This is a genomic window from Streptomyces sp. yr375 (genome assembly GCF_900110755.1).
Classification (GTDB): domain Bacteria; phylum Actinomycetota; class Actinomycetes; order Streptomycetales; family Streptomycetaceae; genus Streptomyces.
In genome coordinates this window covers 1-55514 of the sequence record NZ_FOFF01000042.1, presented here as the reverse complement: position 1 = coordinate 55514, position 55514 = coordinate 1, and the positions used below count along the sequence as shown (strand labels likewise).

Here is a 55514-nt window from a genome sequence, read left to right as displayed (position 1 = left end):
CGCCCGGCTACGGGCGGCCCGTGCCTGAGCCTTGAGACGTGCAGTCTCCTCGCTGAGAACGCCGAAACAGACCTCCAGGGTGAGGTTCATGTCCGCGACGCTGACTGAGCCGAAGGTGTCCCGTCCCGCGTGGTGCTGCTGCAGATACACGAGGACCAGCACCGTGTCGATCGTGACATTCCCACGCGGGGTCTCCATGGCGGGGATGCCCATGCGCGCCAGCGAGAAGCAGCCTGCTGCCCGTTCGCCGGCTTCAGGGCGTACGGGCAGCTCTTCGACTTCGCCGGTGGACTTGTTAAGGAAGGCGACCTGCTGGGCGGCGAGCTCTAAGGTGGCCGTCCAGAGGCCCTCTTCCGTCTCGAATTCGACCCGGATGGCGTCGCACTGCTCCGCGATCACAGGCGTGAGGATCACGCTGGTGGCCCCCAGGGCAGCGAAGGCCGCCTCCGAGATGGTGCTCCCCCCGGACCCGATGCCGGCTTGCAGGTGCCGCATCGACGCGTCGAGGTCGATGCCACCCCACTTCCCGTCGATCAGGAATTCTTCCTTCAAGAAGGCGAACTTGCCCGCCATGCCGTCCCTACCGTTCACGCGCTCCCTGGCAGGGTGCGTCGAACCGCACCAACGATCACTGCACTGTGCGGGTTCTGTGTGTTCAACCCAACGAGCGATCCACGGTGACGCCGGTGCCGAGCGCGGGGTCTGATCTCGGAGATTCCTGATCATTACGGCAGGCGACGGCAAGGACCCATGTACCGCCCATCACGCAGAAGAGGGCAGGGCACACTGAAGTCATGGTCGAGATGAGCCCGGGGCAGGCGCGCGAGTTCTGGAAAGCGCTGATGGACAACGCCTCTTCACTGATCGCCGATGCCCACACGCTGCTGTCTGCAGAGTCCTACGGGCGGGCTCGCTCCCTCACCGTTTTGGCACAAGAGGAGCTCGGAAAGGCGCTCTGGATCTATGACACCTTCCAAGCTGACTGGAGCCGCGGAGGTGAGGCGCCCCGGGTCGTGGGCTCTCTGACCCAGCACGGGCGGAGCCACACCAAGAAGTACCTCGAGGCCATCGTCTTCGGCGACGAACTCGCAGAGTTCTGGGGTGACTACAGCGCTCTGCCGGCCTCGGGGACCGGCTACGAGGCTTGGGAACAGGCCCACAAGAAGCAGCAGGCGGAAGCCGAGGCCGCGGCCAGGGAGGCCAATTTGGCGAAGCAGCGAGGGTTCTACGTCGACCGCGATGCAAACGGTGCTGTCCTGTCTTCCACAGCCATTGCGGCCGGAACGACGGCGGAGGATCTGCAGACCGCTGCACGTGTGATCGAGATGCTGCTGATCAAGGATGGGTGCAGATCTTCTGAGGGTGCCTCGTTGGGGTGATTCGCAGAGGTTCGGGATGTGACTGGTCGTGTCGGCTTCTGCCGTCGCCGGGGTCGAGCCGCCGTGAGGCGTGCGGGTGCTGAGCGAGGGTGGGTGTGGTGTGCCGTCGTTGATGGAGGCGTTGGAGGCCAGGCGGGCTGAGGTACTGGGCCAGGCCGAGCGGCTGCGTGAGCAGATCGCGGGTCTGTCCGAAGAGTTGTCGCGGGCCGAGGAGCGGCTGGCGCGGTTGCAGATCGCGCGGGAGACGGTGGAGGAGGTGCTGGCCGCGCCGTCTTCGCCGGTGCCGGACGCGGACGCCGGGGGTGGGGGTGTCGGCGGGGTCGCTGTGGCGTTGGTGAAGGCTGAGGCAGAGCTGGATGTGACGGTGATGTCTCCGGAGTACCGGGAGATCATCGCCCTGTTCGCGACCTCGGGGGCGGTGATGCGCTGCAAAGAGGTCTGCCAGCACTTGAGTCTGGGGACCGAGCCGCGGCATGTCGAGGGGATGCGTTCGAAGCTGAAGCGGCTGGTGGAGCGCGGGATCCTGGCCGAGCCCTCGTCCGGGCTGTTCAAGGTCGACGGCAGGAAGCAGGGGTGGTGAGCGTGGTGAGGCCGGCCAAGGGTGCGCTCGCGGAGTGTGAGGACGCGTTCGCCGCCTCGGCGGGTCTGTTTGCTGCGGCGTGTGCGGAGTTGGCTGCCCCTCAGGCGGCGGTGATGACGCACGCGCAGTTGGAGGATCTGCTGGGGGCGCGGATGCGCGAGGTCACCCGGCAGTTGTTTCAGGACCACCTGACGCTGCGGGCCAGGGACGAGGCCCGTCGTGAAGAGGTCGTGGACGCCGCCGGTGTCGGGCGCTCGAGGATCGAGCGGGGCCGGCGCCGGTTGCTGGCCACGGTGTTCGGCAAGGTCACCGTGGTTCGGATCGCCTATCGCGGCATTGGTGTGGGGGACCTGCACCCGGCCGATGCGGTGCTGAACCTTCCGGACGGAATGCACTCGCACGGGCTGGCCAGGCTCGCCGCGATCGAGTCCGCCCGCGGCAGCTTCGCCGACGCCTGCGAGCGGATCAACGCCCACACCGGCTCCGGTATCGGGCACCGGCAGGTCCAGGAACTCGCCGTCGGCGCCGCGGCGGACATCGACGCGTTCTACGACGCTCTCGTGCCGGCTCCCTGCACCGACATCACACCGCTGATCTTGTCGGTGGACGGCAAAGGCGTGGTCATAAGACCCGAAGCACTGCGTGAGGACACCGCCAAGGCCGCGGCGGCCAAGGGTGGCAACGCGATGAAGACCCGGCTGGCGTCCGGTGAGAAGCACGGCAGGAAACGGATGGCCACTCTGGGAGCCGTCTACGATGCCGAACCCGCGCCTCGCACAGTCGACGACATCATCGCCGACCCCGACCGGCACGACGCCGGCCACGGCGCGGCGCCCGAGCGCCGCCAGGGGCCGAAGGCCCGGTCGAAGTGGTTGTGCGGCTCGGTGAGCGACACCGCCGCGCAGGTCGTGGCCGCCGTGTTCGACCAGGCCGAGTACCGCGACCCCGCCCACCGCCGTCCCTGGGTCGTCCTGGTCGACGGGGCCCGCCATCAAATCGACCTCATCAAGGCCGAAGCACGACAGCGCGGCGTGGACGTCCACATCATCGTCGACCTCATCCACGTGCTCGAATATCTGTGGCGAGCGGCATGGTGCCTGCACGAGGGCGGCGATGCCTCCGCCGAGAACTGGGTCGCCCGTCACGCCCGCGTCCTGCTGGGCGGCGGCGTGCAGCAGACCGCCGCCGCACTCGAGGCGGCCGCCCGCACCGCCGGACTGCGCGGCGCCCAGCGCAAGGGCATCGACGAGGCCGTGAACTACCTGACCGGCAAGGCCGAACACCTGCGCTACGACACCGCCCTGGAACGCGGCTGGCCGATTGCCACCGGAATCATCGAGGGAGCATGCCGGCACCTGGTCAAGGACCGCCTGGACATCACCGGCGCCCGCTGGGGCCTGTCCGGAGCCGAAGCCGTACTCAAGCTGCGTGCCGTCCGCGCCAACGGCGACTTCGACACCTACTGGACCTGGCACCAGCAGCAGGAGTTCATCCGCAACCACCAGACGCACTACCGAGACCAGTTCATACCCACCGCCTGATCGACAGCACCCTCATTGGATCTGCACCCATCAAGGATCACAGTCGAATGAAGACGTCTGCCACGCCGTATGACAGCACGCACCCCCAGCAGTTTCGGCTGTTGCCTGTCTCGCACCCCGAAGACTGGGCAGCCGCTGCGGACGCGCTCAGCCCGAGCGCTGAGGACGACGGCCAGGGGACCCAGGAACGATGACGTTGTGAACTCGCCTCGCTCGTAAAATGCAGGACGCCTCGTCCCCGGCAGCTGCAATGCCGGGGACGAGGCGTCTGCGCTGATCGGGCCTACAGCTCGATCTGGATGTGCTCCACGTCGGTGAACTCCACGCCCAGACCGTGGGCGCGGGTGTTGTTGTTGCGGAAGTACATCTCCGCGAGGCCTTCGGCGGCGAGGCGCTGGAGCTGCTGCTCGTTGGCGCCGGCGTCGCGGGCCTCGAAGAGGCGGTCCGCCCAGCGCGGCGGCAGGGCCTGAGTGAGGTCGCGGATCCGGGCGTCGTCGGTCGTGCCGGGGGCGGCGGTGAAGCCGAAGCGGGCCCGGGTGGAGACGACCAGGCCGCCGGTGCTCGCGGCCTTCTTTTTGGCCTTCGCGCGGATCTGCGGCTGCCACCGCTTCTTGACCTCACGCTCTATGCGGTCCCGGAGGTCGCGGCGGGGCCGCTTGAGCTTGCCCGCGACGTAACGCTCCACGGTGCGCTGGGACACCCCGAGCGCCTGAGCGGCGGCCTTGGTGCCCTTGAACTGCTTGACCAGGTACTTCATCTGAGCCTGAGCGCTCTGCGGAATGCGGCGGGTGAACGCCGACTCCAGCGCCTGGTCCAGGCTGTCCCCGATGAGGTCCGGCATGGTCGGCTACTCCCCTTCTCCGGCGCTCTGGTCGGTCTTGATGAGGTTGGCGATGTTGAACACCGCGCCATGTTCCTCGAACTGCTCTTCCGCCCACAGGACGGTCTGGGTGCCCTGGTGCTTGACCATCCCGGGCGAGACCCCGAGCCGGAACGTGCCTGGCACCGGCTTGCCTTCCGGGGTGTGCGGCAGGACGTCCAGCGGGGACGGGCCGGGCGAGGGGTAGACGATCGCGTCGGTGCCGATCGCGACCGGGTACAGGTCGGCGGCGGCCGCCGTCTTCATCAGCTTGCGGTGCAGGCCGATCCGCTGGCTCGCCAGCACGGCGGCCCGGATGTCGGGACGCCACGTCTCCCGCTTGAGCGCCGGGTACTCCTCGTAGTACGGCACCTGGCCCCGGCTGCGCTGGCGCAGCTTGCCGATGCCACCCTTCGCCGTCGCCTTGATCGCGGTCGCCAGCAGCGCCATCGTCGGGTCGACCTGCTTGGAGCGGGCCATCGCGTCCAGGAACTCCTGGCCGGTGAGGTCGGTGGTGACGCCGAGGTCGGCCATCGTGGCCACGTACGCGTCGCGCAGCCGCTTGTACCAGGCGTCCAGGTAGCGGCCGGTCTGGGTGCGCACGTACGCCTCGAGCGGCGCGACGTCGAAACCGAGCTCCACCGCGTAGGCGACGGTCGGCGTGGCGTACCAGGCCGGCCCCTCGGGGCGGTCGCCCTTCGGCGTGAACGGCGAGGGCAGCCGTTCGCCGTCGACCGTGCGGCCGTTGATCTGAACGCGGGACAGATCGACGTGGCTCAGGTCGACCAGCCACGAGCCGGGCAGCGAGGCGTCGAACTTCGGGTTGTTCTTCAGGTGGGTCGGCCCGTTCAGCCCGACGGTGAGGCTGTTCGCGGCCGCGGCGAACGACATGTTGATGTCGACCGTGACCAGGAACTGGTTCATGCACTCCTCATCGGTCAGCGGCCGGCACCAGTCGTAGGGCTCCTCCATCAGCATCTCTGCCGGGGTGCGCAGGTGATGCCGGGCGAACTTGTCCTTGAGGATCGGGTGTTCGTCGGGGACCTCGCACTCCACCACGGGATACAGAGCGGTGAGCGCGTCGTCGTTGAAGGCCCGCTTGAACTCGCCGGTGGCCTCGTCCTTCTCCGCGCGGGTCGGCGGGCGCAGCGCGACCATCAGCTCGAGGCCGGTCGTCGCGGTGGTGCCGCGAGGCGTCATCACCCGCGCCGCGTACAAGCCGAGGTACCGGGCGAGGTCGGCCGGGTGCATCGTCGGCAGCTGCGGGTCGTCCTTCTTGTCCCACTCCCGGGCGTCCAGCGCGTTCCACGGCAGGATGCACAGCTGGACGCAGCGCCGCTTGGATCCCTCGGGCTCGCGGTAGACGCGCGCCCACGGCCCGAATCCGCGCTGGGTGAGCTGGAGGCCGGCCCGCTTGATCTGCTTGACCACCTTGTGGCTGTCCGCGATCCGTCCGTGCCGCCGCTCCTCCTCCGACAGGGCGGCGGGCAGGCCGTAGCGCTCCAGTGCGGTCGCGGTGAGGACGAGGATCGGGTCGGCGTCGCGGCCGTTGCGGTGCAGCCGGGCCTGACCGAGCCGGGCCTCGGTCAGCGTCCAGTCGACCAGCGCCGGAATCGTTTTGGCGGGCACGTCCAGGACCAGGCCGCCGACGCAGTACGCCGACACCTGCCCGTCCTGGTCGGCGTCGATGACCGCGAGCGGGCCGTTCTCGAAGCGCGGGTCGACGGCGGCCGCCGTGGTCTTCTTCGCCGCCGCCTTCTTCGCGCCCGGGCGCCGCGACGTCGACGGCGGCCTGGTCGCCGTGGTCGACGCCGGGCGGGTGGGCGGCTTCGCGGCGGCCGGCGCCGACGGAGCCGGAGTCTCCGGGGCGGGCACGGCGGTGAACGTCTCCGGCACAGCGGGCTCGCCGGGCGCCTCGGGCTCGGGGGCGGGGAAGCGTTCGGCCAGCTTCTCCAGGAGCCGGGCGTAGGCGGCGCGCTGCGGCGGCCGCGGCTCGGTCCGGCCGGCCTCCCAGTTCCCGACCGCCTCGCGGCGGGTGTCGAGCGCCTTCGCGATCTGGGCCTGGCTCAGCCCGGCAGCCTCGCGTAGACGCCTGCGCTCGGCAGGCGGCGGCAGGTCGTCTTGGGCCACCTGTTCCAGCAACGCGTCCACGTTGCTGAGCAGCTCGTTCTCAGTGGGCACAGAGCTCACCTCCACTAGACACCCTACATCAATCGCGCATTGGTTCGCGCATTCAATCGCGCATGAATCGCTCATGATTTGGAGTGCAGCACGCGGGCGGGCAAGCGGCGCAACAGCTACGGCATGGCGACGGTGCGGAAAGGGGGCCGGCTGCCAGGCTGAGCGCGTCCGGCCCGCAGGGTGATTGGGAGATCCGCCGTGTCCGTCGCGTTCCGCATCAGGTGCTGCAAGTGCGGCAAGAACATCCCTCTTGCTCAGGACATCTACGAGCTGGACCAGGAGTGGCAGCGCCGCTTCCCCTCGATGACGGGAACCCTCGCCTGCCCCCGGTGTGCTCTGCGCACCCACTGGCTCTGCACCAACCGCGACGGCTCCTACGTCGACGGCCACATCGCCGCCGCCCCGGACTGCTTCGACGCCTGGAGTCACGTCTCGCCGCCCGGCACCCACCGAGCCATGGTGCTGAGCAGCCCACGCTCGGGGCTGCTCCAGGGAGCCGAGGCGTACCTCCGCAGCGTCGCGACCCGCAAGGGGACCCATGCCGCCATGCTGCGCGCGGTGATCCAGGAGTGGGATGAGCAGCACAGCCGTGCCAAGGCCTCGCGGCCCGTCACCGTCTGAGACAGCGGCCCTTCCTCGAGCTGGCTGATCATCCCGCTGACACGGCCTCAACACCCGTGCCAGGGTGCGGTGATCGGGTACGGCAGACGGAGGGGGCTTCCGTGGAAGCGCGGATGTGGGACGCACTGGTCGGCGTGGCGAAGAAGGCGTACACCGCCGGGCTGAGTGAGGGCGCGGTCCCGCGCCCGCTCATCATGCCGCTGGTGCGAGGTGAACTGGTCGGGATGATCTGGGTCCGCCCGATCAAGGTCGGCCAGGACGCACTCACCGGGATCGCGGAACTCTCGAACATCGCCGCGGCCGCCCGCGCGGACGAGGTGGTTCTGGTCTGGGAGACCCACGACATTGCCACCGCCTGCGAGCTGCCCATCGTCGGCCCGGCGCCGTGCCTGAACATGGTGCTCGCCACGCGCGACGGGCACGTCCTGCACCAGTTCCCCTACACCGAGCAGCTCCTGTCCCGCAGTCCCGACGGCTGGGCATCGGTCGCCCCGGACTGGAGTCCGACCCCCGCGCCGCAGCCCGGCGGCGAGCTGGTGCCGCCGATCCAGGCCGCGATCAACTACTCCTTCACCCCGATCGAGCTGGACCACCCCGACCCGTTCGGCGTCACCGTCGTGCTCATGGAAGAGGACGGCTACCGGGTGCGCCTGACCGAAGCGTTCGACCGCTGACCCGGCACGGAGAGGAGAGGAGGAGTTCGTGCCCCGCAGTCTCGACGACGATGCGCCCCGTCGCATGAGCGACGCCGAGGAAGAGCTCAGTGCCGAACAACGGCGAGCCGCAGCCGAGGATCAGTCCACGCTGCGCGAGCTCCGGATCGACGTGAAGCGGATGGAACGGAACCTGGCGCGGCGAAGGCGGAGGCTCCGTGTGATGCGTCTTGCGCTGGCCGTCGCCAGCGTTGCCTTTCTGGCGAGCCTGGTGTGGACCGTGCTGTCTTGGGGCTCCCCCTCCAGATTTCTCCGGGTCGACATCATCTGCGGCATTGTGCTGTTCATCTCCGGGGCAGTTGTCGTGATTGCCGCACCGCGCCGGGGCTCCCTCAGCCTGGCCAAGCTGGAAGACATCGTCGACAGCAACCGCGACGTCCTGCGGTTCTTCAACTCCCGCAACCACCCGACGCTGGAGGAACGGCGCAATCTCTACCGCGAGGATGTCGCCGGGGTCATCGAGCAGCACCGGGACGATAGCCGCAAGTACCGACTCGTCCACAACGCCCTGCAGAACCTCATCATGATCGGGTCCGCAGCCACGACCACCGTGGCCGCCCTGGACACCCGTAACCAGTTCACATGGCAGAACATCACGATCGTCGCCATCGGCTTCACCGTCACCGTGGCGGCCGCCTTCACCGGCTATTACAAGTACCGCGAGCGTAGCTACTTCCTACTCCAGACCGCCGACGCCATCGAGGAAGAGGCCAACGCCTTCACACTTGGCGTCGGCCCCTACAGCGATTTCGGCGAGGATCAGGAGCAGAAGGCGCTGAAGCTGTTCACCCAGCGCGTCGAAGAGCACCGCAACGAGCAGCGACGCCGCCAGCAGCAGCTGGACCAGCCCGCCGACCAGGCCGCCCCGTCCGGCCAGCCGCCAGCGGCCTGACCCTGGCCCCAGCCTCGCCGCCAGCCTCTCTGCGCGGACCGTACGGGGAGGGGCGCCACGACCGCGCTGCGGGGCCCGCCCCCGCAGCGGGGGCAGGGTGAGCGGCGCAGGCCTGAGCCAGACTCGGACGGCACAGCACCGCGGTGGCCGGCCGGCTCCTATGAGGCGGCCCTCACCCGTCCCATCGCCTGGTCGCGGGGCAGGAAAGGCCACATGCTCATGCGGGGCATGACGACCCCGTGCTCGTTGCGCATGGTGAGCTCGCCGTCGTCTGCCTGTTTCAGCACTTCGCCCGCGTTCTTCAGGGCCAGGGCGACCCGGGTCTGCAGGCGGGGCTGGAACGGCAAGGCGAGGGGAACAAGGGCGGCGATCGCGGCGGCCTCCGGGATCAGGTTGCTGGTGAGTTGGCCGATCACGCGGTTGAAGGCGGCATTGGACTTCTGTGGCAGCCGGACCCCGGCCTTGCGCATCGAGCCCAGCAGCAGCGTCAGCATGTCCTCGAATGCGTTGCGCAGCTCGATGACGTTCTCGTAGAGCGCGGCACCGGCCACCATGGGCCACCGGCCGCGCTCGAGCCGGTGCAGGAAGTCTTTGAGCAGCTTCATGTCGATGTCGCCGGCGTACCGGTGCTTCGGCTCCACCCGGGCGAGCAGCTTGCCTCCAGCGACGCCCTCCTTCCAGGATGAGCGGCTCAGCTCCCTGAACCACTCTTCCTGGCTGCGCAGTGAGTACACGCCGCAGCCGATCAGGATCTGGTAGAGGATCTTGGCGCGCAGCGGGCGGGCGCCTCGCAGCACGGCGCCGTAGGTGACGTGCGAGTAGCCGGGGGCCTGACGGGCGAGCTGGCGGTGGCTGAGCTCGTTGAAGTCCAGCAGCGTCTGGAGTAGCTGGCGCAGCTCGGCTTCGTCTGCGGGGCTGATGGGTTTCAGTACGCCGGTGCGCTCCCACCGGCGCAGTGCCTCGCGGCTCAGGTCGCCGGCGGGCCCGGCTTCCGCCAGTCGCAGGCTCTGCCAGCGGTCGCTCCACTCGTCAGGGTCTCCTCCGCAGGCCAGTACGTAGCTGACGACGGCCGCCCAGGTGGGCAGCTTCTTTCCCGAGTGTGCGTTGGACAGCGTCGCAGCCGAGACGCGTGCGTGCTGGGCCATCAGCGCCAGTGGCGGATCGCCGACCTTCTTGCGCAGCGCCTGGAGATCGCGCGCGAAGGCCACGAGCGGGTCGTCGGTCTGCGGCAGGGGGTTCATGGGGCGGGCCACGGCATCTGCTCCTTCCCGAGCCCGAAGTAGGGCCGGGGCCCGTCGTGTTGACGGGCCCCGGCAGGGCTTCAGGTCACAGCAGACGCTGACGCAGTTCGGCGGCCAGCAGACTGCCGGCGCCCAGTACGGCGAGAGCCTCCTCCAGCTTCATCCCGCGAGCGAGCAGGACGACCAGCGCGGCCAGAAGGATGACCAGCAGCAGTAAGGAGACGAGCGGCGAGGCCTTCGCGGCGCTCGCCGGGGTGTGCGTGCACGGCCCGTTCTGCTCAGCAGGAACGGGCTCAGGAAGAAGGAACGACAAGGAAGTTGACTCCCACCACGAGACGACAGGTTCGACAGTGCTCCGGACAACGTGCTCAAGTGCCTTGCAGGGCACAGGAGTTCACCGCCAGCGGTTGCAGCCACAGAACGGCGAATCCCACGTTACCCAGGCTTACGCCTGACAACGCCGCTTCAGTTCCCACTGGAGGCAACCTTAAATAACAGCCCGCTCTGTTATTTAAAGGGTGGAACGCAATTGTTCAGAGGATGGTTCGGGTCCGCATTGAATAACCCTCCGAGATCACGTTCGATCTCGGTGAACTCGCAGGTCAGGCGTCAGAGACGACTTAATTGGCAACTAAGTGCCTACAGTCGCTTGCGGAGGTCAATTATCCCCCTCATCCTTGGACCTGTTCACACGTGCGCGTGACGCGCGCGCCACGGCGCGCCCGTACGCGTACGAAAGAGGCGCAGGTCCAAATGCTCCGGACTGGCACCGCAGAACGCTGGAGGAACCCTGTTGCAGCAGGGCCCCTCCCCAAGGTGGCAACGACTTGCAGGTCAGCCACTGGGCTTCCTTCCGTCCGACGATGACGACTCTCGTGGGCCGAAGGGCGTACCACAAGAGGCAGGGCCCGGCGATTCCGCCGGGCCCTGCTGCATGCGCCGAAGCCCGCCGTTACGCACTGCGCCCCAACTCTGATGCGCTCGTCATCCGGCCGGACTGTTCATCCCCCGCCGTCGACCGCCGGGCCCGGTCCTCCCGCGCCCGCTCCAGGGCCAGGCGGCGGGTTTTCTCGGCATCCCGGCGACGCTGCGCGCGGGCCGCATCGATCGAGCACGGCTCGTCCGCGCTGGCCTCCGGCTCGGGGAACGCTCGCGCGCTGAGCTCGCGCATCGCCCGGCTCTGTCGCTCGGCTGCCTCAGTGATCGCCGGGTCGACGGTGCTGGCGGGGCGGGCCTCATGGTGCGCGGCGAGCGCCCGACGGTAGCCCTCGCATGCGGTCTCCCTGGTCTTCACCAGTCCCAGCGGCGCGGCCGCGGACTGCGGGGCGACGTCCTCGAGGTCGGGCACGGACACCGAGCCGGGCGCGAGGATCCGCAGGGCGCGCACCACAGTGCGGCCGGCCGACTCGTTGGCGACCGCGATGACCCGGGTCTGCTCCAGCCGTGCCTTCGTCGCCCAGGCCGTCGACTCCGGGCACACAGTGAGCTGGCCGGAGTTCGGGTCGTACGACACGGCGGCGACGTGCCCGGCGAGCTCGGGGGCGATCGCCGCCCACCGGTCCCGCAGCGTGGCGCCGGCGGCCGGGAGCTCCCAGGCCCGCTCGGTGACCAGCGCGCCGATCGCCGCTCCGAGACCCATCGGCTCGCGCCCGTCGCGCCGCACCGTCGTGACGGCCGACGGCTTCTGCTTCGCCTTCTGGCCGCCGCCGTTCTTGCGTGCCGCCTCCATCGCGGCCCGCAGGGCGACCCGGGCCAGGTCGACGCCGGACGTCTCGCTGCCGCTCATGCCTGCCCCCAGGTGGTGTAGCCGAGGTCCAGGTGCCCGAGGTCGGCCAGGCGCTGCACCTGGGCGACGAACGCCCGGGTGAACAGGCGCTGTGCCGACGTCTCGCCGTACCGGTCGATGTGGTCGAACACCAGCTGGTGGTCGGCGGCGGCGCGGTTGCGCCAGTCCAGGACCTGCTCCCGGGTGAGCTCCTCAAGGACCAGCTCCTGGTCGACGTCGACGTCGGCGAACTCCGGCTCCGGAGCGGGGACGACGGCGGCAGCCGGGCGAGGCGCGGGCAGCACGACCGGAGCCACCGGCGCGGCCGGGACGTCGTCGGCCGGCTGCGCGGCCACGGCTTCGGCGCGGCGGGCCTTGGCAGCGGCCTGCCGGGCGCGGACCTGCTCCCACTCGTGCTCGCGGGCCCACGCCTGGGCGGTCACCCGCTCGTGCAGCTGCCGGTCAGCGGCCGCGCGGCGCTCTGCCTCGGAGGCGCCGGGCATCGCCGCGTCGACATCGGCCGCGACCGTGCTGCGCTGGGCGCGGCGGTCGGCCTGCTTCTCCTCGCAGCGTGGGCAGTCCCGGCCGGAGTCGAGCAGGATCCGGTCGTCGCACCGGGCGTCGCCGCACTGCTGGCGCTGGGGCAGTCCCCGGGCCAGCAGCCAGCCCACCGGGTCGGTGATCGGGCCACCGGTGCGCAGCTGCTCGTCCAGGCGGCGGACGAGCCGGTCGGCGAGCACCTGCGGGGCGTCCGTACGGCCCGCAAAGCCCTCCACCAGGGTCAGCTCGCTGCGGGTGGCAGCCTCCACCAGGCGGCGCGCGGCCGGACGCTCCAGCCGTGCCCACACCAGGTCGACCGGGGCCAGGACGACCCGCAGATCCTTCGGCGGCAGAGGCACCCTCCCCCGCTGCTGCCTGCCCTGACCCGCAACCTCCACGACCCGCACCGCAGCATCGGCAACCGGATCGCGGCCGCTCTTCACGCCTTCGACGACCGGGGACATCTTCGGCTGTTCCCCGCGAAGCGGGCCGCCGTCCTCGCGCACGCACGCGCGGTCCGGCAGATCACCGGACCCACCACGGCCTTCGCCGGAAAAGCCACGAGAGAGCGCGAGAGACCCACCAGGAGTAACCACAGAAGCGTGGAGAGCGTGGTGCTGTGCAGTTGCGGCGAGGTCTGCCGATTCCGCCTTCTCGCCCTGCCCGGGGCCCTCCACCCCAGTAGTCACAAGGGTCTCGCCGGTCACGCCGGGCTCAAGATCTCCGGATGCAGTACCGGCGAGGTCTGAAAACACGGCGTTCGCGACCCGGCGGGCCTCCCGCACGGCCACGCCGTGAGCCTCAGCAACCGGCACCAGTCGCACCCGCGACTTCGCGTGCAGACCCGAGCCGGTCTCCTGCCGCACCACGTCCGCGACGCCGTGTTCCTGGAGCCGCTTGAGGACCTTCGCTCCGGCCGCCGCCGTGCAGCCCAGCAGCCGGGCGACCGTCGCCGCCGGACGCCCCCGGGACGTGTCCACCGATCCGGGGCACAGCTGCAGCCAGCCCGCCGAACCCGTCGTCAGCACCATCAGCAGCAGCCCGAGCCGATCCGTCGCCGCACCACGGCCCGTGCGCCCGGCGAGCAGCCCGGCCGGGACCGGCGCCTTGTCCTTCGGCGCCCACCCCGGACCGAACAGCACCTCGCACAGGCTGAGCAGCACCGCGAGCTCCGAGCGGGACAGCGCCAGGGCGTGCCGCCGGTCGCCGGCCTTCTGCGCCCGGTACATCGGGATCACCCAGCACTCCAGGCCCGTCGCGTGCCCGAAGGCGTTCGTCGCGACGTTCGAGCCGAGGAACCCGGCAGCGCGCAGCTCGGGCAGCACCGTGTGCGCGACCGTCGACTGCGACACCCCAAGCCACCGGCCCAGCTCAGCCGCCCAGATGGACGCCTGGTAGTCGTCACGGACCTTCGCCTTCGCCGTCAGCACGACGGAAGCCAGCCGGGCACCGTCCGACGCACCGGCCAGCGCCGGGGACGTCACCAGCGCACGCACCGCGGCGAGCAGCCGGGCCCGCATCGTCTTCGACAGCTGGAGCGGGTTGCCCAGCTCCAGCGGAACGACCGGACCGGCCTGCGTCGGCACCGACCGCAGCCGACGGCGCGAGGCCCCGACTGAGCTCTCCGAGCGGGCGTGTGTGAACGCGGCCGGTGCCGCCACGGCGCTCATCGGCCCACCGCCCCGACCGGAGCGGTGGACACCGCAAGTGCCGAACATCCCAACGTCGCCTGTGTTGCCATCGGGCCGGTGTACACGCCAAAGCGGACACCTCCCTCAGCAGGCAGAACTTGCGTTTCCTTATCCACCTGCCGACCCTGCACCGAACGGCCTGTGGACAGATTCTGCTCAGCCCCGATCACCCCCCGCGCTCCCGCACGGCGGGCAACAATCTTGGAACCCGTCCCGCCACACGGGACGACGCCCTTGAGGACGTTGTCGTCGACGGAGTTGTCGATGACCTCCGAGAGCGGGTGCATGAGCGGGGCGGCAGACACCGCGACCGCGCTCATCGGGCACGTCTCGAAAGCACTGCTCTTGTAGCTTCCTACCGGAAATTCAACTTCCGGTACGAACCGCGTAAAGAGGGAGGACTCGGGCGACGATTCCGTCACACGGGAAGCCCGCCATGCCTGAACCGGTGTGAAACGGACAGGGTCAGGCTGACAGGGGACACCACTCTCGGGCACTATGAGAACGACCTACCTTCCATATAGCTGGACCGACCAGAGCCCCTCGGGCCCGGCCGAACCAGATGTGCGGATGTGTCAGGTGAAGCCCCCTTCGTGAGAAGCGGGCGGACACCGATCGGGTGGGGGGAGATTTCTCCTCTCGTCTCGGTGGTGCTGAATCGCGAAGCCCCTGTGGTGGGGGCTCGCGACCGGCGCCGGCCTGACGGCCGGGTGTTGCTGGTAGCGCAACTGGGTGCTGCGCGGCTGTGGTGGCCGTGGTCAGCGGCCGTGGTGCGTGCTGTGGCCCTGATGAGGGGCCGATTGGGAAATGTGCGGCTCGATGAGCCGCCAGCTCAGGACCGGCTGCAATCCGGGACCTGAGCGGCCGACACGGGTGGTTAATCCGGTCGGTAGACGGGCCGCGCGAGGCCAGCGGGTGGTAAGTCCGCTCTACGGCGCGCGCGGCCGATGGCCGTTAGGTCATCCCGACCCCCTTGATTCCGAGGCTGGCGTCGGCGTGCCTGTATTCGGCTCCGCAGCCTCCGGGAAGCGCTCTGCGAGCCGCTTGAGAAGGTGCATGTAGACCGCGCGGTGAGGCCGGCGCGGATGGGTCTGCCCCAACTCCCACCGAGCCACGGCGAGGCGCTTCACTCCCACAGCATCCGCAACCTCCTGCTGAGTGAGGCCCGCGGCAAGGCGCAGCTGCTGCCGCACACGCGGCGGCGGCAGGACGTCATCGAGTAGGGCATCCACCCGCTGCAACGGGTCCGCGTCGGGCATGGCACAGCCTCTCAAGATCGATGAACCCCTGAAAGATACAGGGCGAGAGTGATCTGTGCCAGCACCGAACGATGCATCGCGCACGAACCGTGTCAACATCACCAGCTCCACTCATGGGCGAGAACGGAGAACAGCACGCTGTCCCGCCACGCTCCGTTGGTGAAGACGTGGTCCCGCAGCGTGCCTTCACGCGTAAACCCGAGCTGCTGCACGACGGCGATCGAGGCGACGTTGTCCGGCCCGATGGCGGCGGTGACCCTGTGGAGACCGCGCTCCTTGAACGCGTACGTGACCAGAGTGCGGGCCGCGTCCGTCGCATAGCCGCGGCCCCACTCCTTCGCTGCGATGGCGTAGCCCAACTTCCCGGCCTGGACGCCGCTGAGCCCGATCCGAGCGAATCCGATCACGCTGTCGTCGTCGCGCTTCGTCACCCCGAGATAGAACTCGGTCCGGGGCTCCTGTTGAGCGCGCTCAATCGCGCCCTCGAGCATGGCGACGGCCTGGTCCCGGTTGCGGCTGTCGAAGGACAGCGAGGCTGTGACCTTGTCGTCGCCGATGATGGCCAGGACATCGTCGACGTCATCGCGAGTGAACTCGCGCAAGGTGACCGAGGCGCCAGGGATGCGGATCGGATACGTCAACGGGACTCCTAACGGGGCAGGGGCTTCAGGGGCGTGCGGGTGAAGACCTCGATCTGCTCCTGCAGATCGGCGCCGGCGTCGGCGAGAGGCGAGTCCCGAAGCGCGCGGTGCACCCGCTGGGTGCAGGTGATGATTCCGTTGATGCGCTGCTCGGGAGCGAGCCCGAGGACAGGCGCCACGGCTTCTTGTGCGCCTTCAAGTTCGCCGGCCTGGATACGTGCGATGGCCAGGGCGCTGTGCGATCCGGCCTGGTCGCCGAATGCCCATTCCGGGGACGCGGTGTCGCCGTAGGCCTCCACGGCACGGGTGGCGTAGTCGCCTGCCGCGTCGGCCTGTGAGGGCAGCCACGACAGGGCTTCGGCCGCGTAGTAGATCTGGCGGGTGCGGCCAAAGCTGCACAGCCCGCCTAGCTCATCGACCTCGTCTTCCTGCACGCCGTCCCAGGCGTTCTCGGCTCGCTCGATGGCGGCCCGCGCCGCGTTCGCGTTGCCGAGGGCCGCCCAGGCACGGGCTTCGTTCATCGGCAGCCACACGCTGGACGTGTTGGTCGTCGCGAACTCCGCGCCGGACTGGGCGTAGCGGACGGACTCCCGCGTGCGGCCAGCCCAGTACGAGACCAGCGACTGGATGCCGCGGATCCAAGCCCGCAGACCGTTGTGGTCGGCGTTGTCGGCACACACGAACGCCGTACGCGCCTGAGTCAACGCCGCGTGCGGGTCGGCCATGTCGTGCGACGCCTTCGCGAGCAGACCACCCGTGACACCGGCGAGGAAGTAGAGCTGGCGCGCCTGAGAAGGACGCCGCTGCTGTTCCAGCAGCGTGAAGACGGTGTCCTGCGTCGTGATCAGATCCGGCAGCAGCTCCGACAATGGAAACTGCGGGTAATCGGTCGCCAGCCGCTGGACATCCGCGTGCACCTGTTCCATCACGTCGGACGTCAACTCGGTCTGGCCTGCCGCAAGTGCAAAGCTCTTAGCGCGTCGTGCCGCCATTTCAATCAACTCCCGGTCCGCAGTTGGCTGCCCTGTGGCCAGGACCAGCCCCGTGGATTCGTCCACCGCCGGTAAAGCTCCGCCATCCCACGGCGCCAGAAGCTCATCGAGCGGCTTGCCGAACATCTGCTGCAGAACACGACGCATGACTGGGGTAGTGCCAGCTCGTTCCCCACTGGCCAGCCGACGCAGATGCCGAGAGCTGAGAGTGACGTTCTCACCCAACTCGTCAGCGAGACGCCCGAATTCACGGACGATCTCTTCGTACGTACGCGGCTGCTGGCGCAGCAGGAACTCCAACGTCGTCCGCGGATCTCCCTTGCGCGCGTTGCCGGCCACCGGTCCTCCCGAGTCACGAATACGTGCTCTGCAGTGCCCAGTGTCGTGCTGCAACGACGGCTAGTCAGCAGAGCGAGAGCCCTGGTCCGGCAGCGGTCCTCTCCATGTCCCGGACTGGTCCGGTACGGGGCCGCTGCCGGACCTCGTTTGGTCATGCTCCCTCATCAGACGGTTGTGATCAGCAAATTCATGCGATCCAGCGGCGAGTTGAGGAGGACACCGTGACCGACAACCGGCACTTGGTGACCGACGCGCACGGTCGCTCCACTGACTTCACGACCAACGCTCCCGTCACCGGTTGCCAGTGCGGCGGCCGCGGGCCACTGCCGAAGTCGCGGCACTGGGCCAAGGCTGCTGTAGCCATCGCGGCAATCCTGACTGCTGGCCTGGTCGTATCGGTCTTGCTCCTGACGATCCGCGACATTGTCGTGGCGGTCGCCGGAAGTAGCGCCACTGGCTTCCTCCTCAAGATCCTTTTCGCGTCGTCTGACCGGCGGGATCGGTGAGTGCCGTGCATAAGCCACGTCGATCAGGCGTCAAATGCGTACTCGAGGACGTACGCGGCGCTGTCGAGCGTCATCTCGTTGACCTCGACAGCGCCCCCCTCGGAATCGAAGGCCGTACGGCACAACTTGACCACTGGACGCTCCAGGGGCATCTCGAGGCCTTCGGCTTCTTCGGCCGTGGGAAGGCGGCAGCGGATCTCCTCTCGGAAATGGGCCGGCGCGTGGCCGATTTCTCCGAGCCGTGCGTAAGTGCCACCTTCACCGGTGTCCACACGGGTGATGGCAGTGCCCTCTACCAGCGCGAACGGCAGGTACGAGGTGGCGAGCATGACGGGTCGCTGTTCCAGGACGAAGCGTCGCGAGCGAGCGCACACGGATCCGCCCTCTCCGAGATCGAGCATGCGGGCGATGTGATCGGGCGCCTCGATCGTGTCGACGCGGACATCGATCGTCACGGGCCGTTCCTCGTCGGCGGACCAGATGGACTTGCCTGCGCCCCACTGTGCGCGCGTCAGCCGCTGGATGCCGTGGCGACGGATCGGGCGGAAAGAAATGACCCGGGCGCCAGCCCCCTTCTTTGTCTCCACCAGACCTTCGGTGCGCAGGATCTTCAGCGCTTGGCGAGCGGTCAGCGTGGCCACGCCGTACTGCTCGGCCAGGGCCGATTCGCCGGGCAAGCGATCGCCGGGGCCGTACTGGCCCGACTCGATCGCCGCCTTCAGGTCATCGGCAATGCGCTGGTACTTCGGCCGCTTCGGGCTCGTCTCACTCGCCATGCGTCTCCCTACCTCGCTAGCGATCCTACGGCCGCTTGTTACCGAGGTGTCGGAAGGGACGCCTTGATCCGAGCGGGAGCCGCGGCAGGATCGTACCTCGCTAACGTGCTTCTTGACATCGCTAACGAGGAACGGTGTACTGAAGGCGCATCAAACCTCGCTAACGAGGTGGTTGTCGAGGCGCCGTCTCGTGACTGCTTCGCCTTGCCCACCCGCCATCGGGACGCCTCCCGAGATCTCCACTTCCGAGAGGAGCACCACTCCATGAATGTCATCCGCCGCCCCGCCGCCAGCCTCGCCACCGAGGGCTTCGACGCTGAGACGCAGGAGCTGCTGGACGCGATCGAGGTGGAGTTGCCGGATTTCGGCGACGTCGACCTGGCCGTCGCGTTCGGTACGCCGCTGGAGATGCACGAGTTCGTGACCCCGGACGAGCTGGCCCGCTGGGACGCCGCCTCCAGCCTGAAGAAGGGCCGGAAGGCCGCACAGGCAAAGGTCGCCCACGACTTCGCGGCGCGCAGGGCGGCTGCCGAGGACATCCTCGCGGCGGACCCCTCGATCACCGAGCTGGTCCGCGAGCGCCTGGTCGACGCGCTCATTCCCTACGCCGCGCAGCTGCGCATCACGCCGCCGGCCACCGCCACGGAGCCCCTGCCGCTCGCGGCCTAGCTCCAGCCGGGTCCTCACGGACCCGGCTCTCCCACCCGGAACCGCCCCAGGGCGGCGCCGGATGAGGGAGCCGGACCCTCGGTCCCCGATGTACCGCCCGGACCCCCCGATCTCGGGGCCCCGCTCGCGGGGTGTGAAAGGCAGCGGCCGTTCTCTTGAGAACTGAATAGTGATCATGCGGGGCTGGCGCGAGAGGCACGCCTGCTCTCCCCCTACGCGAGGCAAAGCCGTTTCCGGGCGACCGGGGACGTGGGGAAGGACCGGGAGCTGACCAGCACGATGCACCACCGGCTGGATGGCAAGCGGATCGACCAGCGTGGCCCCAAAGCATGTGGCGAGATGAGACAGATCGCCCCCGAGACAAGCCGGGTGAAGCCTTGTCCCCGCGGCCCGACCTTGCCCGTCGCACCCACCAATCCGGTGGAGTGAAGCCGCAGCTGAGGCGCCGTACCAACCACGGCGCGTGTCACAGCTCGACATGACGCACCGGGAACCGACCCGGCACCGCCTGCAGAAGGCGACCGGCGCGCTACCGCGCCCCTTTGAACCAGCAGCCCCGCGCTGCCCAGTCGCCCGCCGCCCGGTCTTCGGGTCGGTCGGTGGGCGGTGGAGAGCGCGGTGGACGCCCGCTCTACCAACCGCGACAGCCCCAGGGATCGGACCCCTGGGGCTGTCCAGGACCTGGATGGAGGCCCTGTTGAACGCTCACAGCGTCGCACGGAACGACGAAACCACGGACCCGATCATCGAAGAGGCCCTGCGCCGGGCCCGCGGCGGGAAGTGACCGCCGTGGACTGGCGCCATCAGGCCTCGTGCCGCGAAGAGGATCCGGAGCTGTTCTTCCCCATCGGCAACACCGGACCGGCGCTCCTGCAGATCGAGGAGGCCAAGGCCGTCTGCCACCGCCGGTGCCCGGTCATCGAGCAGTGCCTCCGGTGGGCGCTGGAGACCGGCCAGCACGACGGCGTCTGGGGCGGGCTCTCCGAGGACGAGCGGCGGGCGCTCAAGCGCCGCGCAGCCCGCAACCGGGCCCGCTCCGCTGCCTGACACCAAGAGCCCGCCCCGCTTCCTGCGTTGCCCAGTCGCCACCGGCCCGCCCCTGCGGCCCGGTGGCGGTGGAGAGCGAAGGAGCACCTGCTTCCCCAGCTCTGTTCGGCCCTCGCGGCTGGAGAGCACTTCCCCGACTCCCCGTCCTTGGAGGACCTCGTGATTGCACTGCCCCTCTTCCTGCTCGCCGGTGGCTTCACCTACCTGTTCTGGCGCTCCGACATGCGAGCGGGCGTCCTGATCGCCGCGCTCGTGTGCGGCTACGCCCTGGCGACGTCGCCGCTCGCGAACGCGATCGACGGCATCGGCACCGGCATCGGCGCCGCGATCTCCAGCGCCAACGACAGCACCGCCTCCAGCAAGTGACTCCTGCCGCTTGCCCGTGGCTCCGCACCGCGAGGTGCGGGCCCGCGGGGAGGTGACAGCCCCCGACCCCGCACCACCCCCTCACCGGAAGGAACCCACCCCGACATGAGCGACAGCGACAGCGGCGAGAAGCTCGGCTCGAACCTCTCGGAGCTCATCAAGCAGCTGGAGAAGATCGAGTTCACGAGCGACCGCGACCTCTACCAGTACGCCCGGATCCTGCGGGCCATCGGCCTGGAGCTCCACATGCGGATCGGCATGGACGCGGACATGGTCGGCGCCATCCTCGCCCAGTACAAGGGCAAATGGTGGACGTTCGGGGCCCAGTCCAAGATCCGCGCGAAGCTGGTGTCCGCCCACCTCAAGGGCGGCGCGTCCGCCGCGAAGGTCCTCGGACTGAGCGGCGTCAAGATGTACGCGTCCTTCGTCAAGCACTTCATCCAGCCCGAGATCGAGGCTGAGCGGAAGGCGCGCGAGGGCAAGGGCTCGAAGAAGCCCGGATTCTCCATCGGTGACAAGCCCAAGGGCGCCGCCGGGCGTCCGGGCGAGGCCGGAAGGGCAGCGTGATGGCACGCCGTATCTCCGCACGAGCGAAGAAGATCGACACCCGTACCGAAGAGGAGCAGGAGTCCTCGAGGAAGGCATGGGTCACCTACGGCGGGCCGTGGGGCATCAACATCGGCGGCTGCCTGGTCGCTGAGACCGCCCACGTGCTGCTCGCCACCACCCCGGCCTCCCTGGCGCTCGCCGCGCTCGGTCTGGCCGGCACCGGCGCGGCCCTGGCCAAGTTCATCAACCACATGGACCACAAGGCCAAGCGCGACAGGGACGTGCGCTACCTCCACCAGGTCAACGCCGTCGCCACCACGGCCGGGGTCACCCTGGGCACCGTGGTGGGCCTGGAGTCCGGCGCCACGATGGGCGCCTGGATGCTCGCCGGGTCCGGCCTGTGCATCGCCAACCACCTCTGGTCGGCGCTGTACAAGAAGGGTTCGGGTGAGAAGGCCGGCGGCAAGTGGGCCAAGCTCGAATCCGAGATCGGCCTGGCCAAGCACGAGTTGAAGGAAGCCCAGTCCAACGGCAAGGGCACGGTCGTCGCCAAGATCGAGGCGAAGGACGGGGCTACGGCGGACGAGTTCGCCCGCCGTATCCCCGCCATGACCTCCGCGCTCAAGCTCGGCAACGGCCGCATCACCCACACCGTCGACGACGACGACGCCTCGCTGATCACCATGCGGGTCCAGGTCGCCGACCTCCTCAAGGAGGGCTTCGCCTGGCCCGGCCCGAGCGCGTTCGGCGCCGGGTTCGGCGACATGCCGATCAACCTCGGACGGTACGAGGACGGCGAGACGCTCAAGCTCAACCTGCCCGGCATCCTCAACGACCCGCAGGAGGTCAAGGGCGGCGAGAACGTCGAGCACTGCGTCGCCCAGGGCGTCAACGGCGCGGGCAAGACGGTCGGCAACTCGATCATCGTGACCGAGGCCGCCACCCGCACCGAGGTGTCCGTCATCGTCATCAACTGCTCGAAGTTCATGCAGGACTACGGGCACGTCCGGCACGCCGCCGACATGGTGATCACCAACGAGAAGGACGCCCGCCGGTTCTTCAAGCAGATGCACACGGTCATCAAGGCCCGCGGCGAGTACCTCGCGGCCAAGGGCCTGGCCAAGTGGAAGCCGGGCTGCGGCCTGAACTTCCTGCTGATCATCGGTGAGGAGGCCGCCGACTTCGCCGACGGTGAGGCGTACAGCAAGGTGCTGCGCACCCTGCGCTCCACCGGCGGCTGGTTCCTCTCCTCCATCCAGCGCGCCACGCACGACCAGATGGACACCACGGCGCGCTCCAACCACCCCGCCGGTATGGCCTACGGCCTGTCCGACGGGGCGGAAGCCCAGTACGTCCTGCCGCCCGAGGCGATCGACGCCGGCGCCTTCCCCGGCTGGGCGAACAGGAAGCCCGGCTACCTGTACGCGGCCGGGATGGGTATCGCCGAAGACCGCTGGGCGGTGACCGCCCGCACCTACAACGCCGACCGCCCCACCCTGGCGGCCGCCGTCACCGCGGGCATGAACGTGCGCACCCCCATGGACGAGACGACCGCGAACGCGTTCGGCGCGCTGTGGACGAACCGCACGTTCTACACCACCCCGCTCCTGGAGGGCGACGCCGACGGAGCCGGCGCCTTCCCCCAGCAGCCGGCCGCCCCCGCCGCCCCGGCGGCGGACCCGGCCTCCGAGTACGACGCCGACGCTGGCGAGGACGAGGAGGACGAGGACGTGGAGATCGAGATCGACCCGGAGCTGCTCGCGAAGGAGACCGAGGACTTGGACGAGGAACTGCGGCAGATCCTGGCCGCCGACCCCGAGCCCGGCGCGTACGACCACCTCAGCGTCGAGACCGAGATCGAGGCCCCGGCCGACGACGCCCCGGTCTTCCAGCTGCCCGGCTTGGTGCCGGACAGCGACCGGATGAGCGCTGAGGACACGCGGGCCGCCATCTTTGCTCGCCTTGATTCCTGGGTGCGCGAAGGCAAAGACAGCTTTGAGCCCAAGGAGCTGAGCGACCTGTGGATGCGGGTCGACCTGGCCGGTCAGCGGTCCTGGTGGAACCGGCTCAGGGCGGAGCTCCTGGAGGACGGCGTCATCGCCAAGGACGAGTCCGAGGACGGTTACGGATCGTACGACCTGATCCGCTCCCCTCTCGCTGATGGTGGCGGAAAGTAATGGATGTGGGGTGCGAACTGTTCGTGACCGGCGAACAGTTCGCACCCCTCCCTCCCTAAGGGATCTGGGCGCACACCGCGCCTAAAAGTCGCGAACATCCCGTTTTAAACCAAGCGAACACCTGCTGCGAACACCTCCCCGAACACCCCCACACACTACGGAAGGTAGTCAGAATGAGCGCCCCGACCGTGCCCCGGCCGAAGCAGGCCGGGCCGCCCAAAACCTCCGCGCCACCCCCGCCCGTCAGCGCGGACGACGCCGCCAAGGCCAAGAAGTCCATCGCCAAGCTGGACGAGGTCCTGGCCATGGTCACCAAGGCGCTGCTCACCCTCGGGGGCGGCGCTTTGATCTTCACTTGTGTGAATGTGACCCTGTTCGGGATCTCCCACCAGATCCCCTGGTACATCGCCTGGATGCTGGACCCGCTGGCCAGCCTCGCCCTGATCACCGTCCTGTACGTCGACGGTGTCCTCGCAGAGCACGGCGGTGACTACAAGCCCGGCGGCTGGCCGTTCCTGCTGCGCTGGACCGCCGGCCTGTCGACCTGGGTGATGAACTGCTGGACGTCGCTCTACCCGGACGGGCACTTCCACTTCGTCCCGCAGAAGCCGGACGCCGGCGGAATCCTGCTCCACTCCGTGGCCCCGGCGCTGCTGATCCTGCTCGCGGAAGCCGCCACCGGCTACCGCAAGTACGCGACCAGGAGGCGCGGCGAACTGACCGCGATCATCGCGCGGTTCGAGAGTGCGAAGGTCGTGGAACGCGAGACCGCCGAAAAGCGAGCCCGCGAGAAGGAAGAACGCGAGGAGGCAGCCGAGCGCGAGGAGGCAGAACGCGAGGCCGCCGCGAAGCGTTCCCGCGAAGAACGCGAGGCCGCCCAGCGCGAACGCGAGGAGAACGCGAGGCTGGAAAACGAGCGGCGGCAGGCAGAAATCGAGGCAGCCTCACGCGCCCGCCGCGAGGAAATCGAGGCGGAACGCGAGCGGCTCGCACTGACTGAGCGCACCGCAGAAATCGAGGCGACGCGTCTCAAGGCCGAGGCTGAGATCGAGGACCGCCGCCGCCGCGAGCAGTGGGAGCGGGAGCAGGACGAACGGGACCGTGAGGCCACCCGCCAGGCGGAGATCGTCAGGGCAGAAGCCCAGGCAGAGGCGCTGCGCAAGGAAGCCGAAGCCCAGGCAGAGGCGCTCCGCAAGGAGGCGGAAGCCGCTGCGGAGGCTGAGCGGATCAAGGCTGAGGCTGAGGCCCGCGCCCTGGAGGAAGCCGAGAAGATCAAGCGGCAGCGCGCCCTGGAGCGGGCCGCCGCCAAGGCTCGCGGAATCTCGGAAAGTGCAGTCGTCCGCACCTCGATTTCTTCCGGCCGCGCCTCGGAAAGTGGGGCCGCGCTCAGCGCGGTGCCCGCCCTGACCGCCTCGGAAAACGGCGGTCGGATCCCTCGCGAAGTGCGCGAGAAGCAGCGGGATGAAGCCGAGCGGTACATCGCGAAGTGCTCGCTGTCCGGCATCGCGCCGGACCTGGAGCGCCTCGGAAACCAGTACGGCAAGGGCGAGACGTGGGTCGGAGACCGCGTCCGCGCCGCGAAGAAGCGCCTCGCGGAAGAGGACGGATTCGAGGAGTCGGTCATCGCCGACGCCCTGGACGTCTTCGAGGACGACGACAGCGACAGCGCCGGTGCGGCATGACCCACCGGCCGGAAGAAGAGGAAGAGGACACCGTGGACACGGACTTCGAGTTCGACTTCACCCACCTGGGCACCGAGCCGGTCGCCCTGCTCCCCAAGGCCGGCCCCGGGCACCCGCCGACGATCCTGCTCCGTCGCGACGAGCTGCTGCCCACGCGGTGGCGCCAGCTCACCGACTGACGCCGCACCCACCGAGCTTCGACGGCTCCACTGACCCCCGAGATGTTGAAGCCACCTCGGGGGCCGGTGAAGAGGCCGAAGCCTCCCCGGGCGAATCTCACGCCAAATGACACCGCCCGAGCTCCCCAACGAGGAGAGGACCCATCATGCCGTCTTACGGCGAGCAGCCCCAGCCCACCTACTACCCCGAGCCGCTGCCGCCTCAGTACGGGCAGCCGCCCGCCGCCGCGTACGGCCAGCACGTCGTCCCGCTCCCCCAGAACACGGTCGTCTATCCGCCGACCGCTGGCATCGACGGCGTCGTCATGGTGCCCGGCCCGAACGGCCAGCACGTCGCCTACTACACCGCGCCGCCCGCCCCGGCCCCGCAGCCCTACGTCTCCCCGCTCCTGGTGAAGGCCGCGCTGGTGGCGTTCATCCTCGGTGTCGGCGGCGTCGGCATCTACTTCCTGGCCGCCGCCCTGATGGAGCTCGTCAAGGCGCTCGTGCTCCTGGGCGTCGTCGTCGTGGGCGGCTTCGTCCTCATCAAGATGCTGGCGACCGGCCCCGGCAGTGGCCGGTCGATCAACGTCAACGCCCGCGGCCGCGCCAAGGTCCAGGTCCACACCGGCCGCGGGCACAACCGTGGCCGCCGCCGCTGAACCTGCGTCCCCGCCGGCCGTCCGGGACGTCGACGTCTACGCCACCGAGTCCGGCACGCTCCCCGTCTACCGCTGGAGGCAGGCACCGAAAGGGCTCGCCACCCGGCGGCAGCTCAGGGAGCGACGGTTACGGCCCGGCGGCCAGGACCCGGTCGCCGTCATCGAATGCCGGGGCGGCAAGCGCAAGGCGTGGCTGTACGAGATCGACAAGGCCAAGCCGATACGGCCGATGACCTTCGCCAAAGAGGTCGCGCTCGACAAGGCGATGGCGAAGAGGCAGACATGCCCCTCGTGCTCGAGGCGGTACTACCACTGCCTCCCTCTCAAAACCCTCGGGTCCTGCTTGGAGTGCTACGACGGCACCCCGGCCGCGCCCGGCAGCTACATGCGCCCGCCCGGCGAGCACCTCGCCGCTGCGGCCTGAACCCCCGCACCGCGTCTGCCGGTTGCCTGATCCACCCGCCCGACGGGCGGGTGGTGAAGGGGAGTCGGTGAGCCCGGCCCGCCCACGTACAGCACCACCTCATCCCGCAGCTGTCGACCACCGTGAAGGAGAACCCGGTGAGCGAGCCCGACAAGCACGAGCCCGGCCCCGCCGTCCCGCCGCTGGACACCATCGACGACAGCCAGCGCATCCCGCCGCCCCGGCGGCCGGCCCCGCCCCGGCCGCGCCCGATCAAGGCCGCCGATGACATCCCGCCCGGCGCCATCGCCGCTTTCGGCGTCGTCGGCATGGTCGCCCTGCTGCTGGTCCTCAAGTGGGGCATCCCCAAGGGCATCGACTGGTATCACCACCAGGACTGGGCGTGGTTCACGCAGTGGACCGCCACCGTCGCCGACCCCGTCCACGCCTACCTGAGCGCGCACACGGTCGGCCTGCCGCTGACGGCGACCAGCGCGTTCAACATCTGGCTGGGCGTCGGAGCCGCCTCGCTGGTGCTGTCCTGGTTCACCGGCGCCGTCGGTGCCCGGCTGACCTGGACGGCACACGGGGCCTGCTCGGTCCTCATGGTGTGGGACGCCGCTCCCGTCGCCGGCCGCCCCGTCGCCGCCGCCCTCGCGGTCCTGGCCTGGACGATCGGCAGCCTCTTCGCCCTGCGCGGCCTGTCCCTCCGCCCGCTGATCCACCTGCACAACCACAACCACAACCACAACCATCCGGCTCGCTGATCTGACGGCTGCCTGATCCACCCGCCCCGCACACCGCGGGCCGGGTGGTGACGGGGAGTCGGACAGCCCGGCCCGGATGGGAGTCGCACGTGACCACCGCCCCTGTCTTCACCACCGACAAGAACCTGGACGCCGCCTGCGCCTCGGTCACCCACGAGATTGGGCGTACGGACAGCAAGGCGTCGCTGTTGCTCGCCTTCGACGGCGCGGTCATGGCCGGTCTGGCCAGCGTCGCCGACAAGGACCTGCCGCTGTTCACGAAGGCCACCGGCGGCCTGGCCGTACTCGCCCTGGCCGTCGCCGCCGTCTTACTCCTCCTGGTCGTCAGGCCCAACCTGGGCGGTGGCCGCGTCGTCCGCGAGGGCCTTCCGCGCTGGGCGCAGATGGAGGAGAGCGAACTCCAGGAGGTGATGGGCGAGGACACCCGCCCCGCCCGCGTCAAGGCGCTGTCGCTCCTTGCGGTCGGCAAGTTCCAGCGCCTGGCCCTCGCGGTCGACGTCATCCTCGCCGCGCTCGCCCTGCTGACCCTCGCCGCGACCGGGGTGCTGGTGTGAGCACCGCCGCCAGCTTCTTCATCAGCTACGCCAGCATCGCCGGCGCGCTCGCCGCCCCGTTCGTGATCGCCGCCGCCCGCCGCACCGTCGCCCGCATCCACGCCCAGGCCGACCAGAAGGAGCAGTAACCCATGGCACTCCCCCTCTTCTCCCGCACCCGCACCGCCACCGAGCCGGAGTTCGCCCCGGAGCCGTGGCCGGAGATCGGCGAGACCTGGAAGCCCGAGGGCGTGATCGTCTCCCAGCGCTTCCTCGGACTGGCCGGTGCCGTCGTCCTCGTCTACACCGCCGAAGCCGGGGTCAACGGCGTCTACTACGCGGTCGGTTGCCTGGGCTGCACGTACCTCACCCGCTCCAAGGGCGGCGACCACTACATCTCCTCCGAGCAGACCGCCGGGGAGATCGCCAACGCCCACGCCGCGCAGTGCCGGGCGCTGCCCCGGGACCTGCCGCCCCGTCCCGACGACGCCACCGCCCGCGAGATCGTGGGGCGGCGCCTGCACCGCGAGCGCCGCTCCGACCACGACGTCACGGTCCACCTCACCGCCTTCCACCTGGACCGCCTCGCCCTTCAGCGCTCCACCGCCTGGATCGAGGAGGAACTGCAGCGCCTCGCGGACGAGAAGCCGGAGATCCTGACCGCCAAGCCGCGCACCTACGGCACCGGCACCGAGTTCACGATCCTCCGCTTCCCCAAGCGCTGACCGGACGCTCTCCGTACGGCCCCGCCGCACCGCCCCCGGGCGGGTGCGGCGGGGCCGGTGCGGTGTCCGCCCGGTCAGCCGAGACCGGACGACCGGCCCTCCCCTGGAGGTCACCGTGTCCCTCGCCCGCCGCTCCCTCATGGAAGCCGCCGCCGCCCGCTTCGGATGGCGCCGCGCCTACGGCCACACCACGCAGGTCGACGCGCTGCTCACCGAGCAGACCGAGACCGCGTACGCCAAGGCCGGCGACCACGCGGCCCTGGCGACCGCCAAGAACACCGACGTCCTCGCCGTGCAGCCCGGCGTCCTGGACGCCCGCGGCCGCGTCCTCGCCGACGTCCTCTACCTCGAGGGCGTCCTGACCGGCGCCCGCAACAACGGCCTGCCCCCGGAGCTCATCGAGCGCCTGGAGGACGTCGTCGACCACGGTCACGAGCTGACCGTGCTGCTCGCGGACACCGTCCGCACCACCGCCGCCGCCCACGCGGCCAGCTGAACGCCCGGGGCGGCCGCAGGCATCGAACCCGGCCGCCCCGGAGCAGTACCCCTCCCCCTCCCAGAGCGCATCGAGAAGAAGAAGGAGCTCCATCATCATGACCGCAACCCTGCGCCAGACGGCTACCACCGTCGCCAGCTCGATGATCGAAGGCGCCAGCATGGCGTCCGCGCTGATCGGCGGCGCGGCCGGCGCCTACCTCGGCTACGAGCTCGCCCCCGCCTCCTGGACCGACGGGGTCCGCATCGCGTTCGCCGGAGCGGTCGCCGTCGTCGGTGCCGTCGCCATCGACGGGCTCGCCGAACTCGTCCTCGCCCCGATGCGCCGGCTGATGTACAAGAGCCGCAGCACGGCGGGCGCAAGCACCGGCCGCGGATCGGCCCCGGCCCCGGCGGACACCCTGGACCAGGCCCTCGCACAGGTCGCCACGGCGACCGAGGACGACGCTGCCAACCGCGCCGCCAGCGCCTCGATCCGTATCGACCACGGCGACAACTTCCTGCGGGACGTGGATCGGTGGCGCGGCTACGAGGACGGGGAGGCCAGCTTCTACCTCGCCCCCGGCGTCTGGCTCCACCACCGCAGCGAGAAGGACAAGTACGGCTACGGCGATCCGCTCTTCACGCTGCTGACCGGCGACGGCGACAAGCCGGTGGCCATCACCGGCCTGGAGCAGATCCGCCACCACCTCGCCGCCCGCGCCGCCGGCCTTCCCGCCGACCCGGTGACCGCCGACGTCGACATCGACGTCGACGTCGACGTCGGCGTCGACGGTGACAAGGACGACGTCCTGGACGACGACCTCACCGGCATCCACGCGGTCTGACGGACTGCCCGTTCCGCCCCGGCCCTTCCCGGCCGGGGCGGTGCGGTGGCCAATCAGCCCACCCCCTGATCCCCAGCCGTCACCACCGAGAGGACCGCGACCATGCCCGGGACCAAGAACAAGCCCTCCCAGCTCAGCGTGCTGCGCTACGGCGCGTTCGTCTCCCGCACCGCCGAACAGCGCGTCACCTCGTACGCGCCGACCGTCCGCAACCTGGTCCACGACCACTTCGGACGCCGCCCGCTGGGCGCGGTCACGATCATCCTGACCAAGCCGCGCCTGCTGCTCTCCCTCGCCAACGAGGCACAGGGCGAGGCCGCCGGCGTCCCGGAGAACGTCTGGAAGACGGGCGTCCAGCAGGCCATCATCGGCAAGCCCAATGACTTCCGCGTCGCCACCGTGATCGCCCCCAAGGGCGCGATGTGGATGCTGCTCAGCGCCCCGAAGATGCGCGACCCCAAGCAGCTCAGGCTGAGCCTGCTCCGCGGCTTCGTCGAGGTCGACCAGCTCATCCGCTCCGGCGCCCGGGAGAACCGCGTCGCCTGGGTCCGCCACGAGATGAACGTGGCGCCGCTCAGCAAGCGGCAGGCGAACAAGCTCAAGGCGCAGATCCTCGCCGACGGAGCCGAAGCCGAACGCATCACCACGGACCTCGCCCGCCGCCTGTGAGCCAGGCATGAAGTACCGCGGACGCATGAGGACGTCGCTGCTCAACGACCGGCAGATCATGCCCACCGACTTCCGGCGATGGGCCGACTGCCGCCGCCAGTTCGCCCAGGGCAAGGACCGGCAGAAGGTCGACGAGCTCAAGGCGTCCATCGAGGAGGACGGCCTCGAAAAGCCGATCCTCCTGTGCATCAACGAGCGGTGGCGCGACATCTACGTGTCCGACGGACACCACCGCGCCATCGCCGTCCTCGAGCTGGAGCTGCCCCGGTTCCCCTTCCACTGGCACTGGATCCGGTACGGCGTCCACATCGAGCACGAGCCCTTCCCCTACGAGCTGCTGGAGCGCTGACCGCAGCTCGGTCCCCTTCACCCACCGCACGGAGGACCCGTTGCCCCGCACCCTCACCGCGATCCCGGCCGACCGCCTCATGACCGTCGTCACCGGCATCCTCGGCACCGAGTGGACGCCGCCCGCCGCCCCCGAGTGGCCCCTGGTACTCACCAACGAGACCGCCGACCGCGAACTCACGCTCTACCCGGAGCGCAAGAACGCCCGGCTGGTCTTCGTCCTGGCCCCGGCCGACACCGACGACTTCGGCCGCCGCCGGTACGCGAAGTACACCCCCGACCTCACCGGCCACGACACCATCGACGCCTGGCTCGCCGAAGGCGACCTGGACGCCATCGCCGACGCCCTCGCCCTCATCCTGGAGCGCCTGGTCGAACAGCCGCTTCCCGAACGGACCGCTCACCACGACCCGCTGGGAGCGGAGCGGGAGAACCTGGCCAAGCAGGCGCAGGAGCTCGCCGCGCACGCCACCTACTTCGCCGCCGGCCTCATCTGGTCCCAGCCCGTCGGCGACGACGCCCAGCGCCTCGCCACCCTCGCCCAGGGCCTCGCGCACACCGCGACCCGCGTGGACGAGCTGCGCGGCCACAAGAACCCCCGCCGCTGACCCGACCGCCACCTGCACGTTCCCGACCTGGAGGAACCCCATGGCACGCAGCGCCCGGCCCGTCGTCCACTACATGGCGACCCGGCCCGACGGCACCGTCCCGCCCACCTGCGAGCACCTCGCCCGCTACTACAGCAACCTGGGCGAGACCATCCCGACCGTCAACCTCGCCAACCACATCGGCGAGACCATCGACCACCCCAGCCCCGGGCAGAAGTGGTACACCGACAAGCCGTTCTCGTACTTCCACATGTACACCCGGCCCGGCGAGATCCTGGAGCGCCTCGAGGAGCGCTGGCCGGTGCGGCTGTGGGAGGTCGAGCCGCTCGGTGAGACCGGCAACTGGGGTGAAGACTTCGCCCCGTACTGGCTGATGTCCCACCAGATCCGCGTCGTCAGGGAGACCGAGGCGTGGCGTGCGTTCGGGCACCGCGGCATGCAGGTGCTGGCGGTCCTCGCGCAGCTGCCCGACCTCGCTCGGCAGTGGGCCGAAGAGTGGGCCGCCGACCCCGAGGGCACCCGCCGCACCTACGCCAAGTGGGAGGAGCGGGTGGACGACACCCGCGCCCTGACCGACTGGGTGCACTGGCGGGCCCGGTACTCCCGCCGTTCGGCCGGCCTTGCCACGGCCAACCAGCTCGCCGCAGACGCCGCCGCGCAGGCCGCGACCGACGCCGGAGCCGAGCCGTACGCCGTCGCCAGGATCCAGCTGCGGGCCCGCTGCCTGGTCGCCGGTCAGCTCATGTTCGACCGGATCCGCAACGGCGAGTACGAGCAGTCGGTCCGCGCCCTGCTGCTCGGAGCCGGACTCGACACCCCGGCCTCCGTCCCGGCCTGACCGCCTCCCCGAGCGTTCCTCCGTGCCGCCCCGGCCCACCGGCCGGGGCGGCCTGCTTCATCCTCTTCGAGACCAGGAGACATCTGGTGATCACCGACACCACCGACGAGACGATCCGCTACACCGCCGACGTCGTCCTGCTCGCCGCCGGCCACGTCCTGCTGATCGAGCGGGGCTGGGACCCGTTCAAGGGACGGTGGGCCCTGCCCGGCGGCCACGTGGACAGGGGAGAGACCAGCCTGGCCGCCGGGTCGCGCGAGCTGGAGCAAGAGACCGGCATCAGCGTTCCCGCCGCCGACCTGCGGCAGGTGGGCGCCTACGACGCCCCCGACCGTGACCCGCGCGGCCGGTACGTCAGCGTCGCCTACACCGCCACCCTGACCACGCTGGTCCAGCCGACGGCCGGGGACGACGCCACCGCCGCCCGCTGGTGGCCCCTGGACGCGCTCCCGGACCTCGCGTTCGACCACGCCGAGATCGTCGCGGAGGCCGCGAAGCGCTGACCTTGCCCCGCGTGGACGCGGCGTTCCTCCGTGCCGCCCCGGCCTTCCCGGCCGGGGCGGTCGCGGTGTTCCGCCACGACCAGCAATGGAAGGAGATGGGCGTCATGCCGCTTCGCTACTTCGAAGTTGACGTCCCGACCAAGCACAACGACCAGCCAGGGCAGCGCATCCACATCTTCGTCGGCCTGGCCGACGACCCCCTCGCTGCCCGCAACGCCGCGCACGACGCACACGACAAGGCGCGGCTGCTGCACCAGGCCGGACAGGAGATCCCGCACGAGTTCGTCAGCGGTTGGGGTGCCCGGGGGCTGCGGCCCGACTGGGACCTCGACTGGAACAAGGCGACGGCCACTCCCTGGGTGAACCCCCACGGCCTGTTCGGCACGCGCCGCACGTTCTGAATCCGCCCCGGGACGGCCGCCAAAGGCCGGAAAACCAGTCGGCCGCCCCGGGCCACCCATCCCGTACAAGACGAGAGGGAGAGACCAGTATGGCCTCCACCGTGCGCGTACAGGCCCCGATCGGGCAACGCGCCCTGTTCATCACCACGCTCGCCGTGCCGCTGACCGGCTGGACCGTGCACGCGGTCAGCCTGCACAGGAAGCTGTCCGCCGCCCGACGCGACCCGCTCACGGGTCTGCTCGGACGCGACGGTTTCACCGTCAAGGCCCGGCAGATCACCGACCGGTACGGCGACCACGCCCTGGTCGGCATCGTGGACCTGGACCACTTCAAGCAGATCAACGACGGACCCGGCGGGCACGCCGCCGGCGACCGCGTCCTGGCCGCCACCGCGCAGCGGCTCACCGCCTGGGCGGGCAGCCGCGGGGCGGTCGGCAGGATCGGAGGGGACGAGTTCGCCTTCGCGGTCCGGATCGGCCCGGCCCGCCGCGAGCTCCGTCTCGCCCAGCTCACGCAGCTGCTCGCTCAGCCGGTGGAGGTCGACGACGGCGTCCTGGTCGACGTCGCCGCCTCGATCGGCGCCGCCTGCCCCGACATCCTCGGCACGACGGACCTGTCCCTGCTCCAGCGGGCCGCCGACGCCGCGATGTACGCGGGCAAGCACACCGGCCGTCCGGTCCTCGCCGGGGCGCAGCACGCCACGGTGCCGTCCATCAACGGCCGGCGCGCCGGGCGGCCGGGCACCGACACCCTCGGGGCCGCCGCGTGAAGAAGCCGACGCTCTACGCCCCGGACCACATCCGCGGCATCACCATCAAGCAGCCCTGGGCGGCCTGCATCCTGCACGGCGACAAGCGCGTGGAGAACCGGCCCCGCGCCTGGGCGCCGGGCTGGCGCCTGCTGCACGCCGGAGCCCAGAAGACCATGGACCGGGCCGCCCTGCGCGACCCGCTCGTGGCCCGCACGATCCGCGGCCACGAGCTGCACTTCAGCGCCGTCCTCGGCATCGTCCGCATCACCGGCTCCCACACCGACCCCGGCGAGGCGTGCGGCCCCTGGGCGCAGCCCGACTGCTTCCACCTGGACCTGGACGACGTCCACCCGCTGGCCCTGCCGGTGCCCTGCGACGGCCAGCTCGGACCGTGGCGCGTCCCGCTCGCCGTCTTCGAGCAGGTCCTCGTCCAGCTGCCCGACCTCGCCCCACAGCTCACGGAGGTCCCGTCATGAGCGGTGCGCGTACCGGCATCCCGAACGCCCCGTCCGTGGTGGCCGACGACCGGATCCCCTTCCCCCACACCGACACCCGGACCCGCTGCCAGAACGACCCGAAGCTGTTCGCCATCGAGGACATCGCCGACCGCATGGAGCGGGAAAAGGCCCTCGCCAAGGCCAAGCTCGCCTGCTCCGGCTGCCCGATCGTCACCGGCTGCCTCAAGTGGGCCCTGGCCAACAGGCAGCTGACACCGACCGGCGTGTGGGCGGCGACCACCGCCCGGCAGCGGGCCACGCTCCGCAAGGGCCTCAAACGGCGCCTCGGGGACGACTGGGTCGGCGTGGTCGCCGAACAGGACCGCCAGCGGCAGGAGAAGCAGGAGGCGGCCCGCCTCGCCCCGCCGCCCGTCCGCGACCAGGTGATGGCCCGCCTGGAGCTGGAGCTCATCCCCACCCGGCCCGCCCCGTACGAGCCGTGGAAGGAACCGATGACCCCGGCCCGGCAGGCGCAGAACATGGCGGTCCTCAAGGCCGCCCTGTCCACCAAGGCGGCCGCGTGATGTTCGGCGACTGGCAGGAGGCCCTCCAAGCCGAGGGCTTGCCCCTGAACCCCAACCCCGTGGAACAGCAGGCCGCCGCGGCCCGCACCGTCGCCCGCCACGCGAGCGGCAAGGAGGACCTGGTCCTCCTCCTGGACGCCGTCGGTCTGCCCGGCGACGACGACACCCTCACCGCCCTGCTCCCCCTCATCCCCGACCACGCAGGAGAAACCGGCATGAACGAGCGCCCCCTCAACGTGACCGAAGCGACCGCGCTGTCCATGTACTACGACGGGGCGAACACCGCCGCCATCACGGACGCCACCGGACTGACCGAGGACGAGATCACCGCCCTTGCGGAGACCAACGACCCGCCGCGCAGCACGCCCACCGACGACGCCACCGAGGCCGACAGCACCGAGACCGACGGCGTGGAGCAGCTGCTCGCCTGGGCCGAGGGCCACCCCACGGCCAGCATCCGGAACAAGGCCGCCCGGGTCCGCGGTGACCTTGCCGAGCTGACCGCCCGGCGGGCCACCGACGACGCACAGCGCGAAGCCGAGGACCGCGTCACCCGCCTCAAGGCCGAACTGGAGAAGGCACAGGAAGACCTGCGCGCCGTGAAGGCCGGCACCGCCTCCGCGGCGACGGTCGCGCCCACCCCGATCCGCTCCGGCCTGGGCAGTGGGCGCAGCAGGGAGGAGCTCACCGTCATCCGGACCTGGGCGCGAGCGAACGGCCACCAGGTCGCCGACGCGGGCATGGTCCGCAAGGCGGTCCTCGAGGCGTACGACGCCGCCCACGAGGCACCGGTCCGGAAGGCCAGCTGAGCCGTGGACACCGACCCGATAGCTCTGGACGGCTTCCTGGACGAAGAGACCGTGCCCGGCGACGTGCACGGGTCGACGGCGCGGTTCCGGCTCACGGTCTCCCCGACGGACGAGCGCACGGACGAGATGATCCTGCCGTGCAGCGTCGACGACCCGGCGTTGGCGCACAAGGTGCTGCACGAGATGGTGCCCGGCGACCAGTTGCGCGTCACCGGCTACCTCCGGCTGCCCCGCACGCCGGACGAGCCGATGGGGCTGGTCGTCACCGAACTGGAGCTGCTGGAGCCCGCGCCACCGATGTCCGACCCGGCCGCCGTCGCCACGGCGGTCATCGAGCGGTACGGCCCGTACGTCTGCTGGTTCGACGCCGACACCACCGACGTGGAGGTGTTCACCGAGGGCGGCACGTGGGTCGGCACCGCGCCCGAGCCGAACGACCTGGGCGAGCTGCTCGAAGCCTTCGAGCACCGCCAGGCCGCCGGCGGCGAGTAGGACAGCCGCTGTGCCCATCCGTCCCGAGAACCTGCACCGGTACCCGCGCGACTGGAACGAGATCAGCGCGCGGATCCGGTTCGAGCGGGCAGGCGGCCGCTGCGAGTGCACGGGCCACTGCGGCCTGGCGCACCCGGGCGGCCGCTGCCCCGCCGTCCACGAGCAGATCAACCCCGACACCGGCTCCGTGGTCGGCCTCACCACCGCCCACCTCAACCACACCCCCGAAGACGTGCGAGACGAGAACCTGCTCGCCGCCTGCCAGCTGTGCCACCTGCGCATCGACCACGGCCACCACCGGATCACCCGCTCGATCACCCTCGCCGCCCGCGCGGCCGCCGCCGGACAGCTCGGCTTCCTCACCGACGCCGACCTCGAACGCATCGAGCCGCCCGCCCCGCCCCGGCCGTCCACGCCCCGCACAGCACGCCCCGCACTCCAGCTCTCCTTCACCGACCAGGAGGCTTCCTGATGTCCGACCAGCCCCCGCGCACCGTCCTGGAGCGTTTCCCCGCCGGCGGCCCCCGCGGCTCCTGGCCCGCAGACGAGTACGCCGCCCAACAGCAGGCCCAGGGACAGCCCGCCCGGGTCGTCATGGACCTGCGCTCCGACAGCTTCCTCGTCATCGCCGACAGCCCCGCCGCGTGAGCGCCCGCTTCCGACGCTGCGGCCACGGCACCGGTCCTCTCCACCCCGGCGACCACAAGGCCGTCGCAGAGTTCACCGCGATGCTCACCGCCAGACAGAGGCCGGCCCCGTGGACCGGTCACGGCGACATCGCCGTACGGATCACCCCCAACGCCCGCGCCCTGGAGCGCGGGCGTCCCATCGAAGGGCAGCAGCCCGACGCCGACCCCGTCGCCCTGGTCCTCATCCACCCCGACACCGAGACCGCCCTCACCGGCACGCTCCACTGCGCCAGATCCCGGATCCACGGCGCATGGACCGACCCGTACCGGCTCCTCACCCACGCCCTCGCCGGACGGGCCATCGACCCCGACCTCACCTTGGAGGCATGACTCCGTGCAGCAGATCCGCCGCACCGCCGCCCTGGCCGCCACCGCCCTGACCGTCGTCCTGACGCTCACCGCGTGCGGCGCGTCGACGCAGTCCCCGCCCCATCACGACAGCCGCATGAAGAAGGCTGCGGGCATCGGCTCCCTGTCCATCGTCTGCAACAAGGACGTCTGGGAGGCCACTCGCCCGGACGGGCTGAAGAAGGTCGAGACAACCTCCGCCGACGGCTCGCGCGGACAGCGCGGCATGGTCCGCGTCACGCTCACCGGCGCCCAGCTCGTCACGTACTTCGATCAGCTCGACCAGGACGCTCACCCCGGCTGGATGGGACCCGACCTCCCCGACCAGGAGGCCATCTCCGGCCGGGTCTACGACGCACTCGCCCCCGCCATCGACAAGGCCACCACGGCGCGCTCCACCGCCGACCCCGCCCCCGAGATACTCATCGACGACACTCTCGCCACGAAGGCTCCCTGACCACGAAGCGGCCCCCGTCACCCGGACTCGATCCGGGGGCGGGGGCCGCTTTTTGCGTTTCGGGCCGTTTGCGTCAGGCCGACTGCTGCTCCTGCTGGGCCAGTTCCTCCAGCAGCGTGGTGTACGCGTCGGGATGCTGCTCGCGCAAAATCCTCAGCCACACACGAGCGCCATCAGCGAAGACCGTCGGCTCCATCTTCAGATGCAGGTGGGTGACCACAGAGAAGGCGTCGTCGTAAGGCAATCGCTTCGGCTGGTCAGCTTTCCCTTGAGCCGTCGCATCCGTACCCGAGTCGGCACCTTGGGCGGGGGTCTTAACCGGGTTAAGGGCGGTCGCGGGTGCCTCCCCTCCGGCAGATGCCTGGTGGGGCAGGACAGTGCCCATGGCCTCTGGCGCCGGCGCGCCGCTCTCAACAGGGGCGGCGGTCTTGCCGCGAGGCTTGCGAGGGGTCTTAACCCGGTTAAGGGCCTTGGCCGCCTCAGGTCGCTGCTGGTCCTTGGGCAGACGCCCGATGCGGCGTCCGTCCTTGACTGACAGCTCTTTCGACTCCACCTTCTCCTGCAGGTCCTCGGGGAGCTCAAGGAGGGCGAGACGCTGGGAGACCCAGGCACCAGATTTCCCCAGGCGCTTGGCAACCTTCTCCTGCGTGCCGTGCTTGGCGAGCAGCTCCTGGATCGCTCGAGCCTGATCGAGTGCCGGCACATCCACCCTGTGGATGTTGGCGATCAGCGCGGACTCCAAGATGTCCGCAGCGCTCGCGGCGAGATCGTCATTGACGTCGATGCGCAGCTCTGACAGCCCGGCCACAGGGGCGGCCGCCAGGCGCCGGTTGCCGTCGATGACGACGTACTCGGCTTCCTCACCGAGCTCACCTTCCTGGCCGGGGTAAGCGCCCAGGAAGGCCGCGCGCCGCACCACGGTGACAGGCTGAATCTGTCCCTTGGCGCGCAGCGACTCCGCTGTCTCTTCGATCTCGGTGAGTTCGTCGCGCGGGTTGAACGGGTTACCAGCGAGCAGTTTGAGCTCCACCGTGGCGGGAGGCCGCTTGCCCTCGCCGTTCATGATCTGCTGCCGAGTGCGGATTCGCCGGGCCGGCGGCTTCTCCCCGCCGTCCTCCTCACCCATGCTGAACCCACGGGTGACCCGCTGCTGAGGGGGCGTCATACGGCAAGCTCCTTTGCCAGGTCGCGCATTACCTGCGCGTGTTCACTGTCGGGGGCGTACTCCAGCAGCGGGATCTCGCCGTCTGCTGCCTCCCGGCCTTCCTTCAAGTCACCGATGACGGCCAGGACCGCCGGGGAGCTGCTCTTCTCCCACTCGTCCTTGTTCTGCTTCACGAGTTTGCCGCGGCGGCTGTCGTACGCGTTGATGATCAGACCGAGGTAGTCGACCTGGATCCGGCCCTTGGCGCACAGGTCGTCCATCTGTCGGCTGAGCAGCCGGAAGGCACGGTGCGACGCCTTGTTCGCCCAGACGGGAGTGATGACACCGGACCGGTCAGCGAGTTCCCCGTCGCGACGGCGCACGTAGTACAGCGCAGTGTCCATGTTCAGGCCCAAACTGGGCGGGCCATCGATGATGATGACGTCGTAGTCCGCCTCGAGCGGCTCCAGCGCCCGCTCCAGAGCTGCCTCGCTGAAGCTCACCTTGGACAAGACGACGTCGCGCAAGAACGCGTCGTCGGATGCGGGGAGCAGGTGGAGACGATCGCCGAACCGCTCGCCCTCCAGAGCCACCAGCAGATCGTGTATGTCGCCCTTGGCGGATCCGTCCATGTGCATCATCAGGGTCTCGACATCGTCCTCGTACATGAGCTCCTCAAAGCCGAGCTCTGCGGTGAGGTGCCCCTGCGGGTCGTAGTCGACAATCAGCACGCGATGGCCGGCCTCTGCGAGGGCCTGGGCGATGCCGGAGGAGAGGAAGGTCTTACCGACGCCGCCCTTCTGGTTGGCCACTATGACCCGCACGACCGGTTGGGACACCAGCGGGGCAGAAGGGGACGGGTGGTTGCTGAGCCACAAGGTGAGCGCTTGGGCCAGCCCCTGTACATATGTGACGCCCCGTTCCGAGCAGGCGCTCTTGAACTTGTCGGGCTCACCGACGGGGAGAAACGTTCCCCAGGTTTTCGCGCCGTCGGTCTTCACCTCTGGGAGACCATCAGCCTCGTACCAGGCCTTGATGGCGTGCTCCGCCGCGTCCTGGATGTCCATTCCGTGCTCAAAGGCGCGGATCTTCAAGTGCCTACGCAACTGGGGAGTGAGGGCTGTAATTAGCTTCTCTCGCTCCCCCCGGGGACTAGGGATGCTCATGCCGCCGAACATTACTAGGTCCGGACTGGCTTGCAGCAGTCCCAAGCGCTGCGATCACCGCATTGGGCGAGGTCAACTGCCCCGATGACGCGCTCGACACGCCAAGACACAGCCGGTCGAACCACTACTCGGGCGATGTCCTTACAATTTGGACTGCGGCCGTGGTCGGGCCGTGCTCCTCCGGACGTCTCGGCCCACTGAACGTCCCGCTGCGAGGAGCGAAGGAGTCCAGCTTCACGCCACGGATCACACGCAGCAGACACTCGGGAACGGCTCGATCGCCGTACCGGCGGGCCGAACGGTACGGGGAACAGGACCTCCTGATGCGTCGTGACCGGATCAGCCGACTCGCCGACCGCCGCCGCCTGTACACGAACGAGACGTACGACCAGGCCCGCTCACAGCTACGCCCCGGCCGGCCGCCGATCCCAGCCCCACCGGCCCAACAGCTCTGCTTCGAGGCGGAACTCTTCCACGAGGTCGTCGACTCCCACCGCGACTTCACCATCTACCCTTTCGGCATCCGCCGCGTACGGCCCGGCAGCGACAGCATCGAGGTCGAGGTGGAGAGCGAGCAGCGCGCGCACGAGATCCTGCGATCCATCCTCCCGTCGTACGAGCCGGACGGCGAAGTCCATGGCATGCCCGGCCTACGGATCTGGCAGCGCACCAAGAAGGGGATTCAGATCCACCAGTCCCGTCGCGCAACGTCAGCGTGGCTGACCGGCTTGCCCCCGCGCGTGTGGAAGCAGGTAGAGGCGGAAGCGCTCGACATCATCGCCGAACTCGCCTGGCGGCCACTGTGGAAGGGCCCCGCCGACTGGTCTGAAGAGGAGTTGGCCCACGAACAGCGCTGGAACACGGGAGAGTGGGCGCGCAACTTCCAGGCCGGCGCCTGGTGCAGCAGCGGCCTGCTGCGCCGCCTCGCCCTCTTTCACACGATCGTGCCCGCCGACCATGTCAGCGGCTACAAGGGCCTCGGCATCCGCGGCTACGAGGGACTCGGACCGGTGCGCTGGTGCCTGGACATCGACCACCGCAGAGGCATTCCCTACCGGAAGCAGGAGCTGGTTGACGCACTGACCGACCCCGAGTTCGGTCTTCCCGTCGCACGGGCCCACCACCTCGACGCGATCTACCCGCCGCACGAGATGAAGAACTGGATCCGGCTGGACGACGAAGCCCGCACCGGGTTGATCGAACTGCGGTTCACCAGCTTGGACTACCCCTCGCTTCATCCGAACTCGCCCAAGGCGGCCCTCAAGTACCGGGCGATCGCGAAGGCGATTGAGGCCCGCGTAGACACGGTGCTGGCCGTCGGCAGTAGGTAGATCCACGTTCCACCGCCGACCGACCCGGTGTTCGTGGGCGTCGGGGTCGTCCCCGAGCACCTGCCGATCAGTTACTGCAGCGAGTTCGCGCTCGCCGCTGTTTTGAGCCGACCAGGCCCTCTTGAGGCACCTGGACGGCTACTTGTGGGCACGAACCTGAGAGCGATGACATTCGCTTCCGGTCCAGGGCCGTTTCCCGCCTGACGGGCGCCTGAGAAGAAAGTTCGGCCACTGCTCCCGCCTGGCGGGACGTACCGCTGATCGGCCTTTTCTCGCAGGTCAGAGCCGTGTGGCGTGGTCTGTATGACAGTTGATATCAGGGTCATCCGGGCCGGTCAGATGTACCGCTACTACCTGCGCCAGACCGTTGTCGGCGACGGCCGCCGCCCAGCGCGCACGCCGCTGTGCGCCGCCCAGGAGCAAGCCGGCGTCCCGGCGGGGCGATGGATGGGCCGGGGCCTGGCCGTGCTCGGACTGGCGCCGGGTGAGGAGGTCACCGAGGCGCAGCTGCGGAACCTGTTCGGCGAGCGGGGACGGCACCCGTACGCGGACCGGATCGAGGCCGACCGGCTCGCCAAGGGGGACTCCCCGAAGAAGGCGTTCAAGGCCGGCGCCCTCGGACGCCGCGTGATGGTCACGGGCGTCGACTTCGTCTTCCGGCCGCAGCCGACGATCTACCTGTTGTGGGCGCTGGGGGATGAGGAGACCCGGCGGGTGATCGAGGTCGCGCACGAGCGCGCGATCGAGCGGGTGCTGGAGTGGATCGAGGACGAGGTGGCGGTGATCCGGTACGGCAAGGACGGCATCTACCGGGTCCGGCCGCCGGGCGGGCTGGTCGCGGCCCGCTTCCGCCACTACGAGGCACGGTCGGGGATGCCCTTGCTCCATGATCATCTGCTGCTGTCCGTGAAGGGGCAGCGCCTGGACGGGAAGTGGGGCTCGATCCACACCCTGGCCCTGCACGAGAACACCGTGGCCGCCTCTGCGCTCTACAACGAGCTCGTGGCCGCTGAGGTCTGCGAGGCGCTGGGGCTGGCGACCGAGCCACGCACCGTCACGCCGGGGCGCCGGCCGGTGATGGAGATTGCCGGGGTGCCGCACGAGCTGATCCGCTGGACTTCCCGGCGCAGCGACCAGATCGCCGCCTGCCTCTCCGAGCTGGAGCACGAGTACGTCACCGCCGTCGACGACGACGGCGAGCTGAAGTTCCTGCCCGTGGTCTCCGAGCGGGCCCGCGCCAAGCTGAACGCCATGGCCGCCCGCAAGACTCGCCCGCCGAAGCAGTCGGCCCGGCCGCTCGCGCAGCTGCGCGCGTGGTGGAAGGCGAGCGCGATCCTCACCTCCGGGGTGGCCGTCGGCGTCATCAACTCCCTCCTCGAGTACGCCCTTGCCGCGGCTGCGGCGATCCGGGCCCGGGTCGCCGCCGTGGTCGACGTCGCCCTGGCGGCCGTCGACGTCACAGCGACGGTGTTCGTGATGAACGACGGCGGCCGCTTCCACCGCCGGCACCTGCTCGCCGAAGCCCGCCGCCACCTCGCCCTCGTCCTGCGCGGCCGCCGCCGCGACCCCGGCCTGGACGACAGAATCGTGGCCGCCGCCATCTCCACGCACTGCCTGGACATCAGCGAGCCGAAGACCACGATCGGCCTGCTGTCGGACTACCGCCTCTACACCGCCCGGTGGGACCTGGCCGACCTCCCCGCCCGGCCCCGCCCACCCACTCCCGCGCCCGACCCGGACCGGCAACCCCCGGCCGATCCCGGCGAGCCGGCTGCGTCCCGGCCTCCGGGCCAGGACGCGGGGGAGTGGGAGATCCCCCGCATCCCGCTTCAGTACGAGCGTGCCGTCCTCGCCGGTGCGGTGGTGCGGGAGAAGCTGCGCACCACCACCGCCGTACGGGGCCGGGCGTACGACGTCGTCGCCCACCAGCAGGCGGCGATGCCCGAGCAGCTGCTCGCGCCCCCGGCCGCCGAAGCCGAGCACGACGACCAGGAGCCGAAGGCCGGACACCGGGAGGCGATCGACATGACGGCGCTGCGGGCCCTGCGGGAATCCCGCACGGACGTGGAAGCCCTCGATCTCACAGCCGACCGGCTGCGCCACCTCCAGGACGCGTTCACCAAGGCGGCCGACGACTCCCGCGTCCGCGCGGACCGCCACACCGACCAGCACGACGCCGACGTAGTGCGCCCGGTGCGCCAGGACGACCAACAGGCGCACCGCCCGCAGGAGCCCGGACCGCACCGCGGCCGCGAGGCCGGCCACTGAGTGGACCCGATGGTGCGCACCCGGTGCGGTGGTGCGCACCGACCGCCGTAACGATGCCCGGCTCCACTCCACCGAGTGGAGCCCACCGGCCGGACAGTGGACGACATCGTGCGGGGACGATGCCGTCCATCCACCCAGTGCGCACCCGCCGCATTTCTCCTTGACCACGACTGAGGTCAAGGAGAAACGCGCCACCCGCAAACCGGCTCCACCGCACCGACCCCACCCGATGCGCACCACTCCCGCGCCGCCGCCCGCACCGGTGCGCACCGCCCCACCGAGTGGATGCGCACCGAGTGGATGCGCACCGGGTGGATGCGCACCACCGCACCGAATGCGCAGACGGTGCGCACCGGCCGGTGCGCAGGTGCGGTTACCGGCGCTCGCCGTCTGCGCAGTGCGCAGCGCGGGCCCGCTCCAGGTGCTCGGTGCGCATCGTCTTCAGGGCGTCGACGGTGTCCTCGCCTTCCTGCCGGAGGACGTTCTCGGTGAACCGGATGATGGTGTTGGCGATGCCCCAGATTGCGCTGGGGACGCACTCACGCGTCCACTCCTGCAGCGTGGCCAGCAGGACGCACCCGACCTCCTCCAGGGCGAAGGAGTCCGCGCACGGATCGGCATCGGCCGCCAGGTCCGTGACGGGCAGGATGACGTCCTCAGCCAGCGCCAGCAGGAGGACGGTCGGTGCCGGAGCGGCTTTCGTCCGTTCGATGACAGTGCCAAGGGCGTGCTCGCTGCCGGCCTGTATCGCCAGGAGGTAGTCGAAGGCGAGCTCCACCTCTTCGGGGGTCAGCGGCGTGCGGGGCTGCGCGTACGGCATTCGGATCTCCTCAACAGGCTGGCCGCCGTGCCGATCACGGCGACTGACCTGATGCTCAGGCCGCGCCCCTGTGGATAAAGTCCGGAGATTTCTCCCCGTCTCCAAAGCGGGGCGAACTGGTACTGCATGGGTTGAAGCGGGCCCCCTTGTCGAGTCTGGTCGGCCCGACCACGACCCCTTGTCGAGTCGTGGTCGGGCCGACCACGGACCCCTTGTCCGATCGTGGTCGGGCCGCCAGGAGCGTGCGTTTCTCCTTGACAGACTTCGCTACCGGAAGCCGTCAGGTCGCGGACAAGGGGTGGGTGTTCACGATGGCCGCCACGCGCCCGCAGGAGGGGCATGCAGCGGCCACCGAGCCATCGGGGCGGCTTCCCTCGCGCGGGTGCGCCACCGGCCGTCACGCGGCTGGTGGAGGACACCACGACGCAAGGGAGAGACCCGGGATGATGACCGAACACAGGCGCCCGCCGTACCCTGGCAGCGCCGCAGACCGGCGAGCCGCGCGCCCCGCTCCGGGAGGGCTGGTCGGCTGGGCAAGCCGCCGCGGTCTCCTGCCGCCGGCGCTTGCGATCCCACTGCCGTACCCACTTCCGTGTCCGGCGCGAGCACTGACCGCATTTCCCCTGGCCACCACGCCTTTCCGGGGCTGTGGCGCGGCGTCACAACCCTCTTCTCTCCTCCTCTCACTGACCAGGCCCTGGGAAATAGGTGGGGGTGGGGTGTCAGTGGTGGAGGCGATCATCGGGTTCAGGGCGCGCCTGGTGCCCTCTGCGGCCGGGGGCCGGCGCCCGGCCGGTGGCCGGACGCGGACGACGGGAGGGCGGGGCTGATGGCGAAGCGCAAGGCGAACGAGGCGGGATCGTCGACCGGGCACCGTGCCGATGCGCTGCGCGTGCTCGGGGTGCTCAAGGCCGCGACGGCGGACCAGATCCAGCGGCTGTCCTCACCGCACCTGACGTACCGGCACACCGCCAAGGAAACGGCGGCCAAGCGGAAGGAGGCGCGCACCGCCTCCCATCGCGGCGCGCTCAACGATCTGCGCAGGCACGGCCTGGCCGTCGACGGCGGCCGCACCCGAGGCGGGGAGGAGGTGCGCCTGCTCACCAAGGACGGGCTGGCAGCCGCCGGCCTCGAGTTGGACCGGGGGCCGGATGAGATGGGCGGCATGCCCAAGAGCGCGGGACGCTCCGGTGCCTCGCACGCGATGACAGTCAACGAGACGGTCATCGCGATGATCCGACCGAAGCCCGACCTTCACCTGGTGGCCGGTGAGCCGGCCGAAGCCATCGCGGCCGCCCAGGCCTGGGTCGACGCACCCGACGGGATCGGCACCATCACCTCCTACGCCACCGAGGTCGCCCTCCCGGCGACCGGCACCTGGAAGAACCCCGGCGTGGGCTGTGCGTGGGCCGACATCGTCCTCACCGCCCCGGAGATCGGGTTGCCGCTGTTGTTCATCGAGGCGGACAACTGCACCGAGGAAGCCCCGGTCATCGCGGCCAAGTTCGACAAGTACATGCGCCACTTCCACCGGAAGGTGAAGGACACTGACGGCAAGGACAAGCCGATGTGGCGCACCCGCTGGTCCGCCCCCGCTCCCCAGTGGGGCGACGCGACGCACCCGCCGGTCCTGCTCGTCTTCCACCAGGTCGGCAAGCGGACCGCGCGGACGCAGATGGAGCGGGTCGCCGAACTCACACGCGAGCACTGGCAAGGCCAGTGGGCCGAAGGCGGCTTCCGCATCTACAACGGGAAGATGCCGATCGTGGCGACCACCCTGGATCTGCTGCGCGAGCACGGCCCGGCCGGTCCCGCGTTCCGGCGCTTCGGCCGCGACGTCGACCAGAACCTCTGGGACGCGATCGGCAACCCTCGCCGGGACGCTGGCCTCGCCCGCCGTGCCGAAGAGGGGCGGCGCCGTCTTGCGCAGGAAGCCGCCGAACGCGAGGCTCAGCGTCCGGTGTGCGGGGACTGCGGACAGAAGTTCACCGACGACCGGTGGAAGGCCAGCATTGCGGTCGACTGGGGCCGCGGGGACAGTCACCCGCACCTGTGCGACGACTGCAAGGCGCGCGTGCTCGAGGCGGAGCGGCAGGCGGAACAGGCCGAACGTGAGCGCCAGGAGCAGGAGTACCGGGAGGCGGAAGCGGCGCAGGACTCGAAGGCCGGCGGCTGGCTCGGACGCTGGCGCGGCTGACTCGGGCAAGCCACTTCTGGCAGCGCGGGGGCTTGCCCAGGGCGGTCTGGGCAAGCCCTCGTTGTCGGTGGCGGCTGCGAGGCTGAAAGGCATGGACAGCGACGATGAGCAGCTGCTGCGCGGCCGGATCTACGGAGCCGACCACGACCACCCGGGCCCGAAGCCGGGACGCAGCTACGCCGAACTGGTAGGCGGACCGCTGGACGGACTGCTGCTCGACATCACCGGCTGGAGGCCGGAGGAGATCGACGATGGTGTCTCCCTCCTCACGGAGCTCGGGCAGTTCGGCCCTGGGGGCCGGGCGCTGTACGACCCGCGCCCCGGCGATCCGGCCCGCTGGGACTGGTCCGGCGACAGCCCCTGACGGCCCGCCACTCGGTCGGGTGAAGACACCGCAGCCGCGGAACTCTCCCTGGGCGCCCGGGCGTAGTGCCGTACACCGCGCCTCGCATGAGCTCAGCCGCGCCGGGCGGCTGGCGTTCGGTGGTGGAGGGTACGGCGGGAGCCGGAGTCGTCCCCGCCTGAGCGCGGCCCACGCGGGCGCGCGGTGACGGGTTGCAGCTGGATGCGGGCGTCGAGGCCGGTGTTGGGGGCGGGGTGGAGAGTGATGGTGCCGCCGGAGGCGTCGACGAGGTGGCGGACGATGGGCAGGCCGAGGCCAGTGCCGTCGTGGTGGGAGTCGGAGGAACGCCAGAACCGGTCGAAGGCCCGCTCGCGGTCGGCCGCGCTCATGCCGGGACCTTGATCGACGATATGGAGTTCGGTGCCGGGGGCGCGGTGGAGGGTGATGGTGGTGCTGGGCGGGGAGACGCGCAGGGCGTTGGCAAGGAGGTTGTCGATGATCTGTTCCAGGGCGCCGGGGATGGCCCACACCTGGCCGACGGGCGGACCGGTGATGTCGAGGGCGACGTACTGCTCGGCAGCCAACGGCTCCCACATCGCCACCCGTTCGGCGGTCACCGTGTCCAGGTCGACCGGCTCGGGGGTGGTGGCGGTGTTCTCCAGGCGGGCCAGAGCGAGCAGGCCCTGGACCATGCGGCCGAGGCGTTCGACCTCGCCGACGGCTTCCTCCAAGCTGCCGTGCGCACGCGGGTCGAGGTAGGGCTCGAAGTTCTCCAGCCGCAGCCGCAGCCCCGTCAGCGGGGTTTTCAGCTGGTGGGAGGCTTCCGAGGCGAACGCCTGCTGAGCCTTGAGCAGGTGCTGGAGCCGGGTGGCGGTGCGGGTGAACGACGTGGCCAGACGTCGTAGTTCGGGCGGTCCGGCGGTGGCGTCGGGCGGGTGGGTGAGCTGTCCCTCTGCGAGCTGGGCGGTCGCGGCCTCCAGGGTCCGCAGGGGCCGGGTGATCCAGCGGGCCAGACTGAACGCGACCAGGGCGACCGCGGCGAGGATGCAGGCTCCGGCCAGGGCGAGGGCTCCCCAGATGCGGTGCACCCGGGTGCTGACCTGGTCCAGGGGATAGGTCAGGCGCAAGGTGCCTCGGATGGTGGTGCCGGAGGAGCCGGGCATGGTCGCGGACAGGACGTCGCGGCCGGCGCCGTCGGTCGTAGTCGTGACGGTGGGCTGGTTGCGCAGCGCGCGGGCGATGTCCGGCTGGGCGGCGAGGCTGATGCCGGTGCGGGCAGCCGGGTCGGAGTCGGCCAGGACGATGCCTTGTCTGTCGGTGACGACGACGTGGCCGCCGGTGCGGGTGGCGTAGTCGCCGACCACGTCGGGCAGCGCATCGAGCTGGCCCTTCTCTATGTTCTCCTCGGTGACTTCGGCGAGCATGGACGCGTCGCGTTCCACGCTCTGGGAGGCGCGGGAGGTCTCGCCGCGGGCGTAGATGTAGCCGAGGGGGATCTCCAGGCCGGCCAGCACCAGCAGGGCCAGGGCGAGGTAGCTGAGCAGCAGGCGGCGGGTCATCCGGTAGCCTCTGCGGCGGTGTGGTCGCCGGGAACGGTCAGGCGGAAGCCGACGCCGCGGGCGGTGGTGATCCAGCCGGGGTCACCGAGCTTGCGGCGCAGGGCGGCCACATGGGCGTCCAGGGTTTTGGTGGGACCGAAGAAGTGCGGGTCCCACACGGTGTCCATGATCTGCTGGCGCGAGCACACCGTCCCGGGATCATCCGCGAGGAAGGCGAGCAGGTCGAACTCCCTCGGGGTCAAGGCGACTGGCTGGCCGTCGAGGTGGACCTCACGGGTGCGGCGGTTGAGGGTCAGCGGGCCCAGCGTCTGGGCGCCGGAAGCAGGTTGATGCGCTTGATGGGTTTCCGCGGGCTCGATCGGTGTGTAGGCCGGCGCTCCCGAGCGGCGGGTGACCGCGCGGATGCGGGCGATCAACTCCCGCACGCCGAAGGGCTTGGCGAGGTAGTCGTCGGCGCCGAGTTCGAGGCCGACGATGCGGTCGGCTTCCTCTCCCCGCGCGGTGATCATGATGATGGGGACGGCGGAGCGGGCACGCAGGCTGCGGCAGACGTCCAGGCCGTCCATGTCGGGCAGTCCGAGATCCAGCAGGACCAGGTCCGGTGCGGCCGTGGTGTCGGCCAGCCCGGCGGCGCCGGTGCGCACGTGGTCCACGGTGAACCCGTAGCGTCCCAGGCCCTCGGTCAGGGGGCCGGCGATTCGGTCGTCGTCTTCGATGAGCAGCAGCCGCATGGCGCAAGGCTCGCACAGCTGTGCCAGGGGAGTTGAAACGTTCACGGGAAGCCGCCTGAGACCAGTAAGACGTACGGGACGACGGTGGACAAGCAGGTGCCGCCCGGCCGACGGGGCTAGAGGACGGCGTCGGCCGGACGGCGGTGGCGGGACGGCAGACAACGCCGACCGGGGGAGTCAGCCGTCGGAATCGTCGCCGTCCTCGCGTTCCTGGTCCTCCCGCCCGTGTTCCTCACCGCGATCCCGGTCCTCGCCGGTACCCGGAGACAAGCTCGTCTGTGTGGGTGTAGTGGCCGGGCTCACGGCGTCACCAGGCGGCTCGGTGGTGGCCGGCGGAGCCGGAGAAACCGGCTGCGTGGTCGGCGACTTCGGCACGGAGACCTGGGCGGTGCCGCCCGGGGAGGGTGGGGAGGTGACCGTGTCACTGACCGTGGACAGAGCGAGCCCGAAACCGCCCAGGACCACGAGCGCGGCGACGCCCGTCAGGACTGACCGGTGCCGGACGGCCGCTTCTCGCCAGCCGTCCGCACTCCGCACTGCCCTTCCCCTGGGCCCTTGTTGCCCGGCAGACGCCTGCGGCTCAGCCACCGGTTCACCGGCCCCTGTCAGGGCCGGGTCCGCAGACTCGGAGCGCGCGGCCGACGAGGGGTAGTCGAAGGCGTCCTCCGCGAAGCGGTCGCCGTAGCCGCCCGGCGCGGGGGCGCCGGAGACCGCAGCCAAGATCGCCGTCTCCTCGGCATCCGCGGGCGACGAAGAGGTCTGCTCAGGCTCGGGCGGCATCAGATTTCTCCCTTCCGCGGGTCAGGCCCCGGCCGTCAGCTGGCGTCCTCGGCCTCCTCGGTGCCTTCCTTCTTGGTGTCGGTGACCTTGTAGGACTTGTCGAGGTAGACCTCGATCGAGGTGCCGTCCGACTGCTTCACCTCGACCGCGTACATGCCGGGCTTCTCCGCGTCCTCTTCGGACTTGACGACCGTGCCCGGGTACGCGGCGAGCGCGGCGGCCTCGGCCTTCTGCTTGATGTCCCCGGTCAGCGGCGGCTCCTTCTTGTCGTCGGTGTCGCCTGCGGCTTCGCCCGCCGCCTCGGCGCCACCGGCGCTCTGGGCCTGCTGCTGGGTGTCCGCGCCCTTGGAGCCGTCGGAGCCGGAGTCGGATCCGCCGCAGGCGACCAGGGCGAACGCCATCACGGCGACCGGAGCGGCGAGCAGGGCACGACGGGGCAGAGCACGCATCAGGGTGTCTCCAAACACTGGGAATCACTTGCGAGTTCGGAGACCGTGGGACCGGATCTCCGGGGGACGACAACGACCCTAGAAACCGGCTGTTGAGAAGCAGGCCAGCAAACTGAGAGAGACAGACCAGCAGAGCGCCAATCTTTCGCCACAGGATGCTGCGTCTCGCCGAAACGCCGGGCTGTCATCACCCACACGGGTGGCCCCCGCTCACACCGGAGGCCTTAGCGAGCGTGCATCCAGACGCCGCCGTACGCCACGATGGCACCGCCGACGGCGGTCGCCGCGCCCCGGAGCAGATAGAGGCCGGCCTCGTTGCGGACCCGCCGTACCCGCCTCGCCCACCGGGCCATCGAGGACGTGCCGTGGGGTTCCGGCACCGCGCTGTTGCCCGTACTCTCGCCCTTGGACATGAGCTTCTCCTTCGCTGGGGATGTTCGGTCATCTGCAGACGGCTCCCTGCCCACCAGGGGGCCGTCGCCGTTTCCGGAGACGGCCGCACCGCCATTCACCCCTTGAGACGGTTGGCGTCTCGTGGGGTGAACGACAACAAAGAAAGCACCCGGAAAACCGCTCTGACCAGCAGAAACAGTGAATTGCTCAAAGAAGTTCGTCCGGGGCGACTACGGCCAAAGCCGGTTCATGCGGGTCTTCATGGGGCAGCACGTGCCTGACTGAGCTCACCTGTGGCGTCATGCCGAGCCATGCTGTGTCTTCATGTGTCGAACCGGGTTAAGGCGTGCGAGAGTTGGTGGATGCCTCAGATGCTGCGGATGCCTGGCAAAGACGTCTTGCCACCCGGGCCCACACGCACGTTCGTCGCCGAACTCCATGTCCACTTCCGGGAAGCGGGGCGCCCCTCGCTCGCCAATATCGCTGCGGCAACGGGCCGCCTGGCAAGTCCGGTGCCGGTGAGCCGGGAGACCATCCGCCGCCTTCTCACCGGGCAGACGGTGAGCACGTGGGCGAAGGTCGACGCGGTGCTGCGTGTTCTCTGCCAGCTTGCCGATCAGGACCCTGACCGACGGCGCTGGTCGGAGCCTGATGATCGCTTTGACGAGGACGATCCATCGTCGTGCCGGGAGTACTTGCGCCGTCTGTGGAACGACGCCGTGGACGGCGTCGAGCCAGAAGAGGCGCCCGCCGTCCCGCCGCCGCGGCCGGCCTCCGGCGGCGGGTGGGGCGGTAACCCCGCTGCAGCTCCTGCGGATGACCCGTGGGCCAAACCGCAGGCACCCGCTCCCTCCAAGGGGTACTCGGACGAGCCCCCATTCTGAGTTCTGGGCGGATTACGCCCACCGCATCCCGATCGCGGACAGCTGCTCGCGCCGGTCCTCCGACAGCGTCGCCGCGCGCGAGCGCTGGTTGCTGACCCATGCCCCCAGTCGGAACTGCAGTTCCCATCCCTCGTCTGCGAGCACGGTCTCCACGTGCTTGCGGGGGACGTTCAGGTGGCCCTCGCGCTCGTAGAACTGCTTGGCGGCTGCCAGGTTGGCGGCCCACTTGTCGGCCTGCGTGCGGCGCGGCTGGGGCTTCTCTTCCTCAGCCGCGGGGGTGATCCCGAGGACCTGCTCACACATCCACTGCTGCACGGTGGTGAGCTTGTCCCAGCCCAGACGCTGGGCGCGCACCCACCGCCCGAGATCCTCGGACTGCACGAGCACCGTGCCCGGCTCGGTGGGCAGTTCGCCGCCCTGCTCGAGGTGAAGCCGGGTGAGGTGGAACGCCCTCTGCCACTCCACCGGCCACGTGGGGCACCACGACGGGTCGATCTCCTCCAGCTGCTCGCGCCGGTCGTCCGACAGCGCGCCGGCCGACGACCCGACCGGGAGCCCCTCGGCACGCCGCTGCTCGATCTCGGCAGCCCGCCGCGCGGCGGCCCGCGCGTTCTTCAGAAAGATCCCAACCTTCGCCCCCCGGAAGGTGGCGTCCAGCGGCGCCAGCAGGTGCCCGTTTTCCTCAGCCCACCCGCGCGCCGCCGCGAGGCCCTCCTCCCACGCGACGTCGTAGTGCGACCACACCATGCCCAGCTTCTCCAGCTGCTCGATGCGGTCGGTGTCCATGTCCCCGCGGGCGTAGAAGCGCCGGTTGTCGGCGATCCACTGGCCGAGGGGGAAGTTCGCGAGTGAGGCCGGCCACCCCTCGGCTTCCGCGTCCTGGTCGTCGACGGTGGGCACGCGGAAGGTGAACGGGACCTTGAGGTCGCCGTGCTCGCGGGCGTAGATGACGGAGGCCTCCACGCCCCGCCTCCAGTGCTCGTGCTCCGGGTTGAGGACCCGCAGGTTGATGAACGCGGCCAACTGAGCCGGGTCACGCGGCGTGCTGAACTTCAGCAGCCGCCGCGCGGGCGCCGACGGACCCCCGGACCGCTTTCCCTCGCCCCGGCTCTCCTGGCCCTGCGCGGCCTTCTGGACGGGCTTGTAGGCGCTCGGGGCCTGCTGCTGCGCCAACTGCTCCACCACCCGGGCGTCGTGCGCCCTGAGCGCCTCCAGCAGCTTCGCCAGCCCGCCGAACGCCCGGGAGGTCAGCATGTTGTCGGCCGTCTCGCCCGGCCCGAGCAGGACCGGGACGACCAGGCTGGCCACCTTGCCCTCGCCGGGCTGCATCCGCAGCGCACGGCCCACGGCCTGGACGAGGTCGGGCATGGAGCCGCGCACGTCAGCCCAGTAGACGGAGTCGCAGTGCTTGGTGTCGACGCCCTCGCCCAGCACCTTCACCGAACACAGGAAGCACTTCTCCACCACCGTGCCGTCCGCGGCGACACCGGCGGCGAACTCACCCAGCCGACGCCGACGGTGGAGCGGCTTGTGCTCACCGCACAGCCAGTCCGCCCAGATCACCTTCGGGTACAGCTCGGGGTCGGCGGCATGCAGCTGCGCGGCGACGTGCGGGAGGCCGGCCGCGAACGCCTCGGCTTCCTTGACGACGTGGTGGAAGACCAGTGTGCGCTTGAAGTTCTCCTCCGAGGACGCCTTCAGCAGCGCCGTCTGCAGCGCGGCGAGCCGGGCCCCGCGGACCTCGTCCGAACGCCCTTCAGCGCCCAGGAGCTGCGCGGCCTGGAGCTGGGTGTCGGTGATGTCCACGCACACCACCTGGTACGGCGCACAGATCCCCCGGTCGATCGCCTCCGACAGCGTCAGCGTGTAGCAGCGGGCACCGAACGGCCCGTCCGGGTCGTCCTCCATCGACGCGACCAGCTCGCCCGGGGCCTCCTCGGAGTCCTCGTCCAGCTGCCACACCCGGGGCGTGGCCGTCATGTACAGCCTGCGCAGGGATGGGATCTTCTGGTTGTCGTGGACGACCGCCCACGGCTTGCCCAGCCGCCCCGACGTCCGGTGCGCCTCGTCCACCACGATCAGGTCCCAGCCCGGAAGGCCAGCCGCGTGGGCGCGCTCCAGCGTGCCCAGCCCGAGCGAGGCGTACGTGGCGAACACCGTGACCTTGTCCAACGGGCGTACCCAGTCGACCAGCTCGACCACGTCCGTGGTGTTGGGGAAGGACGCCTCCTCACCCCGCAGGGACGAGACACCGATCATCGGGCCCCGGCGGCCGGCCTCCCGCCATGCGGCCTCGGTCTGGACGAGCAGATCCAGCGACGGCACGAGCACCAGCACACGGCCCGCGTGGAGCTCCTCGGAGCTGCGCGCCGCGACCCGCGTCTTACCCGACCCGGTCGCCATGATCACCTGAGTCCGCAGCCCACGCTCCGGCACAAGAGATCTTGCAGGCAATTCCAGAGCACGCAGAACAGCGTCAATAGCTTCTCGCTGTGCCGCCTCGCGCTGATTATCGGTCATCGTCCGCCGTCCTTTTACTGCTCAGGATCAGGCTCAGGCCGTGGTGGTCCAGGTAGGCCAGGAGGAAAACGGCCAGGGCGCGGCCGGGGTCGCTGGCGTGCTCGATGTAGGGCTGTTCGCTGGTCCAGCCGAACGTGGCCTGGTGGGGCCGGGGATGGACGCCGGGAGTATGCGGATCAGGGAAGACCACGGCACGGGTGAAGAAGTCGTCCAGGCGACTGACCAGGTCCGCATCCGGGTCCTCCAGCTCGCGGCCGCGCACGGTGGTGGTGGCGTTCTCCAGGATGGTGGTCAGGTACCGCCGGCGGGCTTCCTCCTGCTGCCGCACCTTGCTGTCCCAGCTCTCCTCATCCACCTCCACCACGCGGTACAGACCCTGGTCCCCGTACACACCGCCCGGCTTCTCATGCGCCTGACGCACCTTCGCCACGGCCTCCTCCACCGACTCCGCATACGCGTAGTGCGTCAGCGTGACTGCCCCCGGGTGCTCCGGATCAGTCCGCTGCGCTACGACCCGGTAGCGGATCAGCTCCGAGCCAGGCCCCTCCGCACCGCTCTCGCCCGCCTGACGCCTTTCCAGCTCCTGGCGCCAGCGGTGCACCTCCGCATCGCTCTCGGGGGAGTAGGTCCCCCACCCAGTGCTGGTCATCAGGTTCCAGATACGCCGCAACTCGTTCCGCCGGACCGCCGCCAGCCGATCCTCCGTGCTGAACGACCTCGGCAGATCCCCGCGACTCTCCAGCCCACCCGCAGCCACCAACCGCTCGTGGATTTGCTGCGCCGTCATTCCGATAACTTCACGGTGGATTTCCTCACGCGCTTTAAAGCGCGTTTTGAAGCTCAGCGAATTCGAATCCATCGCTTCTTCCTCGCTTTCCGGCCGGGCCGGTGCAGCGCCCTCGGTGCTGCCGTGTGAGTCCAGAGTCTATCTCGTGCTTCAAACTGAAGCATCGGGAACGCTGAAAGTACCTCGAACGTGGCTTGATCCTGCTAGTGTTGCCCTATGCCAACCCCGGAGGGCCGTCACGGCGGCGAGGCTCAACCCACACGAATGCCCTGCTCACTGACCTTCCGTCACTTCCCCTCACTCTCCTCCGATTCGGCCCGGCACCCGTGTTCCCGCCCTTCACCCCCTCTCGCTGCTGCTGCTTTTCCTCACAGTTCCCCGTGACGCCCGGGGTGTTGGGGCTGGAGCGCAGCGGAGGCCCCGATCCGGGCGGGAGCGAGGGTGGCCGCAGCGCGGCCGCTGGCGCGTGGCGCGGAGCGCAGCGCGCCCAACTCGCGTGCGCAGCACGTGAGTTGATGCCGTGCCACGCAGTGGCACGGCTGGCGCTCACGCGGAGCGGGAGCGCAACGGTTGCGCGCAGCGCAACCGTTCGCTTGCTCCGGGCGAAGCCCGGAGGGACCCGCTCCGCGGG

Annotated in this window: 64 protein-coding genes (1 of these 64 running past the window's edge); 43 read left to right on the top strand and 21 right to left on the bottom strand. The window is 70.1% G+C overall.

All coding sequences use genetic code 11. The features are described 5' to 3' along the window. Window positions 1-573: the 5' end (the start) of a coiled-coil domain-containing protein gene (locus BMZ82_RS30440; protein ID WP_093780617.1), read on the bottom strand. The gene continues 1257 nt to the left of window position 1, outside the view; the window shows 573 of its 1830 coding nt (coding positions 1-573); its start codon is at window positions 571-573; its stop codon lies beyond the left edge, outside the window. A 221-nt stretch (window positions 574-794) separates the two neighbouring features. On the opposite strand from BMZ82_RS30440, the gene BMZ82_RS30435 reads away from it, so the two are divergent. From BMZ82_RS30435 to BMZ82_RS39845, 3 genes are all read left to right on the top strand, one after another. After that, window positions 795-1379, top strand: a complete 585-nt coding sequence (locus BMZ82_RS30435; protein ID WP_093780616.1) for an AbiV family abortive infection protein — start codon at window positions 795-797, stop codon at window positions 1377-1379. Window positions 1380-1479: 100 nt separating this feature from the next. Further along, on the top strand, window positions 1480-1959 hold the full coding sequence (locus BMZ82_RS30430; protein ID WP_093780615.1) for a hypothetical protein: 480 nt from the start codon (window positions 1480-1482) through the stop codon (window positions 1957-1959). A 5-nt stretch (window positions 1960-1964) separates the two neighbouring features. Next, on the top strand, window positions 1965-3500 hold the full coding sequence (locus tag BMZ82_RS39845; protein ID WP_371271325.1) for an ISKra4 family transposase: 1536 nt from the start codon (window positions 1965-1967) through the stop codon (window positions 3498-3500). Window positions 3501-3783: 283 nt separating this feature from the next. Here the strand turns inward: BMZ82_RS39845 and BMZ82_RS30420 are convergent, their stop codons facing one another. Beyond that, entirely contained in the window at window positions 3784-4341 is a 558-nt protein-coding gene (locus BMZ82_RS30420) for a telomere-protecting terminal protein Tpg (RefSeq protein ID WP_093780613.1), read from the bottom strand. Between the two features lie 6 nt (window positions 4342-4347). Next, a complete protein-coding gene (locus tag BMZ82_RS30415) occupies window positions 4348-6540 on the bottom strand; it encodes a telomere-associated protein Tap (RefSeq protein ID WP_093780612.1) in 2193 nt (730 codons plus the stop codon). A 198-nt stretch (window positions 6541-6738) separates the two neighbouring features. On the opposite strand from BMZ82_RS30415, the gene BMZ82_RS30410 reads away from it, so the two are divergent. The 3 genes from BMZ82_RS30410 to BMZ82_RS30400 all read left to right on the top strand — a co-directional run bounded on the left by BMZ82_RS30410 (window position 6739) and on the right by BMZ82_RS30400 (window position 8766). Continuing rightward, entirely contained in the window at window positions 6739-7161 is a 423-nt protein-coding gene (locus BMZ82_RS30410; RefSeq protein ID WP_093780611.1) for a hypothetical protein, read from the top strand. A gap of 113 nt (window positions 7162-7274) precedes the next feature. After that, the gene (locus tag BMZ82_RS30405; protein WP_177244733.1) at window positions 7275-7835 is read left to right on the top strand and encodes a hypothetical protein; all 561 of its coding nucleotides are present in this window, start codon (window positions 7275-7277) and stop codon (window positions 7833-7835) included. 28 nt (window positions 7836-7863) lie between these two features. Further along, the gene (locus BMZ82_RS30400; RefSeq protein ID WP_256252191.1) at window positions 7864-8766 is read left to right on the top strand and encodes a DUF4231 domain-containing protein; all 903 of its coding nucleotides are present in this window, start codon (window positions 7864-7866) and stop codon (window positions 8764-8766) included. A gap of 158 nt (window positions 8767-8924) precedes the next feature. Here the strand turns inward: BMZ82_RS30400 and BMZ82_RS30395 are convergent, their stop codons facing one another. The 5 genes from BMZ82_RS30395 to BMZ82_RS42135 all read right to left on the bottom strand — a co-directional run bounded on the left by BMZ82_RS30395 (window position 8925) and on the right by BMZ82_RS42135 (window position 15139). Then, on the bottom strand, window positions 8925-10019 hold the full coding sequence (locus tag BMZ82_RS30395; protein WP_143098933.1) for a hypothetical protein: 1095 nt from the start codon (window positions 10017-10019) through the stop codon (window positions 8925-8927). A gap of 73 nt (window positions 10020-10092) precedes the next feature. Further along, entirely contained in the window at window positions 10093-10320 is a 228-nt protein-coding gene (locus tag BMZ82_RS30390) for a hypothetical protein (protein ID WP_093780608.1), read from the bottom strand. A 639-nt stretch (window positions 10321-10959) separates the two neighbouring features. Continuing rightward, entirely contained in the window at window positions 10960-11793 is an 834-nt protein-coding gene (locus BMZ82_RS30385) for a DciA family protein (RefSeq protein ID WP_093780607.1), read from the bottom strand. Then, the gene (locus tag BMZ82_RS30380) at window positions 11790-13982 is read right to left on the bottom strand and encodes a hypothetical protein (protein ID WP_256252190.1); all 2193 of its coding nucleotides are present in this window, start codon (window positions 13980-13982) and stop codon (window positions 11790-11792) included. The genes BMZ82_RS30385 and BMZ82_RS30380 overlap by 4 nt, the downstream gene beginning before the upstream one ends. Before the next feature lie 980 nt (window positions 13983-14962). Next, a complete protein-coding gene (locus BMZ82_RS42135; RefSeq protein ID WP_256252194.1) occupies window positions 14963-15139 on the bottom strand; it encodes a hypothetical protein in 177 nt (58 codons plus the stop codon). On the opposite strand from BMZ82_RS42135, the gene BMZ82_RS42130 reads away from it, so the two are divergent. Then, window positions 15089-15226, top strand: a complete 138-nt coding sequence (locus tag BMZ82_RS42130; protein ID WP_256252195.1) for a hypothetical protein — start codon at window positions 15089-15091, stop codon at window positions 15224-15226. The genes BMZ82_RS42135 and BMZ82_RS42130 overlap by 51 nt on opposite strands. Before the next feature lie 134 nt (window positions 15227-15360). Here BMZ82_RS42130 and BMZ82_RS30370 read toward each other — a convergent pair whose 3' ends face one another. Then, window positions 15361-15903 (bottom strand): GNAT family N-acetyltransferase, encoded by a 543-nt coding sequence (locus tag BMZ82_RS30370; RefSeq protein ID WP_093780605.1) that lies wholly within the window; start codon window positions 15901-15903, stop codon window positions 15361-15363. 8 nt (window positions 15904-15911) lie between these two features. Further along, entirely contained in the window at window positions 15912-17234 is a 1323-nt protein-coding gene (locus BMZ82_RS30365) for an NsdA family TPR-like regulatory protein (protein WP_218159063.1), read from the bottom strand. Between the two features lie 221 nt (window positions 17235-17455). Here BMZ82_RS30365 and BMZ82_RS30360 point away from each other — a divergent pair, with 221 nt between their 5' ends. Next, window positions 17456-17740, top strand: a complete 285-nt coding sequence (locus BMZ82_RS30360; RefSeq protein WP_093780604.1) for a hypothetical protein — start codon at window positions 17456-17458, stop codon at window positions 17738-17740. A gap of 23 nt (window positions 17741-17763) precedes the next feature. Here the strand turns inward: BMZ82_RS30360 and BMZ82_RS30355 are convergent, their stop codons facing one another. Continuing rightward, entirely contained in the window at window positions 17764-18516 is a 753-nt protein-coding gene (locus BMZ82_RS30355; protein WP_093780603.1) for a GntR family transcriptional regulator, read from the bottom strand. Between the two features lie 264 nt (window positions 18517-18780). On the opposite strand from BMZ82_RS30355, the gene BMZ82_RS30350 reads away from it, so the two are divergent. The 30 genes from BMZ82_RS30350 (at window position 18781) to BMZ82_RS30210 (ending at window position 37511) form a co-directional block, all read left to right on the top strand. Further along, window positions 18781-19185, top strand: coding sequence for a hypothetical protein (locus BMZ82_RS30350; RefSeq protein ID WP_093780602.1), 405 nt, complete (start codon window positions 18781-18783; stop codon window positions 19183-19185). Between the two features lie 789 nt (window positions 19186-19974). Continuing rightward, window positions 19975-20232 carry a WhiB family transcriptional regulator gene (locus BMZ82_RS30345; protein ID WP_093780642.1) on the top strand — a complete coding sequence of 86 codons (258 nt, stop codon included), beginning with the start codon at window positions 19975-19977 and terminating at the stop codon, window positions 20230-20232. 159 nt (window positions 20233-20391) lie between these two features. Then, window positions 20392-20598 (top strand): hypothetical protein, encoded by a 207-nt coding sequence (locus BMZ82_RS30340; protein WP_143098932.1) that lies wholly within the window; start codon window positions 20392-20394, stop codon window positions 20596-20598. A 105-nt stretch (window positions 20599-20703) separates the two neighbouring features. Beyond that, window positions 20704-21165 carry a hypothetical protein gene (locus tag BMZ82_RS30335; RefSeq protein ID WP_037663175.1) on the top strand — a complete coding sequence of 154 codons (462 nt, stop codon included), beginning with the start codon at window positions 20704-20706 and terminating at the stop codon, window positions 21163-21165. Further along, window positions 21165-23324 (top strand): hypothetical protein, encoded by a 2160-nt coding sequence (locus tag BMZ82_RS30330; RefSeq protein ID WP_093780600.1) that lies wholly within the window; start codon window positions 21165-21167, stop codon window positions 23322-23324. Before BMZ82_RS30335 ends, BMZ82_RS30330 begins: the two co-directional genes overlap by 1 nt. A 173-nt stretch (window positions 23325-23497) precedes the next feature. Beyond that, window positions 23498-25006, top strand: a complete 1509-nt coding sequence (locus tag BMZ82_RS30325; protein WP_093780599.1) for a coiled-coil domain-containing protein — start codon at window positions 23498-23500, stop codon at window positions 25004-25006. Beyond that, on the top strand, window positions 25003-25185 hold the full coding sequence (locus tag BMZ82_RS30320; RefSeq protein ID WP_093780598.1) for a hypothetical protein: 183 nt from the start codon (window positions 25003-25005) through the stop codon (window positions 25183-25185). Before BMZ82_RS30325 ends, BMZ82_RS30320 begins: the two co-directional genes overlap by 4 nt. 146 nt (window positions 25186-25331) lie before the next feature. After that, on the top strand, window positions 25332-25826 hold the full coding sequence (locus BMZ82_RS30315) for a hypothetical protein (protein ID WP_093780597.1): 495 nt from the start codon (window positions 25332-25334) through the stop codon (window positions 25824-25826). Next, window positions 25810-26250, top strand: coding sequence for an RRQRL motif-containing zinc-binding protein (locus BMZ82_RS30310; RefSeq protein ID WP_093780596.1), 441 nt, complete (start codon window positions 25810-25812; stop codon window positions 26248-26250). The genes BMZ82_RS30315 and BMZ82_RS30310 overlap by 17 nt, the downstream gene beginning before the upstream one ends. 137 nt (window positions 26251-26387) lie before the next feature. Continuing rightward, window positions 26388-26996 (top strand): hypothetical protein, encoded by a 609-nt coding sequence (locus BMZ82_RS30305; protein ID WP_093780595.1) that lies wholly within the window; start codon window positions 26388-26390, stop codon window positions 26994-26996. Window positions 26997-27085: 89 nt separating this feature from the next. Beyond that, a complete protein-coding gene (locus tag BMZ82_RS30300) occupies window positions 27086-27550 on the top strand; it encodes a Pycsar system effector family protein (RefSeq protein WP_093780594.1) in 465 nt (154 codons plus the stop codon). Beyond that, window positions 27547-27678 (top strand): hypothetical protein, encoded by a 132-nt coding sequence (locus BMZ82_RS42125; RefSeq protein WP_256252189.1) that lies wholly within the window; start codon window positions 27547-27549, stop codon window positions 27676-27678. The genes BMZ82_RS30300 and BMZ82_RS42125 overlap by 4 nt, the downstream gene beginning before the upstream one ends. Before the next feature lie 3 nt (window positions 27679-27681). Then, the gene (locus BMZ82_RS30295; RefSeq protein ID WP_093780593.1) at window positions 27682-28254 is read left to right on the top strand and encodes a hypothetical protein; all 573 of its coding nucleotides are present in this window, start codon (window positions 27682-27684) and stop codon (window positions 28252-28254) included. Window positions 28255-28369: 115 nt separating this feature from the next. Next, window positions 28370-28750 (top strand): hypothetical protein, encoded by a 381-nt coding sequence (locus BMZ82_RS30290; RefSeq protein WP_093780592.1) that lies wholly within the window; start codon window positions 28370-28372, stop codon window positions 28748-28750. 97 nt (window positions 28751-28847) lie between these two features. Further along, window positions 28848-29576 (top strand): hypothetical protein, encoded by a 729-nt coding sequence (locus BMZ82_RS30285; RefSeq protein WP_093780591.1) that lies wholly within the window; start codon window positions 28848-28850, stop codon window positions 29574-29576. A gap of 102 nt (window positions 29577-29678) precedes the next feature. Further along, the gene (locus BMZ82_RS30280; protein WP_093780590.1) at window positions 29679-30245 is read left to right on the top strand and encodes a hypothetical protein; all 567 of its coding nucleotides are present in this window, start codon (window positions 29679-29681) and stop codon (window positions 30243-30245) included. Between the two features lie 25 nt (window positions 30246-30270). Then, window positions 30271-30594, top strand: coding sequence for a ParB N-terminal domain-containing protein (locus tag BMZ82_RS30275; protein WP_177244728.1), 324 nt, complete (start codon window positions 30271-30273; stop codon window positions 30592-30594). Window positions 30595-30634: 40 nt separating this feature from the next. After that, window positions 30635-31201 carry a hypothetical protein gene (locus tag BMZ82_RS30270; protein WP_093780588.1) on the top strand — a complete coding sequence of 189 codons (567 nt, stop codon included), beginning with the start codon at window positions 30635-30637 and terminating at the stop codon, window positions 31199-31201. 40 nt (window positions 31202-31241) lie between these two features. After that, on the top strand, window positions 31242-32039 hold the full coding sequence (locus BMZ82_RS30265) for a hypothetical protein (RefSeq protein WP_093780587.1): 798 nt from the start codon (window positions 31242-31244) through the stop codon (window positions 32037-32039). A gap of 86 nt (window positions 32040-32125) precedes the next feature. After that, entirely contained in the window at window positions 32126-32542 is a 417-nt protein-coding gene (locus tag BMZ82_RS30260; protein WP_093780586.1) for an NUDIX domain-containing protein, read from the top strand. Window positions 32543-32553: 11 nt separating this feature from the next. After that, window positions 32554-32943 (top strand): hypothetical protein, encoded by a 390-nt coding sequence (locus BMZ82_RS30255; protein WP_256252188.1) that lies wholly within the window; start codon window positions 32554-32556, stop codon window positions 32941-32943. A gap of 89 nt (window positions 32944-33032) precedes the next feature. Then, window positions 33033-33713 (top strand): GGDEF domain-containing protein, encoded by a 681-nt coding sequence (locus BMZ82_RS30250; protein WP_093780585.1) that lies wholly within the window; start codon window positions 33033-33035, stop codon window positions 33711-33713. Further along, window positions 33710-34171, top strand: a complete 462-nt coding sequence (locus BMZ82_RS30245; protein WP_093780584.1) for an ASCH domain-containing protein — start codon at window positions 33710-33712, stop codon at window positions 34169-34171. The genes BMZ82_RS30250 and BMZ82_RS30245 overlap by 4 nt, the downstream gene beginning before the upstream one ends. Further along, window positions 34168-34716, top strand: a complete 549-nt coding sequence (locus tag BMZ82_RS30240; RefSeq protein WP_093780583.1) for a WhiB family transcriptional regulator — start codon at window positions 34168-34170, stop codon at window positions 34714-34716. Before BMZ82_RS30245 ends, BMZ82_RS30240 begins: the two co-directional genes overlap by 4 nt. Next, window positions 34716-35525: an Lsr2 family DNA-binding protein gene (locus tag BMZ82_RS30235; protein WP_093780582.1), complete on the top strand. Its 810-nt coding sequence runs from the start codon at window positions 34716-34718 to the stop codon at window positions 35523-35525. The genes BMZ82_RS30240 and BMZ82_RS30235 overlap by 1 nt, the downstream gene beginning before the upstream one ends. Before the next feature lie 3 nt (window positions 35526-35528). Further along, the gene (locus tag BMZ82_RS30230) at window positions 35529-36017 is read left to right on the top strand and encodes a hypothetical protein (protein WP_093780581.1); all 489 of its coding nucleotides are present in this window, start codon (window positions 35529-35531) and stop codon (window positions 36015-36017) included. 10 nt (window positions 36018-36027) lie between these two features. Next, entirely contained in the window at window positions 36028-36489 is a 462-nt protein-coding gene (locus tag BMZ82_RS30225; protein WP_093780580.1) for a hypothetical protein, read from the top strand. Continuing rightward, complete coding sequence (locus BMZ82_RS30220; protein WP_093780579.1) at window positions 36489-36665, top strand: hypothetical protein; 177 nt, start codon at window positions 36489-36491, stop codon at window positions 36663-36665. The genes BMZ82_RS30225 and BMZ82_RS30220 overlap by 1 nt, the downstream gene beginning before the upstream one ends. After that, the gene (locus BMZ82_RS30215) at window positions 36662-37036 is read left to right on the top strand and encodes a hypothetical protein (protein ID WP_093780578.1); all 375 of its coding nucleotides are present in this window, start codon (window positions 36662-36664) and stop codon (window positions 37034-37036) included. Before BMZ82_RS30220 ends, BMZ82_RS30215 begins: the two co-directional genes overlap by 4 nt. 4 nt (window positions 37037-37040) lie before the next feature. Further along, window positions 37041-37511, top strand: a complete 471-nt coding sequence (locus BMZ82_RS30210; RefSeq protein WP_093780577.1) for a hypothetical protein — start codon at window positions 37041-37043, stop codon at window positions 37509-37511. Between the two features lie 73 nt (window positions 37512-37584). Here the strand turns inward: BMZ82_RS30210 and BMZ82_RS30205 are convergent, their stop codons facing one another. Together BMZ82_RS30205 and BMZ82_RS30200 are read right to left on the bottom strand one after the other, a co-directional pair. Continuing rightward, complete coding sequence (locus BMZ82_RS30205) at window positions 37585-38676, bottom strand: ParB/RepB/Spo0J family partition protein (RefSeq protein WP_093780576.1); 1092 nt, start codon at window positions 38674-38676, stop codon at window positions 37585-37587. Further along, on the bottom strand, window positions 38673-39749 hold the full coding sequence (locus tag BMZ82_RS30200; RefSeq protein ID WP_093780640.1) for a ParA family protein: 1077 nt from the start codon (window positions 39747-39749) through the stop codon (window positions 38673-38675). Before BMZ82_RS30200 ends, BMZ82_RS30205 begins: the two co-directional genes overlap by 4 nt. A 395-nt stretch (window positions 39750-40144) precedes the next feature. Between BMZ82_RS30200 and BMZ82_RS30195 the strand changes: the two genes are divergently transcribed. Continuing rightward, entirely contained in the window at window positions 40145-41152 is a 1008-nt protein-coding gene (locus tag BMZ82_RS30195) for a hypothetical protein (RefSeq protein WP_093780575.1), read from the top strand. 303 nt (window positions 41153-41455) lie between these two features. Further along, window positions 41456-43420 carry a MobF family relaxase gene (gene mobF / locus BMZ82_RS40970; RefSeq protein ID WP_177244726.1) on the top strand — a complete coding sequence of 655 codons (1965 nt, stop codon included), beginning with the start codon at window positions 41456-41458 and terminating at the stop codon, window positions 43418-43420. Between the two features lie 373 nt (window positions 43421-43793). Here mobF and BMZ82_RS30175 read toward each other — a convergent pair whose 3' ends face one another. Continuing rightward, a complete protein-coding gene (locus BMZ82_RS30175) occupies window positions 43794-44240 on the bottom strand; it encodes a hypothetical protein (RefSeq protein ID WP_093780574.1) in 447 nt (148 codons plus the stop codon). 829 nt (window positions 44241-45069) lie between these two features. On the opposite strand from BMZ82_RS30175, the gene BMZ82_RS30170 reads away from it, so the two are divergent. Then, a complete protein-coding gene (locus BMZ82_RS30170; protein ID WP_093780573.1) occupies window positions 45070-46437 on the top strand; it encodes a replication-relaxation family protein in 1368 nt (455 codons plus the stop codon). Window positions 46438-46528: 91 nt separating this feature from the next. Continuing rightward, on the top strand, window positions 46529-46801 hold the full coding sequence (locus BMZ82_RS30165; RefSeq protein WP_093780572.1) for a hypothetical protein: 273 nt from the start codon (window positions 46529-46531) through the stop codon (window positions 46799-46801). A gap of 92 nt (window positions 46802-46893) precedes the next feature. On the opposite strand, the gene BMZ82_RS30160 is transcribed toward BMZ82_RS30165, so the two are convergent. From BMZ82_RS30160 to BMZ82_RS30140, 5 genes are all read right to left on the bottom strand, one after another. Next, entirely contained in the window at window positions 46894-48339 is a 1446-nt protein-coding gene (locus tag BMZ82_RS30160) for a sensor histidine kinase (protein WP_093780571.1), read from the bottom strand. Then, window positions 48336-49070, bottom strand: a complete 735-nt coding sequence (locus BMZ82_RS30155) for a response regulator transcription factor (RefSeq protein WP_093780570.1) — start codon at window positions 49068-49070, stop codon at window positions 48336-48338. The genes BMZ82_RS30160 and BMZ82_RS30155 overlap by 4 nt, the downstream gene beginning before the upstream one ends. Before the next feature lie 177 nt (window positions 49071-49247). Beyond that, entirely contained in the window at window positions 49248-49850 is a 603-nt protein-coding gene (locus BMZ82_RS30150; protein ID WP_093780569.1) for a hypothetical protein, read from the bottom strand. A gap of 35 nt (window positions 49851-49885) precedes the next feature. After that, window positions 49886-50299 carry a hypothetical protein gene (locus BMZ82_RS30145; protein ID WP_093780568.1) on the bottom strand — a complete coding sequence of 138 codons (414 nt, stop codon included), beginning with the start codon at window positions 50297-50299 and terminating at the stop codon, window positions 49886-49888. A 224-nt stretch (window positions 50300-50523) separates the two neighbouring features. Then, window positions 50524-50712: a hypothetical protein gene (locus BMZ82_RS30140; protein WP_093780567.1), complete on the bottom strand. Its 189-nt coding sequence runs from the start codon at window positions 50710-50712 to the stop codon at window positions 50524-50526. A gap of 342 nt (window positions 50713-51054) precedes the next feature. Between BMZ82_RS30140 and BMZ82_RS40380 the strand changes: the two genes are divergently transcribed. Then, the gene (locus BMZ82_RS40380; protein WP_143098931.1) at window positions 51055-51576 is read left to right on the top strand and encodes a hypothetical protein; all 522 of its coding nucleotides are present in this window, start codon (window positions 51055-51057) and stop codon (window positions 51574-51576) included. A 12-nt stretch (window positions 51577-51588) separates the two neighbouring features. On the opposite strand, the gene BMZ82_RS30135 is transcribed toward BMZ82_RS40380, so the two are convergent. Together BMZ82_RS30135 and BMZ82_RS30130 are read right to left on the bottom strand one after the other, a co-directional pair. Continuing rightward, window positions 51589-54096 (bottom strand): DEAD/DEAH box helicase, encoded by a 2508-nt coding sequence (locus BMZ82_RS30135; protein WP_093780566.1) that lies wholly within the window; start codon window positions 54094-54096, stop codon window positions 51589-51591. After that, a complete protein-coding gene (locus BMZ82_RS30130) occupies window positions 54086-54955 on the bottom strand; it encodes a hypothetical protein (protein ID WP_256252187.1) in 870 nt (289 codons plus the stop codon). Before BMZ82_RS30130 ends, BMZ82_RS30135 begins: the two co-directional genes overlap by 11 nt. Window positions 54956-55514: the final 559 nt, after the last annotated feature.

Excerpts from the sequence above, each read along its gene's own strand:
- BMZ82_RS30435 (WP_093780616.1), top strand. The coding sequence starts at position 795 with ATGGTCGAGATGAGCCCGGGGCAGGCGCGCGAGTTCTGGAAAGCGCTG.
- BMZ82_RS30420 (WP_093780613.1), bottom strand. The coding sequence starts at position 4,341 with ATGCCGGACCTCATCGGGGACAGCCTGGACCAGGCGCTGGAGTCGGCG.
- BMZ82_RS30405 (WP_177244733.1), top strand. The coding sequence starts at position 7,275 with ATGTGGGACGCACTGGTCGGCGTGGCGAAGAAGGCGTACACCGCCGGG.
- BMZ82_RS30385 (WP_093780607.1), bottom strand. The coding sequence starts at position 11,793 with ATGAGCGGCAGCGAGACGTCCGGCGTCGACCTGGCCCGGGTCGCCCTG.
- BMZ82_RS30380 (WP_256252190.1), bottom strand. The coding sequence starts at position 13,982 with ATGAGCGCCGTGGCGGCACCGGCCGCGTTCACACACGCCCGCTCGGAG.
- BMZ82_RS42130 (WP_256252195.1), top strand. The coding sequence starts at position 15,089 with ATGGGTCTGCCCCAACTCCCACCGAGCCACGGCGAGGCGCTTCACTCC.
- BMZ82_RS30355 (WP_093780603.1), bottom strand. The coding sequence starts at position 18,516 with ATGGCGAGTGAGACGAGCCCGAAGCGGCCGAAGTACCAGCGCATTGCC.
- BMZ82_RS30350 (WP_093780602.1), top strand. The coding sequence starts at position 18,781 with ATGAATGTCATCCGCCGCCCCGCCGCCAGCCTCGCCACCGAGGGCTTC.
- BMZ82_RS30335 (WP_037663175.1), top strand. The coding sequence starts at position 20,704 with ATGAGCGACAGCGACAGCGGCGAGAAGCTCGGCTCGAACCTCTCGGAG.
- BMZ82_RS30330 (WP_093780600.1), top strand. The coding sequence starts at position 21,165 with ATGGCACGCCGTATCTCCGCACGAGCGAAGAAGATCGACACCCGTACC.
- BMZ82_RS30325 (WP_093780599.1), top strand. The coding sequence starts at position 23,498 with ATGAGCGCCCCGACCGTGCCCCGGCCGAAGCAGGCCGGGCCGCCCAAA.
- BMZ82_RS30320 (WP_093780598.1), top strand. The coding sequence starts at position 25,003 with ATGACCCACCGGCCGGAAGAAGAGGAAGAGGACACCGTGGACACGGAC.
- BMZ82_RS30315 (WP_093780597.1), top strand. The coding sequence starts at position 25,332 with ATGCCGTCTTACGGCGAGCAGCCCCAGCCCACCTACTACCCCGAGCCG.
- BMZ82_RS30295 (WP_093780593.1), top strand. The coding sequence starts at position 27,682 with ATGGCACTCCCCCTCTTCTCCCGCACCCGCACCGCCACCGAGCCGGAG.
- BMZ82_RS30285 (WP_093780591.1), top strand. The coding sequence starts at position 28,848 with ATGACCGCAACCCTGCGCCAGACGGCTACCACCGTCGCCAGCTCGATG.
- BMZ82_RS30280 (WP_093780590.1), top strand. The coding sequence starts at position 29,679 with ATGCCCGGGACCAAGAACAAGCCCTCCCAGCTCAGCGTGCTGCGCTAC.
- BMZ82_RS30275 (WP_177244728.1), top strand. The coding sequence starts at position 30,271 with ATGAGGACGTCGCTGCTCAACGACCGGCAGATCATGCCCACCGACTTC.
- BMZ82_RS30265 (WP_093780587.1), top strand. The coding sequence starts at position 31,242 with ATGGCACGCAGCGCCCGGCCCGTCGTCCACTACATGGCGACCCGGCCC.
- BMZ82_RS30250 (WP_093780585.1), top strand. The coding sequence starts at position 33,033 with ATGGCCTCCACCGTGCGCGTACAGGCCCCGATCGGGCAACGCGCCCTG.
- BMZ82_RS30240 (WP_093780583.1), top strand. The coding sequence starts at position 34,168 with ATGAGCGGTGCGCGTACCGGCATCCCGAACGCCCCGTCCGTGGTGGCC.
- BMZ82_RS30235 (WP_093780582.1), top strand. The coding sequence starts at position 34,716 with ATGTTCGGCGACTGGCAGGAGGCCCTCCAAGCCGAGGGCTTGCCCCTG.
- BMZ82_RS30220 (WP_093780579.1), top strand. The coding sequence starts at position 36,489 with ATGTCCGACCAGCCCCCGCGCACCGTCCTGGAGCGTTTCCCCGCCGGC.
- BMZ82_RS30205 (WP_093780576.1), bottom strand. The coding sequence starts at position 38,676 with ATGACGCCCCCTCAGCAGCGGGTCACCCGTGGGTTCAGCATGGGTGAG.
- BMZ82_RS30195 (WP_093780575.1), top strand. The coding sequence starts at position 40,145 with ATGCGTCGTGACCGGATCAGCCGACTCGCCGACCGCCGCCGCCTGTAC.
- mobF (WP_177244726.1), top strand. The coding sequence starts at position 41,456 with ATGACAGTTGATATCAGGGTCATCCGGGCCGGTCAGATGTACCGCTAC.
- BMZ82_RS30175 (WP_093780574.1), bottom strand. The coding sequence starts at position 44,240 with ATGCCGTACGCGCAGCCCCGCACGCCGCTGACCCCCGAAGAGGTGGAG.
- BMZ82_RS30170 (WP_093780573.1), top strand. The coding sequence starts at position 45,070 with ATGGCGAAGCGCAAGGCGAACGAGGCGGGATCGTCGACCGGGCACCGT.
- BMZ82_RS30165 (WP_093780572.1), top strand. The coding sequence starts at position 46,529 with ATGGACAGCGACGATGAGCAGCTGCTGCGCGGCCGGATCTACGGAGCC.
- BMZ82_RS30160 (WP_093780571.1), bottom strand. The coding sequence starts at position 48,339 with ATGACCCGCCGCCTGCTGCTCAGCTACCTCGCCCTGGCCCTGCTGGTG.
- BMZ82_RS30155 (WP_093780570.1), bottom strand. The coding sequence starts at position 49,070 with ATGCGGCTGCTGCTCATCGAAGACGACGACCGAATCGCCGGCCCCCTG.
- BMZ82_RS30150 (WP_093780569.1), bottom strand. The coding sequence starts at position 49,850 with ATGCCGCCCGAGCCTGAGCAGACCTCTTCGTCGCCCGCGGATGCCGAG.
- BMZ82_RS30145 (WP_093780568.1), bottom strand. The coding sequence starts at position 50,299 with ATGCGTGCTCTGCCCCGTCGTGCCCTGCTCGCCGCTCCGGTCGCCGTG.
- BMZ82_RS30140 (WP_093780567.1), bottom strand. The coding sequence starts at position 50,712 with ATGTCCAAGGGCGAGAGTACGGGCAACAGCGCGGTGCCGGAACCCCAC.
- BMZ82_RS40380 (WP_143098931.1), top strand. The coding sequence starts at position 51,055 with ATGCCTCAGATGCTGCGGATGCCTGGCAAAGACGTCTTGCCACCCGGG.
- BMZ82_RS30135 (WP_093780566.1), bottom strand. The coding sequence starts at position 54,096 with ATGACCGATAATCAGCGCGAGGCGGCACAGCGAGAAGCTATTGACGCT.
- BMZ82_RS30130 (WP_256252187.1), bottom strand. The coding sequence starts at position 54,955 with ATGGATTCGAATTCGCTGAGCTTCAAAACGCGCTTTAAAGCGCGTGAG.